We start from the raw sequence: 57671 nt of genomic DNA, 5'->3' as shown, positions 1-57671 counted from the left end.
TCACCATCTAACGTGTTATTTTCGGTCTTAAAAGAATACGAGCCTTGTTTATGATATAAAATGTCCCCTTCATGCAAGCTTTCATTTGCTGCTGGGGTTTCTAACAAAATAGACCCTTTTTCTATAATGATAAGGCCTTTAGAGGTTAAATCGAGTATCGCATGGGGGTTACTTTTATCTATGCGTACTTTTTTTATCACCTGATGGCTTAATTTACTGTTCATGGTAGCACCTTTATTAAAATTAGCTCTTTAAGTGATAGTGGAAATTAAATATCAAAATTTCACTCTCGGTTGATATAAAAAATCACTATGACCTTGATGATTGAAATTATATGAGCTGTTTTTTTATATGTCATATCGTAAATGAAAGTATTAATAAATGTTTCAAAATATGGTTTTTGCGAACTATTCAAGGAAATTGTTCGTATATTTCGAGTGACCTATTTGGTACACCTTTCATTTATTCTAAGGATTACCGGTAAATCAAGATTAAAATGCTGGTTTTATTGTTTTTTCTGGTTTTATATATTTTATATTTTTTTACTCTTTTTTGTGGTTTTTTTACCTTTTAAAGATAAGTAGTCGTTATTTGTGTTTTATCACAAATAATAGCCATGTAAATTATTAGGTATATACTCGTTAAAAACATCAATAATAAATTTTGCTTATGTATTAATTTGTTAATTACATCATCAATTAGATTAATGAATCATACTGATTTATTTTAATTATCAAAAAGGTCTATTTAAGCTAAATATTGAGATTTAAATCTCATTTTTGACATTTATTGGTTTGGGTGATGTTTTTTGCTTCTTATATAAGTATGGATTTTGGTTATTAATTATAGTTGGTTACTAATTTTTATATGAGCGTCATTTTTTGAAGCAAGCTTATTTATGATAAATCTGAGTAAATTTATTGGATTAATTGGAAATTATGGCATCCACTGTCAGCAGCTAAAAAGTGATAAAAAAATAATAAGATAGTGAAAGCAAGCAATAGGTGTTCATGAGTAGCGAGTTGTTAAATATATTTAACATTTCTACAGGCAAACTGTCTGTTGTTGCTCCTCCACTCGATGATATCGAATTGGTGGAATATTCTGCGGATAAGTCTATTTATCTAATTTTGATGTTGCTCGATTGCGAGGGGGGAGTTCAGGGACGGGTTTTCTGTCATCAATAAGGTGACGGATTGCTAAAATAGGGTGGGAATATAGCATTTTGGGGCCAGCCCAGCGCATAATTATTTTCATTTGTTCGCGTTGTTTTGGCTGATAGCAATGTATTGGGCATTGTTTACAAGCAGGCTTGGCTTCTCCATAGCGACATTTTTCTAGGCGTTTAACCGCATAGGAAAAAAGAGTTTGATAATACTCAGGGTTGTCGTCAGGCGCAGGATGCGACTTTTCATAGATTTTTATCATTTTTTCTATTGTGACAATTTCTCGAGATATTCTTTTTCCCACCGTAATAATCCTCGCCGTATAAAGATATATTTAATATATATCTTTTATTGCTCTATTTATAGGTGGTTAAATCAATAGAAATCTTGTTTTGAGGCGTACTGGCAAAAATGGCATAAGAGCCATTTCTTATGCCATTAACATTGTATTAGATTTTATATGCCAATTCCGCTTGATAAAGCCAGCCTAGCAATTGAGTGAAGGCATCTTACCGACTAGTTTGCATTATTCTTTGCATTTCATCTTTTAGATGTAGCTTTTCTTTTTTAAGTTTGGCGACTTGTTCGTTATAGCCAGCACCTGAAGGTCCTTCAAGCTTGCTAATTTCTTTATTCAATTGATGATGCTTCTCATAGAGAGACTGAAAGCGGGGATGTGTGGCAATTAATTGTGAAACTAAATCTTGATCAGCAGATAACATACTACCTCCTCAGAATGAATTAAGCCTCACTTTCAGTATAATCATTGATTGTTTTATGTACATCTTTATGGCGGGAATTTACATAATTTTTATTAATTTTATGATCCTTATACTAAAATTAAGTAATATCACTAAAGGATTAATAAGTTATCTATATTTTTGTAATTAAGAATCATCTATAGTGATTAAAGTGGCTGAATTGACCTACTATGTATAAAAGTCTAGTTTTTAATGTTGTTATTTTTTTACGAATAGGAATTTTATGATGAAAAAAGCGATTTTGTCTGTAATGGCTGCGGTGGCAGTTTCTTCTTGTGCAATGGCGACTGAAGATTTAGGAAAGATCGCTCCTTATCCAAAAGCAGAATCTGGTATGACTCGTCATGTGATTCAACTGGATACTAAGCAAAATGAATACGACTATATGGTTGAGTTAGTTATCGGTAAAACCATCAAAGCTGATTGTAACCGTCAATGGTTTATGGGTGATTTAGAAGAAAAAACCTTAGATGGATGGGGTTATAACTATTACAAATTAGAAGAAGTAAAAGGACCTGCTTCAACAATGATGGCTTGTACTGAGCCTGCAAAAGATCGTTTTATTACTACCCAGTTAGGGGATGACGCATTTGTACGCTATAACAGTAAGTTACCAATTGTTGTTTATGCGCCAAAAGATATGGATGTGAAGTACCGTATTTGGTCTACAGACGATAAATTAATGAACTCGATTAAGAAGTAATGCATTTAATGCCGCATCACCGTTTGATTCTATGATGCGGCATTTTTATTTTAAGCTTGCCTAATTAGCGAACGACAAACACCGAGGTTTGAGCATGACGCACAATAGCAGATGCGGTTGAACCTAATAAATAAGTCGATGTACTTGGATGGTGAGAGCCGACAACAATGAGATCGGCATTAATTGTTTTTGCGTAGTCTAGAATTTCATCCTTGGCTGAACCAATACTGACCTGACAGGTAATCTGAGAGCTTGGAATTTTAACATCTCGGATCACTTCTTCTAATGCCCGCATTGCCAGTGATGCTCGTTCTGCTGAATTCTTATGGCTTTCAGGCAGGATAGCCACTTCAATACCAAAAAACAGTTCGACACTCGGGATCACGGAAAAAAAGTGAATCTCAGGCTTACCGAGTGTTGCGAGATCTTCCACATGTTTGATGATGTTTAAGTTTAAATCATCTTCTAACAGATCAATAGGAACCAATATTTTTTTATACATAGCCACCTCTTCATTTGTTATTTTAATTTGATTATATACCTATCATTTTATAAGTCATATGGCGCTGATGATTTTGTGATATTGGATTCATGTTGCAATGCCTATCTAATAAAGATAAATCCCCTCTATATGTGAAATAGAGGCTATGCTGATAAATGATTTTTCTTTCTTTATTTATAGTTCCAATCTGAACAAGGATAGAAAAATAAAGAATAACCATTCTCAGTCAATGTAATCAATTGTTTACAATTTATTGTGGGACATTTAACAAATAATATGAGAGTATATTCGAAATTAATTAAGTCATTGAAAATAAACTATATTTAAATGATAATTGTTTTGTTTTTCATTAAGAAAATAACCTATGCATAAACATGAAATCCCAACTTCAACGAAGAAAGAATTCGCATTACAGCAAGAAAAGTTTAAGGCGGCGAAAAAGAGCACTCTGATTAGTGTTGCTGTTAATACTCTTTTGTCTATTTGGCAAATCATTGTTGGTGTATTTTCACATTCATCAGGTTTGATTGCTGATGGTATTCATACACTTTCGGATTTAATTGCTGACTTTGTTGTTCTTATTGCGAATAAGAAAAGCCATAAAAAGCCTGATGCGGATCACCCTTATGGGCATTTTCGTTATGAAAATGGAGCATCACTTATTTTAGGTATTATTTTACTGATAGTCGGTGTTGGTATGGGCTGGTCAGCTGTAGAGAAAATGATTAATCCTGCTCTGATACCTGAAGTTCATTCAATGGCTCTGGTTGCGGCATTGACGGCTTTGGTTGCGAAAGAAGGTCTGTTTCGCTATATGCTGCATGTGGCGAATAAAGTTAACTCAAGCATGTTAGTTGCGAATGCTTGGCATGCCCGCTCTGATGCGGCATCTTCATTAGTCGTCGCTATCGGTATTATTGGTAGTTTATGTGGCATTCGTATTCTTGACCCGATTGCAGCGTTAATTGTGGGGACGTTCGTTTTCCGTATGGGGTTTAAATTTACCTATCAATCCATGCAAGATTTAATGGATAAAGGTGCGGATGACGAAACGTTAGAGCAAATCAGTGATGTGCTAAAAGGAATCCCTGATGTTAAAGGTTTTCATGATTTAAAAACGCGTAAATCTGGCGATTTTTTTCTTGTGGATATCCATTTAGAATTAGATGGTCAAATGACAATTTTGGAAGGACATGATATTGCAGTGAATGTCCGAGAGCAATTAATGAAAAATCCTCAAATATTGGATGTTATGACTCACTTAGACCCTTATGACAAAGATTGCTTGCACTAATTCCTATTTGGTTATTGGGTAATTATGAGAAGGCTGACGTATTATACGCTCAGCTTTTTTCTTTTTACGTTATCGTGAATTCGTTTTATTATTGTTAAATAATGTCAGGCGACACGATAAGTGGAAATATAAGGAACACTCAGGAAAAATGCAGTTTACCAAGCAACAACGTCATACTCTGCGCACACCAAAGGTCGTTGCACTCACAAATAAACAGGGAATGAAAATTATTTTGAGTAGTTTGGGTGCAAGTTGGGTTAGCTGTATATTGCCGTTAGCAAGTGGTAAACGCGATATTATTTTAGGCTCACCAAATATGGCGGCTCAAATGGAGCAACGCGTCTATTTTGGTGCAACCGTGGGACGGGTTGCAAATCGCATTGCGAATTCCACTTTTGAGCTTGATGGGCATACCTATCAACTGACGCATAATCAAGGCGCTCATTGCCAGCATGGTGGGCGAGACAATTTTAGTTATCGGGTATGGGCGATTACTCAACCAGACCAGCAGCAAGCCATTTTTACGCTGGTGTCATCGGATGGGGATCAAGGTTTTCCGGGCGAATTAAAAGTTGAAGTACAGTATGAACTGACAGATGATAATCAAGTTGTTATCAGCTACCGTTATCAATGTGATCAGGATTGTCCGGTCAATCTGACTAACTACACCTATTTTAATCTTGCGGGTGAAGACTCAGACCGAACTGCATTTGAGCATGACCTCCAAATGCACGCGCCATACTTCTTACCACAAAATCATGAAGGGCTCCCAACGGGAGAGTGGCGTGAAGTCACGGATACCTATTTTGATTTTCGACAAAGCAAACGTATTGGTCGTGATTATCTACAAGATGAAGACCAGCAAGCTGTGGGTGGGTATGACCACACATTTGTTTTTGACGGAGCGGTTACGGATGGACAACACATTGTCGCAACATTAGGCTCACCAAATGGGGATGTTCACATGCATATGATGAGCACTTCACCTGCAATTCATGTTTATACAGGTAACCACTTGGTTTCCGTTTTAGGAAAAAGCAAAACCTACACGCCTTTTTCAGGGGTCGTGTTAGCGACACAATATCCATTTGATGGTTTAGGGCATGTGGAAGCACATGAACCGCACGCAATTATTGCTAAGGCGAACCACATTTATACCAACCAAACTCGCTATCAATTTATTTTTTAGTATCATAGGCAAGGAGAGTTTTCTCTCCTATGATCTCTTTTATTTTATTCGGAATGTTAACTGTGACTTCATTTGCTGACTTAAATGCGCTTCCTGCGGAGCAACTCTCCAATCTGAATGAATTGGGCTTTATCACGATGACCCCAATTCAAGAAGCGGCATTACCCGCGATCCTTGCCGGCAAAGATGTCCGTGCACAAGCTAAAACTGGCAGCGGCAAAACGGCAGCTTTTGGCTTGGGATTATTACAACGTATTGATGCCAAAAATTTTAATACCCAATCCTTAGTTTTATGTCCGACCCGAGAATTGGCGGATCAAGTTGCGAATGAATTACGTCGTTTAGCGCGTTATATTCCTAATCTTAAAATTTTAACATTATGTGGCGGTGTGCCGTTTAGTGTACAACGTGATTCTTTGGTTCATGCCGCGCATATTTTGGTGGCAACACCGGGTCGTTTACTCGATCACCTACACAAAGAAACTGTGCAGTTAGACCATTTACAAACGCTGGTATTGGATGAAGCCGATCGTATGTTAGATATGGGGTTTGCTGATGATATCGATGCTGTAATTTCTTTTACGCCGGAAGATCGCCAAACACTCTTATTTTCAGCAACATGGCCAGACAGCATTGCGGCTATTAGCCAACGTATTCAGAAAAAACCACTGACTATTGAAATTAATTCAGTTAATGAATTACCAGATGTGGAGCAGCAATTCTACGAAGTTGCTCGACATGACAAAATTGATTTATTGCAAAAACTCTTAAGCCGTGAACAACCCGCTTCTTGTGTGGTGTTTTGTAATACTAAAAAAGATTGCCAAGCCGTTTATGATGCCATGATGGATAGCAATCAAAGCGTTTTAGTATTACATGGTGATATGGAGCAGCGCGATCGTGACCAAACGTTAGTGCGGTTTGCGAATGGGAGTAGCCGTGTTTTAGTCGCGACTGACGTAGCATCCCGCGGTTTGGATATCAAGGCGCTCGAAATGGTGATTAACTTTGAGCTTTCTTGGGATCCTGAAGTCCATGTGCATCGCATTGGACGTACTGCGCGGGCAGGAAAGAGCGGCTTAGCCATCAGTCTTTGCTCGCCAGAAGAAGCTCAGCGAGCCAATGTGCTTGAAGAGATGCTGAATATCAAGCTGAATTGGTTACCTGAACCGACAGGTTTACGAATTACCCCATTAGAAGCCGAAATGGTCACGTTATGCCTTGATGGTGGTAAAAAAGCGAAGATCCGCCCTGGAGATATCTTAGGGGCATTAACGGGCGAAGTTGGCTTACAAGGGGATGATATTGGCAAAATTGCGATTCACCCAATGCATGCCTACGTTGCAATTAAAAAATCAGTCGCGAATCAAGCGTGGAAACAACTACAGCAAGGCAAAATTAAAGGAAAATCAGTAAGAGCCCGATTACTGAAATAATATTCTTACCCGATATTTGAAGCCCTAGTTTTAATAACCTAAAACTAGGGCTTTTTTGTTTCTCTCAAGATGACACAGAGTAAAACGGTTGTTTACAGAAAAACGTTATGAATCGTGAAAACGTCTCTTTAAATCACAAATAAATCCAAATATTCATTCACTGGCATATTCTCAAGCAACGGTTTATCTAATGACGCGGATAAAATTCGTCGTTGCTGAGCCTCAGGGAACTGGCGTGCTAAGTTAGTTCTGAACTTTTTAAGTAACAATGGCATGCCTTCTTGGCGACGACGTTTATGACCAACAGGGTATTCAATGACCACTTCATTTAAGGTTTGACCATCTTTTAATTTGATGGTGAGAGCATTGGTAATAGAGCGTTTTTCAGGATCATGATAATCCTGTGTAAACGCAGGGTCTTCGTGGCAATGCATTTTGGCTCGTAGTGCGTCAATGCGGCTGTCTTGAGCAATACTGTCCTCATAGTCAGATGCCGTAAGACGACCAAAAATAAGCGGGATCGCAACCATGTATTGAATGCAATGGTCGCGATCTGCTGGGTTTTGTAGAGGACCTTGTTTATCAATAATTCGAATGCAGGCTTCATGGGTACGAATTGCAATGGATTCGATATCATCGGCGCACTTACCAATTTCTTTCAGTTGGTTATGGAGTTGTAAAGCTGCTTCAACGGCGGTCTGTGCATGGAATTCAGCAGGGAAGGAAATTTTAAAGAGCACATTTTCCATCACGTAAGAGCCATAAGGTCGCTGAAATTTGAATGACTGGCCGCGGAATAAGGCGTCATAGAATCCCCATGTTTTCGCCGTTAAAGCCGTTGGGTAGCCCATCTCACCTTTTTGTGCCATCAGTGCGAGTCTTACTGCACGGGACGTTGCATCACCCGCAGCCCATGATTTGCGGGAGCCTGTATTGGGTGTGTGGCGGTAGGTGCGTAAACTGTGCCCATCAACCCATGCGAGGGAAACCGCATTGAGGATTTGCTCACGAGATAGCCCAAGCATTTGTGCGACAACAGCTGTTGAGGCAACTTTGACCAAAATGACATGGTCAAGACCGACTTTGTTGAAGGCATTTTCTAGAGCGATGCAGCCTTGAATCTCATGGGCTTTGATCATGGCGGTAAGCACATCACGAATGACTAACGGTTTTTTGCCTTTAGCAAGGTTTTCGCGAGAAAGCCAATCCGCAGTGGCTAAAATACCACCGAGGTTATCCGATGGGTGTCCCCATTCTGCGGCTAACCAAGTGTCGTTGAAATCTAACCAACGACATAGCGTACCAATATTGAATGCGCCTTGGACGGGATCTAATTGAAACTGCGTGCCAGGTACTTTGGTGCCATTCGGCACAATTGTACCTGGAATAATCGGACCTAATAACTTTTTACAAGCCGGGTATTCAAGGGATTCCATACCGCAGCCTAACGTATCAAGTAAGCAATAATAGGCGGTCTCGTAAGCTAATTTTGACGTGATGGGAAAATCGAGAACATAGTCGACGATATCCGTCATCACCGTATCAAATTGAACGTGTGGGGCTGTTTGGGATTGCGTTGTCATGGTTTTACCTTAATTAGCGCTGTTCAATAGGAACAAAAAGTTTATTTTCAGGACCCGTATAGTTAGCGGAAGGTCGAATAATTTTATTATCTTGGCGTTGTTCAATGATATGGGCTGACCAGCCCGCTATTCGGGCAATTGCAAATAGCGGGGTGTACATTGCAGTTGGCACGCCCATTAAGTGATAAACCACGGCCGAGAACCAATCAAGATTTGGAAACATGCCTTTTTCACGTTTCATTACCGATTCGATATGATCTGCAATGGTATACAAATGTCGATTCATGCTTTGTTCAGACAGTTGTAGTGCCACTGATTTAATGATTGGATGGCGAGGATCTGCCAAGGTATAAACGGGGTGACCAAAGCCAATAATGACTTCTGAATTTTTGAGGCGAGCGACAATATCCTGCTCTGCATCTTCTATCGATGAGTAACGCTGCTGAATCTCGAGTGAAACCTCATTGGCTCCACCATGTTTGGGACCTCTTAAGGCTGCAATGGCACCAGTAATAGCAGAGTAAAAATCAGTCCCAGTTCCTGCAATAACGCGAGCGGCAAATGTTGAGGCATTGAATTCATGCTCAGCATATAAAATGGAGGCAATATGCATAAATTTTTCCCATTGTGCAGGCGGTTTTTTACCATGCAGTAAATGTAAAAAATGAGCTCCAATAGAATCATCGTCGGTCATGGTTTCAATGCGCCGACCATGATGGCTAAAGTGATACCAATACAGCAAGATAGAGCCAAGAGACGCCAGTAAGCGGTCTGCAATATCTTTTGCTCCGGCAAGGGTATGAACCTCTTTTTCGGGGAGAACACAGCCCATCATTGACACTCCAGTGCGAATAACATCCATGGGATGTGTATTGGCAGGAATGGATTCCAATGTTTGTTTCACATTGGTTGGCAAACCTCTTAAGGGCTTTAACTTCTCTTTATATGCAGCCAATTCAGTGCGATTTGGGAGCTTATCGTGGATAAGTAAGTAGGCCACTTCCTCATATTCGCATTGGGTCGCTAAATCGTGGATATCATAGCCACGGTAGTGGAGGTCATTACCATTACGACCGACGGTACAAAGCGCGGTATTCCCTGCTGTTACGCCTGATAAAGCAACGGATTTTTTAGGTTTGAAGCTTGGTGTTACAGCGCTGTTAAGTTGTTCATTCATCATGGATTCCTTGTAGGGGACAGAGACGACTACAACTTGCTCTATTCACGGTTTATTCGGTGATTAAAAAGGCTTAGCGTTTTTTATTTTGTGAAAATAACGCATCCAGTTTTTCTTCATATTGATAGTAATTGATGGATTTATAGAGCTCTTCGCGGGTTTGCATTAATGGCACAACGTTTTTTTGTGTTCCTTCTTGGCGTAACGTGGTGTACACCTGTTCAGCCGCTTTATTCATGGCTCGAAAAGCGGAAAGTGGGTACAGCGCGATGGCAATCCCGACACTGCGAAGCTCATCAAGCGTAAATAGAGGTGTTTGACCAAATTCGGTTAAATTAGCCAATACAGGGACTTGTGTATGGCGAGTAAATTGTTGGTACATGCTTAACTCGGTGATGGCTTCAGGGAATAGCATATCTGCGCCTGCCTCGATGTAGGCGTTTGCTCTTTCTAGAGCGGCTTCGAGTCCTTCAACCGCGAGGGCATCAGTGCGTGCCATAATGACAAATTTCTCATCCACTCTGGCATCTACAGCAGCCTTAATGCGGTCAACCATTTCTTGTGTAGAAACAATCTCTTTATTCGGACGATGTCCGCAACGTTTAGCGCCTACTTGGTCTTCCAGATGCAGCCCTGCGGCTCCGGCTTTAGCCATGGATTTTACGGTACGCGCGACGTTAAATGCGGAGGGACCAAAACCAATATCGGCATCCACCATTAGCGGTAAATCACAGACATCGGTAATACGACGAATATCAATGAGTACATCGTCAAGGGTAGAGATACCTAAGTCAGGAAGACCTAAAGAACCTGCAGCAACCCCCCCACCTGATAAGTAAATGGCTTTATAGCCCGCTTGTTGGGCAAGCAGTGCATGGTTTGCATTGATTGTGCCGACTAACTGAAGTGGCGACTCGTGGTTAATCGCCTCTCGAAATTTTTGACCTGCGGAATGGCTAGACATAAACACCTCATAACCTGTTAATTCTGTGTAAATGATCTTTGATAACTATAGTGAGATAGCAATTGATGTGCCAGTCTGCCCTGAAATACAAAAAATATTATTAATTGTTATATATCAATTAGATAAAAATAATCTGTTTTTATGTGATGAAAGAGTCACTATTGAGTGAATGAATTGGTGTATTTCATTGAAACACCATATTGTTACATGAAACAAAATTGAAACATCGTAAAGCGCAGTATTGCGGAGGAGAAAAATGGAAAAGCCGATTATTTGGACCGTCTCAGTATCTCGCCTTTATACGCTATTTCGTGATATTAGCCCCGAATTTAGCGCGCAAGCCGATATTACGGCACTTAATATCGGCTTTGATCAAGCTGTAGAAGAAGTGCGTCGCCGTCTAAAAGAGGGGCATTGTGATGCGATTATTAGTGCTGGATCTAATGGGGCTTACTTAAAAAGCCATGTTTCTGTCCCAGTGATTATCGTTAACATTAATGGGTTTGATGTGATGCAAGCACTCGCTAAAGCGCGAGAAATTAGCGATAAAATTGGGATCATTAGTTATCAAAAAATTATGCCTGCCTTAGAACAGTTCCAAGAAAATTTTTGTTTGCAGATTGAGCAGCGAAGCTATGTGACGGCAGAAGATGCTCGAGCACAATTGAAGTCTTTGAAAGCGATGGGGATCCATGTTGTGGTGGGAGCCGGGCTTATCACTGATCTTGCCGAAGAAATGGGGATGACGGGTATTTTCGTCTATTCTACACAAACTATTCGGCAAGCCTTTTCTGATGCCATTGAACTTAGCCGAATGTCTCATCGACATGTACTTAACCAAGCAAATTATCCGCAGCTCAACATGGCAAAAGTTAGGCACACGATTAATGACCTTATCGGTTTATCGCCCGCAATGGAGCGGGTCCGCCAAACGATTATGTTATATGCTCGTTCAGATGCGACGGTGCTCATTCAAGGGGAAAGTGGGACAGGTAAAGAGATGGTGGCACAAGCCATTCATCATGAATTCAGTTTATTTAACCAACAAAAACGAAGTAAGCAACAAATGCCGTTTGTTGCCGTTAACTGCGGTGCGATTCCTGAAACATTACTGGAAGCTGAGCTATTTGGTTATGAAGAGGGCGCCTTTACGGGGTCTCGTCGTGGCGGGCGAGCAGGTTTATTTGAGCTAGCGAATGGCGGAACGCTGTTTCTTGATGAAATTGGAGAAATGCCAGTCGCATTACAAACTCGCTTATTACGTGTGTTAGAAGAGCGTTCAGTGGTGCGAGTTGGGGGATACCGCCCCTTGCAGATCAATGTGCGCGTGATCTGTGCAACCCACTGTGATCTGGATAAATGGGTAGCAGAAGGAAGGTTTCGAAGTGACCTCTTTTATCGTTTAGGTGTGCTTCGTATGAAAGTCCCTGCACTATCAGAACGAGGTGATGATATTTTCATGCTTTCAGAACGATTATTAAAATTAGCTTTCGCAGGGTTGCAACTGCCACTTCCTGCTTTTCGAGTTCAGCAATTGCTCAGTTGTCGAGATTTTCTACTTGCCTATTCTTGGCCAGGAAATGTTAGGGAACTACGTAACCTAATGGAGCGGGTTGCGCTCTATTGCAGCGCCTATGCGGATAAAAGCATCAATCCAGACATGTTAATGATGCTATCTCCAGAAAGGCGTGCCGTGTCTACACCCCCAATTAGTCAACAAACAACAGAGTCGCTAGAGCAAGTGATGGCAAGGTTTAATGGCGATCGTAAGGCGGTGGCGGAGTATTTAGGGATTAGCCGAACTACTTTGTGGCGCCGTCTTCGTCCTAGTTCACGCTCTATCTGTGTTGGCTTCACTCGCTAACCCTAGTCACATACTAGTGTATGCTCCTAGGGATTAGTTCATTTGCCGCCTTGCTACAGCGCGAACTAGTTAGGAGACAACTTGGAGTTAGAAAACAATTATTAAAGCAAGATAATAATTTATAAATAATGAATACCACTAATTAAGTATATTGATAAACTTGAGACTAATTAATTAGCTAAATTAGTTTTGAATAAATTTCTTTTAAAAAAAACGATAAATATATTTTGAAAGATGGGACTGAAGCAGGGAGTTATGTTTCAAAAAGTAACAATAGGGATTTTTTTTGGGATTATCTTATCATATTGATAATAAATGGTTTGCTTGTTTTTGTGGCGATTTTTTAGGGGGGTTTACTGCATAAAAAAACGTGATTTTTCTCACATAAATAAATTTACTAGTCATCATTAGTTTTTCTCATTGTCATTCCCTCGATGAAAGATCTATATTGCGCTCAAATTAGCCTCATCTATTTAATTTCATCACTGCACTAGTCGCTAAGGTATATTCATTTTTGTGAATATTGCTATCGTCATGACCGACGTCTTGCAGCGCAGAGTATTTATTTTATTTTTGGAGAGTGGGACGTGAAAGAGTCCACCATTTTAATGCGTAAAAGCGACAATACCTTTGTACCTGTTGCAGGCTTAACCCTGTTTGCTATTGCATCTGGTTACCTGATGAGCTTAATCCCACTATCGATGGGCAGCTTTGATATTGATACTCAGTATGCGGGCTGGTTAGCGAGCGCCTACTATATTGGTTTATTGATTGGTTCAATGATGATTGAACCTGTGATCGCAAAAATTGGTCACCGTCTCTCTTTTATTGGTTTTCTCGTCATGCTGGCGGTTACCGTTATTTTATTGCCATGGACGCCAACCATTGAAGCATGGTTACCTAACCGTTTAATCGCAGGTATTGCGGTGGCGGGAATTTTTGTGGTGGTAGAATCGTGGTTATTGATTGGCGATAACCCTAAAGAACGTGCGAAGCGATTAAGCTTTTACATGACCTCATTATATGGCGGCACGACGTTGGGTCAGCTCGCAATTGGTGTTATTGGGACTCAAGGGGTTGTGCCATTTATTGTTGTATTAGGTTTGTTACTTGTCGCGATTTTACCGCCATTACTTGTGCGTCAAGGACAACCTGCATGTGGGCTGCACCAGAAGCTCTCATTGAAACAAATTACACGTTTAAGTAAACCCGCAATAATGGGCTGCATGGTCTCTGGAATTGTAATGGGCACCATTTATGGATTAATGCCGCTGTCTCTGAAAAATGATCACTATACAACTGACCAAGTCGGGGTACTGATGGCATCGATCATTTTGGGTGGGATGCTGATTCAGCCCGTGATCAGTAAGTTGTCGGTGATGATGAGCAAAACATTGTTATTGGCGATGGTGTCACTATTAGGCGTATTTGCGATGGGAATGATTTATATCTCAACAGATTACGTGGTGATGATCGTGGCATTAGCATTACTGGGAATGTCTTCATTTGCCTTATATCCCATCGCCATTACATTAGCGTGTGATAATTTAGACTCATCTTTTATTGTCGCTGCAACGCAAGTGATGTTATTTAGCTACAGTGTGGGTTCTGCGATGGGACCGATTGCTGCTGGCACATTACTAGAGCAACATAGTGGGCTAACCAATTTCTTCTTTATTGTATTGTTAGTGACTGCGATTTATATGTTGATCGCAAGTTTACGTCGTAAAGCGAGCGTCTTGGCTAACTAATTGCACTTGGTAGTGAAAAATAAAACGCGCTATTTTGACTCAGTAGCGCGTTTTTTTATGGTTATTTTTTCTTACTTAGGCTGGCGAGTGTTAGCTCTGGCTTGAATGTGTGAAGCATATTGGGTGTCGTAATTTTTTGTTCCCATAATTCGCCCAGTTTAAAATCCCAAGAAAGCGGGGTAATGACGGTGCGTCCTGCATTGGGAGCAAACGTGAGCTCGCTAAAATAGAGCTTATTTTCAGCCATTAAAAAATCAGCTCGGCAATAATCAAATGGGGTCACCAAAATTTCGGCTAGCCTTAACATCTCTCTAAACTGAGTTGGTTCATTAATAGGCTCTAACATTTGAGGGTAGCCAAAACTCACTGGTTGTAGCTGCCAATCGGTATCATAAAGATTGATAAATTCAGTACCGTCCTCATCCGTATAATCGATTTCAGCGTAAACGGGTTTACCTGAAAAACAGTGAATACGACAAGTTTCAGGCACTAGCTTTCTTGTTTTCTGCTCAAATAAATCAATGTATTCTTCGCAAATAATTTGTGAAGGAATATTTTTATAATGGCGTTCACGAGTAATGTAATAGAGATTCTTCATTAAATGGAACGACAACTTATCTTTGGCTTTTTGTAAGTCAAATTTGGATTTATCCGTGCAAATAATGCTACTACCACTGTCGTGAGTGCACTTTAAGACGAAACGTTGCGGAAGTTTGGTTAAATCAATTTCATCCACATGCTGATATGTCGCAAGAATCGGTACGATATGTTCTTGTCCGATAGTCTGTGTGACATATTCGCGCACGGCAAGCTTGTCAGCGAATTGACTATGAAGTGGATTCCGGTCGTGAATCATTCGAAAATTCACTTTTTCATTAAAACTTTTCGGTGAGTTAAAATTGGGGTAATAGCCTAATTTTTTGATAAATTTACTCGTTAGGTAATTTTTATCACTCATAATAAATGTGCGAATTTTTTTTAGGAAATATTCTGTTTTTTTCATAAACAAGCAACCATTCTTAATAAATTAGTATTTTATTAATTTTTTTATAGTTTGGATTATATTAACCACTATTTAAATGATGACTAAATGATAATAGCAATCACATTGCTAATATTAAGAGTTCCTTAAGAATTCTGCTTGGGTGTAATATAATTAAATGATATTTAATATAAATTTAATTTAGGGTAAATCAAATGATTAAATTTCAATTTAGTATATCAACTGTTTAAGTTTCGGGGTGATTAATTTTAAAATTAAATAATTATTTCATATTCTATATTTAAATTAATTATTAATCATATAGTGTCAATGCCTGAAATCTTAAAGTAATTAAGAACAGTAAATAGAGTAAAAATATTGAGGATATTTAAATACTTTGCCAATAAGTTAATTTTAGTTAATTTAATGTTAAATTTCTGATGATATCAAAATATAGATTGCTGAAATGAATTGTGTGATAATCATCACACATAACTATTCTTTCAATTATTATTCAATTATGGTCATTCGCCCGCATCAACACTGGTTTTTTAGGTTGTTTGATTGGCACGGTTCCGTGCTGTCTAAAATTACCTTCAGATTATCACTTAATATCATGATGTCCATTGTCGCTATTTTAATCTATCAATGGTACGAGCAATTAGGAATACATCTCACAATAGCGCCATTTAGCTTATTAGGGATAGCTATCGCTATCTTTTTGGGCTTTCGAAATAATGCCTGTTATAGCCGTTTGGTTGAAGCAAGGACACTCTGGGGTTCAATATTAACGAATCAACGTAATATATTAAGAAACATCAAAGGATTATTACCGAATGATCCATTAGCACACCGCACCTTTGCTAATTTACTTATTGCATTTAGTTGGAGTTTAAATCACGAACTCAGACGAACAAATCCAAAGGTTGATTTATATCGGTTGTTACCGCGCGATGTTTTCTTAGATGTGATTAAAAGCCCATATCCCACCAGCCGAATCCTGATGCACATCGGTCTTAGTGTTGGGGAATTACGGGATAATAACCTGATTAGTGACGTTCTTTTTCAATCCATCAATAAAGATGTCAACGGATTGTCAGAGGTATTAGGGGGGTGTGAACGCATCTCTAATACGCCAATCCCATTTGCTTATACATTGATTTTACAGCGCACAGTGTATCTTTTTTGTACGTTACTGCCATTCGCATTGGTGGGAGATTTACATTATATGACGCCTTTAGTCTCAGTGTTCGTTTCCTATACCTTCTTGGCGTGGGATGCATTAGCTGAGCAATTAGAAGATCCATTCGATGTACTAGACAATAGCTTACCATTGAATGCGTTATGTACAGGGCTTGAACGTAATGCCCTTGATATGATTGATGCAAAACAGTTGCCGCCACCGGCTAAGCCAAATAAATATTTTAATTTATTATGATAGTAAGGCCGCAAGTTATAGCTTGCGGCTTCTGTCGTTAATGGCGCAGATACACATGGGGGGTCGCAGTTTCAGGATGAGGTTGTACCCCTAAATCCGCTTGATACCATTGCGTTAAATTCTCAGTGGTTAACACGTCCTGTGGTGTGCCTGCCACCACTAATTTCCCTTGATGAATGAGGTAGACCTTATCGGCATATAATGCTGTCAGGTTTAGGTCATGTAATACGCAACAAACGCCTAGTGGTCTTTCGCGAGTCAGTTGATGCAAAAGCCGCAAACTGTGTTGTTGGTGGTACAAATCAAGGGCTGAAGTCGGCTCATCGAGGAATAAACAGGCTGGGGTTGGTTCAGGCTGCCATAATTGCGCTAATACTCGAGCCAGCTGAACGCGTTGCTGCTCGCCGCCCGATAATTGACGATAATCTTGATGGCGTAGTGGGGTACAGTGGGTCTGAGCCATCGCAATATCAATAGCTTGTTGTTTATGCTCTGAACCATAAGGTGTCCTTCCCATTGCAACAACATCTTCAACACTGAAAGCAAATTGCAAGTGACTTTGCTGTTTCATCACGGCGCGTTTTTTTGCAAGCCCTTGAGGATCCCAATCGGACAATAATCGACCTTCGATATGGCATTGACCTTGAGTAGGCTGGGTGTAGCCAGTCAATAATTTCAGCAGGCTAGATTTACCTGCGCCATTAGGACCGATAATAACAACCATTTGATTTTGCTGTATGGATAGGCTGATATCGTCGATGAGTGTTCGATTATTAATACGATAACTCAAGTTGTGGGCTTCGAGTAACGGGGGCATCAGTTAGATCCTTCCTGCGGGTTGGCGAAGTATTAGCCATAAAAAGTAAGGGCCGCCAATCAATCCGGTTAATAAACCAACTGGAATTTCAGCGGGAATGGCTAAAGTACGAGCCAGTGTGTCGGCAGTTAATAGCAAGCAAGCGCCTACAATGGCTGAACCTGGAATTAACCATCGATGGTCAGGTCCAAGCGTCATACGAATTAAATGGGGAACGACGAGTCCAACAAAACCAATAACACCACTCATTGCGACGGCGCAGCCAATTAATAATGCGCTGAGGAATAACAAAATAAATTTACTGCGTTCAACATTCAGCCCCAAATAATGAGCGTCCTCATCCCCTAATTGTAAAATATTCAAGGCGTTACCTTGCAATAGGCAGAATAAACTGGTGGGAACAATGACGCTGGCTGCAATAGTGAGTGATGTCCAATTAACATTGCCTAATGACCCCATCATCCACAAGCTAAATGTGCGTAGCTGTTGGTCATTACTCATGTAGCTGAGTACACCAATCAATGACATACACAGAGCATTGATGGCGATCCCTGCCAGTAAGAGTCTTGCCAAATTCCCATTAGACATCCGATTGAGACTAAAGATGATCAGGGAAACCGCTAAACTACCGACAAATGCTGCGCCCAGATGACCGTAACTGAGCATTAATGTGGGTAATGAAAATGGCAAAACAATAAATGCAGCAACGCACAATGCCGCACCGCTGCTGATCCCTAAAAGACTTGGGTCCGCGAGAGGGTTACGAAATAGCCCTTGCATCATTGCGCCCGAAACCGCGAGCGCTAAACCCACTAAAATGGCAAGCAACACTCTGGGTAAACGAATAGTGAGCCAAATTTGCCAATCTGGATCGGTGGATGGTGCGAATAACAGGGTTGTTAGCGGTAGATTTATCGCTCCTACTGTAGAGGCAGCCACAGTGACTGCCCCCAGTATTACCAATAACATAAAGATTTTAACAAGAGGGGGCTTAAAACGACTCATTGGTTTTTTTCTAACGCCTCTCTCAGCTGTTGCATGACTTTAGGTGTGCTTAAGCTGAAGCTCAGCATCCCTGTATCATCTACCACTAAAATTGCACGATTTTTGCCAGCAGGAGTGAGTGCTAATCCCGGTAATTCCCAAACTTTATCAATACCACCAAGGGATTTTATCCCTTGCTCAGAGACCACGACTAAATCCGGTTGACTATAAATAAGCCCTTCTTGGGAAAGTGGGCGATAGCTGGTGAAGTTGTTCATTGCATTTTGCGCACCCACAGCGGTTATCATGCTATCGGCAGCGGTTTTTTGTCCTGCCGCCATCGGTTGTACACCGCCATGGCTCATCAGAAAAATCACTTTTTTATTTAATGGGCTAGTGGGTACCGCGAGGAGCTCAGTATTAAATTTCTTGACGAGCTTTTCCCCGTTTTCGGGTAATCCTACCGCCTGCGCGATAGTGGTAATTTTTTCAGGAATGGCTTCTAATTTCGGCTTTCCTGTTACTTTAATTACCTTAACACCACTTTTTTCGATTTGGGTTAATGCAATTGAAGGTTGAGAAAGTTCACTGGCAAGCACTAATGTTGGGCGTAGAGAGAGTACACCTTCTGCATTTAACATGCGCATATACCCGACATCAGGCAGCTTCGTTGCTTGCTCTGGATGTAAGCTACTGCTATCGCGCCCAACAAGATTATTTTGTGCACCGAGTGCATACACAATTTCGGTGACATCACCGCCGAGTGTCACTAAACGGTCAGCAGCGTTGGCAACAAAAGAAGCTGCCAGAGTGATGGTCATTAGAAGCCATTGTTTCATAACAAATACCTAATATTAGATTCTTGGCAGGGACATAACTTGCTGGCACCAGTGCTCTTGCTCTGGAGTGCCTTCAGTGCGTTGTCCGTACATTTGCGCGATTTGATTGCCTTGATCATCAAACACTTCGAGGCTTGTCACAAAACCATCTTCCGTTGGTTTACGCGTAACCCAACATTCAGCGACGCCATTTTCAATCATGTGTAGGGTGAAATCTGGGTTGAAAATATTCAACCATTTGATATCAGAACCTTCAGTTTGATGAGGCATCAAACGTTTGATTTTCCCTGTGAAAATTTGCACACACCCACGGTTACCCACGAAAATCATGATTTCATTTTGATCTGCTAAAGCGGTATTCACTAACTGATTGAATGAATCATTCGGCACTTTCCAAGCTAAATCATCGCTGACTGCACTAAAGACTTGCTGACGGCTTAAGTTATTTTTCTTTAGTAAAATGAAGAATTGGTGAACATCCGTCATATTGCGCCACTCTTGCTCGAGCTGTTGTTTTAACTCATCGCTGATAGGTTGTGGGTTATATGGCTGTGCTTTTTCAACAGTTAACAATGGGTTTTCTGTGGACATGTATTTTTCGATAAGTGCATTCCATGCATCCATATCGGTATCATTGGTGGTATACACTTTATGCAGTGCATCACCGTGTTTATCGAAGAATTGAATGCTGTGGCGTTCGCCATGCTTAGCGTCTTCGGTTAAAACAAAAATACTGTCCCAATGCGAGAAAAACATGCGCAGATCGAGTGCGCCAGGGTTAAGAATTAAACCGCCATGAGGACTAAATCTTGCGTTTTCATAGCGTCCAACTTGCTCATGAACAACATATTCATTGCGCGTAATGGCTTTGACTGGACCGACAGCTTCCAAGGCAGTTAATAACGTTGGCGCATCAATGATAAGGCGTTTTGCCTTATCACGCCCAACGCGGCTATGCAGTAATTCCCCTTCAGAAACATTTAGATAAGCAGCGAGATCTCTCGCATACTTAGCTTTATTATCTGCTTTGGCTTGTTGATAACGTTCGAAAAGTGCTGAATTCACAGGTTTCTCCTTTATGTAGTGTGAATTACCATTGGAAGCTGACGAGCAGCTTAGCATTACGACCATCTTGGGGAATCCCCTGAGAGGAGTAATACTCTTTGTCAAAGGCATTTCCTAAAACGACACTGGTATCTAACCCTTTAAGACTTCCATTACCTTGATAATTTAAATAGAAATCATGAACGGCATAGCCCGCTTGTTGTTTTAGCTTGGATGTTTTATCGAAATCGGTATGGGTCGTGAACTCACCTAACCAACCCACAGAAAAGCCGCTGTCTGCGACAGGAATAGAAAGATTACTGGTCAGCGAGTCTGGTTTAATGGACTCAATAGCATTGCCAGTGTGTTCATTGATTCCAACGGTGTGGTTGTAAGCAAGACCCCATGCAAAGTAGTCAGTGGTATAGTCCAGTGAAACGTCGGTTCCCCAAATTTTGGCGCGCTTAGTATTGATGGACGTGGTGTAGTTATTGTCCCAATTAACGCGGTCTGGATGGACGTAAGTATTAATATAATCCTTGGCTTTAGTATCAAAATAACTCGCTTTAAAGCGCAGGTTATCCCGTGCCATGAGCAAATCATCAAAGCGTAAGCCAAAACCATATTCCGCAGTACGGGTGGATTCAGGTTTTAGATTGGGATTTGGACGCCAATAGTTGGAAATTGGGCCGCCTTTGAAATGGAGGGAATCGTTATACATCTCCATCATCGTTGGTGCACGGAATGCCTCGGAATAGGAAGCAAATAGCATGGACCATTCTGTTGGCGTAATACTTACAGCCGCTTTTGATGACCATTGATCTGCGTTGACATCTTTGTTGCCTTTTGCGGTGGATTTATAGTTGTCATAACGCGTCCCCAAAATAAAGGACACAGGCAGATCTTTTAAGGTGATTTCATCTTGAATAAAACCGGAGGCAAATGTGATTTCTGCATCAGGGAATTGCGTGGTTGTGGCGTAAGGTGTCTGTTTTTGGCGATAAGCTTCGGTACCGTACGTGAAGTTATGCGCAGCTAATGGTAAATCGTAGACATTGGAACGATTATCCAGTTTGAGTCCGTAGGTTTTTTGGCTACGTCCTTCATAGTTGGATTCCTTACCTTTAGAGGTGATATTCACATCAGAATAGTAAGGGGTGACTTTCAAGTTAAGCCATGGGTTATCATTTGGGTTAATCTGATAAGTTGCTTGAAGATCACGTTGGCGAGTCGTGCGATTCACCTTTTTATTATCATTACTGGCGCTGAGCTGTTGCGGATCTTTTGGCTCGTAAGCATCGTTATTGTAATAACGAATTTGTCCTGAAAGGGTTTGCGAATCATCCAACTGCCATGTTCCTTTACCCAGCATATTGGCAATAGTTTCTTTATTGTCCATCTTCTCGCCACCACCAAGACGGGTATCACCGACTTCTTTGGTCACAAAGCTGAATAATCCATCAAAATCCTCTGTGCGCCCAAATGTTGAGCCGCCAAAGCCAAAACTGTGATCTCCCGTAGCGCCTTGCGTAAAGACACGGAATCCTTGATTTTGCCCTTCACGCAGTAAATCTTTTGCATCCACAGTTTCCCATGCGATTACGCCGCCCATGGCTCCGCTTCCATACAGTAAGGCAGATGGGCCACGAATAATTTCCACTTGCTTGATAAGCGCAGGGTCAAGGAATGTGCCGTTAATATGTCCGGTATCGGTACCTTGGCGGATGCCATCAACGAGCGTCAAAATGCCACGACGGTCAAAGCCTCGCATACTGATATCTTGACCATTAGTTCGGCTAGTCCCTGTGAGTGCAATTCCTGGAACTTTACGCAAAATATCATTAGCGTTAGTTGCTGTTTTGGTTTCTGGTGAGTCATTTTTAATGACGGTCACCATCATAGGGGTGTTGAAACTATCTCGTTCGTTACCCGTGGCATACACGGTCATCACATCATGGTGATTGCTGGTGGGTGTTTTTTCAGTCTGTGCAGTTGCCATCAGAGGCAACAGGGCGCTTGCCAGCACAGATAAACGTAAGACTTGAGACATACAGGTGATACTCCCTAAAAATTATTAACTCTTTGATGAGTGAAATACAGGATTAAGAATAGTTTTATCATCAGAGCGTTATGGCGTGCTTATAGGGTCTTGAGACGGTGACGCTTTCAATGGAATAGGTGAAAAGGGGTATTTGAACCCAATAAGCGATGATAGGGTTCGAAAGTGCGCCTTGAGGTTATCCAGATTTACAGCAGCAAAGCCCGTAATAAACACCATAAGAAACTGTGTCCTGATGTATAGAGTTAAGCTGGCTGCCTAGTATCATGACGTAGGTGGCTTGCGAGATAGATTGTATTTTTGAAACAAACTGCGTTGTGAGTACGAAAAAACTACTTAGTTAAAATTAATTTACCCGTACGGGTTTGTCGTAACTGATAAATTTCACCACGATGTTCAATGGCAATTTTGCCCGATGAACCTAATAATTTTTGGCTTTCAATCAGCCCATTTTTGACTGAGTAATCTGCCAATGAGCTTGATTTTGTGGTTTCGTCAATAAGTTCAGAAAGTGGCTTGGTCATATTATTCACCACATAAAATTTACTGGTAATAAGAATGATATTGATAATTATTATCTTTAAAAAGATTGCTAATATCAAGTGATTTTCACAATCCACCAACAAAAGAGTTACATGGTAAATGAGTACTCTATTTATGATTCAAATAGGCAGTTATTTTGCTTTTTGATGATGGATTGAACTTGACCTTCAGATCACTCAAAAGTATTACTACATATTGGCTTTTAATAGCTCAATACACTCTTGTGCGCCGCGTTTGAGTACCTGACCTTTTAAACACACTACATGAATGGGGAGTGCTAATCCATTTGGTGTATTTTGAAATTCTAAACGTTTGAGTGAACCTGCTTTTAACTCAGTTTCAACTAATGACGTGGGTAAATTTCCCCAACCCATTCCTTTTCTGACCAAACCCAATGCCATTGTGAAACTGTCGGTACGCCAATAATGGCTGGAAACAATGGAACGGCAGTCACTAATTGGGTGATGAGAGCTAGCGACAACGATTTGGCGTGTTTGCACAAGATCTTCGATATAGAGCGCACGATTATGCTCAATTGAGGGATGATTGGCACTGATAGTGGCAATGAGCGACTCATAACCAATACATTGGAATTGCTCTTGGGCATTGATATATAACCCGCCAAAAGCAATCGCTAACTGGAGGCGCTTACTGTGCAATAACGGCAAAATATCATCCTGAGGGGCGGTAATCAGTTCAACATGCATCAAAGGATAGCGCTGGCTCAGTGTGTGTAATGCATCCAGTAATACATTGGGATTAATTCCTTCCGCAACACCAATCGTCAGTGTACTTTCTACCCCTTGTGTTAGCTCTCGCGTGAACACATTCAGCTGGCGTAAATTATCAACAATATTACGCGCGTAAGGGGCAAGAGAAAGGGCCTGTTCAGTGGGTTTAGGCTCCCGTGTATGCCGCTCAAACAGTGAAAAACCTAATTCAGCCTCAAGGTTAGCAATGGCCATACTGATGGCAGAAGGGACTCGGTGTAGTGCTCTTGCCGCAGCAGAAAAGGAGCCTTTATCAAGTACAGTTAAAAAAATCATGAGGTTTTCGCTGTTAAATGGCATATCTCACCTTTCAGTTTTATTGATAGTAGCTGACTTTTATTATCATTAATGTTGATTTAATTTACCAGCTTTCAGTAAACAGAAGGCGAGATAAAAGATGCAGGGTATTAAACGTAAAGTGGTTTTTATTACGAGCTACGAAGTGATTGGTTGGATGATTTCATCGTTGGGATTGGCATTGCTTTCCGGTAATTCGGCCGGAACGACAGGGCCATTGGCATTAGTGATTACGACGATAGCGGTGAGTTGGAATTTTGTTTTCAATGTGGCATTTGAATATTGGGAGTCCAAACAAAAATCCAGAATTAGAACCTTTAGACGCCGTCTTGCCCATGCCGTGTTATTTCAGTTGACGCTGGTGGTATTTTTAATTCCACTGATTGCGTGGTGGTTATCAGTATCGCTTTGGCAGGCATTAGTTCTTGATTTTGCACTGATTATTTTTATTCCAATTTATACTTTCTTCTTTAATTGGGCATTTGACAAAATTTTCGGACTGCCAAAATCTGCGTTGGCGCAGGACGAAACCGTTGCATAAGACAAGGCGATGATTGCAGGATCATCACCTTATCTATTAGGGTTATTTGACACTAAAAATCCGATGATATCCTTTGGGATTCAAGCGTAAAAATAGCAGTAATGTAACAATCACTAAAACAAAATGGAGTAGCCAAACTGGGGTGAAACTGTGGCTAAATTGCTGCAATGAGGCGGCAATTAAAGGTCCAAATGCTGCGATAATAAACCCGCCCGCTTGCATTAAGGCGGTAAGGACACCGGCACTGGCAGGGTGAGCGATATGGTCTAAAGAGGCAATGATGGTTAAGGCGAAGCAGCCACCGAGCCCGCACCCCAGAAGCCCGACCCAAAGTAATGGTAACGAGTTAGGAAATAGAATTAACCCAGCAAATCCGCAGGCTTGGCTCACCAGTGTGACGGTTAACCAAAAACGGCGATCAATATTATGAGAAGCCAACACCGGAATCATCAGCGCGGCTGCGGCTTGGAAAATGGTTAAAATAGCGACCAGCGAACCACTTTCTGTTGCACTGAATCCTTGTTGTTGAAAGAAAGGCGCCAGCCACGTTACTACAGTTGCGTAACCTGCATTCACTAAGCCGAATCCCGCCATGAGTAACCATGCTCGAGGCTGCTTAAGATAATTAAAAACACTGAGCTGAGTTGTAGTATGGGGCGTTTTTGACGAACGGATATTCACGATGATGGCAATCAAGGCGAGTAAGGCTGGAAATGAGAGCCATGCAAGTCCGCTCTGCCAGCTTCCAGAAAGGTGTGTAATCAGTGGTGTCAATTGAGCACCCAGTGCGCCTCCTACCATTAATGTTGCGGAATATAGCCCCGTCATTGTTGCCATTTTTTGCGGGAATGAAAATTTTATCAATCCGGGGAAAACGGCTTGAATATAGGCAGCCCCTATACCACATAAGAATGCTGTCAGTAATAATGCATTCGCATCAGAAACAAATAATCGACAAAGAGAGCCGACGAGTAGAAATAACATCGCGAGGCTAATACCCAGCTTATCGCCTAATTTCTGATTTAAGGCAGGCACTATCAAGGCACCAAACCCCATCAATAGCATAGGAAGCAGTGTTAACAGTGAAACACTCTGATAGCTCATTCCTGTTGTTTGAATGATATTGTCGATGACTGGACCCGGTCCCGTCATAAATGGGCGCAGATTGATCCCGACAAGGGCAATCGTCAGGATCAAACCAAAAGACGCGGGAAGTGATTTTTTTATTTTCATGAATGGTGTCGCTGCCACCGTGTACGATATAAGGCAGACTGTGTTTCATCTTCCACGATGATGGCACCAAAGGGGCGTCTACCCTCTGCCACATTATCCGCGGCAAGGGCAATTGTGCGCTGTAAAAATTGTTTATCGAGCATAGCTTGTGCACCTGACTTTTCAAGTATTCAAATACGGTGATGGGCGAGCTTACACGATGCCATTTCAAGCATGTCCATCGAATCTATTATTTCTTTTAATCCAATCAAAAAAACCGTGATATTTCAAAATCAAATAACTCAGTTCAGGGGATTAATTGAATGAATTCATTACGTCACGTCGTGTTGCTGAAAACCTTTGATTCATCAGAGATGGTCTGTGTACAGGGGAGCAACATTAGTTCGCGATGGGTTTTAGCAAATCACTATAAAGCTCAGCTAAAATGCCATTTTTCATAAACTCTTTTCTAATCCATTGTGTGACTAGCCCTGTTGCGGAGTGCTGTGTAGCTAGTAGCATATGAGAATCCTGCCTTGGATTTTGAATTTGTTTGGTGACTAAAACACCGTTTTTAACGTGCTCCTTCACCATATAGTCGGGTAAAAAACCGATGCCTTCCCCTAAAATTTGGCATTGGCACTTGGTATTAAAATCAGGTACCTGAATAGCTTCTTGTCCGTGAAGCAACCAGCCAACACGTTTATTGATCGTGTGGGCAGTATCTTCCACCATGATGTTTGGATAAAGACGTAATTGGCTTTCCGCGATGGGTTCCGGCATTAAGGCTAAAGGGTGGCTGGATGCGATGGCAAATTGCCAGTGAATAGCGCCAATTTCCGTATAATCAATACCTCCGCCATCCATGAGTGTACCCGGAGCACCAATCGCAATATCGGCATGATTGTTAATAATGGCATCCCAAACCCCGTTATAGACTTCGGTGGTGACTGTAATTTGGCAAGTACCAAACTGTTTTTTTAAAATTTGCAGTAATTTTGCCGTATGGTAAGGGGTGTAGATCAACTGATTAATACAGATACGAACGCGAGCTTCAATGCCTTGCTCAATAGAGTCGATGCTTTTTTTAATCAAATGAAAGTTATTCAGAAGATCAGTCGCTTTGCGATAAAAATAGTATCCTGCTTCGGTTAACTCAATATTGCGCGTATCGCGAATAAATAGCGCGACGTCTAAGTAGGTTTCGATGCGTTTTATCGTGTAACTCACCGCGGATGTGGTAATGCCGAGTTCTTCAGCCGCTTTACTGAAGCTGGCAAATTTAGCGGCGGTGGTGTAGGTCAATAAATTCTCTTCAGTAAATATCGAGTTCATGTAGATTATTCCATTATGTGCGAAAATTCACCGAAATCGCTGTTTCTGTGAATAAAATTCAAGAGCTTAAAAAATAGACTGTTTATTGATTGTTTTGGATAAGCAAAGACAGGGTGGCATATCTGCTTTAGCGCTTCAATAGTATTTAATTTATGTCACGACAAAAAGTCACTTATTAAATGATTATTTATATCCAAACTGCTTAATATTATTGAATTTAATAGTGATTAATGGATTCGGTTTTATCGAGATAATAAACATAAAAATTACAATGTTAACAATTTGAAAACCTTTGATTTGATGCGCATCACAAAATTGAAGAAAGAATAAATTGGCAAATCGATTAACAAGATAATTTGGTTGAATTGTATATTAAATAAACAAAAAAACATCATAAAAGGTCGGTGAAGGGTGCTTTTCCGCACAAAAATGGTTGATTGTTGAATTTAAATCAATAATTAGACGGCCGATTGATGAATTAAATTTAAATGGATTCTATTTATTAATGGCAATTGCTATGCTCTAACCATTCTCAATAATCTTTAATTCATATTTAAACTGGCTATCTGGAAACTTAAAATAGCTAAGTGTGGAGAGCGCTATGACAGAAAGTACACTCATTCAAGATTTTCTTAAAGCAGCGGAACAAGGTCAATTAGATATTTTGAAAAATTGCCTTGAAAAAGGTGTTGATATTAATAGCACTAATCGCCAAGGTCGAACGGCGATTGTGAATGCGAGTTTAAATCAGCATTATGAGTGCGTTTCTTTTCTGATTAATGCTGGAGCAGATATCAATAAACAAGACCAAACATGTTTTAATCCATTTTTATTAAGCTGCCTGAATAATGATTTAACATTATTACGCTTAGTTTTACCGGCTAATCCTAATTTGGATCTGTTAACACGTTTTGGTGGTGTAGGGATTACGCCAGCGAGTGAAAAAGGGCATGTTGAGATTGTCCGTGAACTATTGGAACACACCGAGATTAATGTCAATCATACCAACTTCGTTGGTTGGACCCCTTTACTTGAAGCCATCGTACTTAATGACGGTGGTGAGAAGCAGCAGCAGATTGTGAAACTATTATTAGAGCACGGTGCTAATCCACACATGACTGATAAATATGGTAAAAAGCCATTAGAGTTAGCACAAGAAAAGGGTTATCACGAGATTGCTGAATTATTGATTGCAGCGGGTGCATAGCCATCCCTAAGGGGGATTGTGAACAACGATCAATCTCAGCGGCAAATCATTTATGGGCTAACGGCTGACGCGCATTTTCTTCATCTGTTGCATCAGCCACAATTAACGGGATGCATAGAGCAGGTATTTAATAAAGCAATTAATTTTTCTGTTAATCATCAGCTTTATACACTGCTCAGTTCTCAAATTGATAATGCACCGAATAGCTGCCGATTAATTAATAAGGATTTTTTATCTTATAAAATAAATGTAGGTGACTCAGTTTTTATTTTAAATAATGAAATTCATATTGGTGAGAATTATGCGATTTCATTTTTATTATGTACGACATGGAAACCATCTACTATTTATTTTGTTGCTGAAAAAATAAATGATAAGGATTATTTGTTTTTTCTGGAATCCAAGTTTAATGAAATAGATTCTATTTTAAATAAAAGAACCCATTCTCTTTTTAATTATCAAGGGAATAATCTTTTCTATCTTGAATCATCCAAAAAATTAAATGAATTACGGTTTAGTTTAATTAATGCCTTAATGAATAAACAGTCGTCAGAAGTAGCCAATATTGTGAGTCAGTTTATTGGTCTAGGGATTGGGCTAACACCTTCTGGGGATGACTATTTAGTCGGATTGATGGCCTTTTTGTTGTTGAAAAATCACCCTGCGAATTCCTTCTATATCAGCTTTTATCAAGGAATTTTACACAGCAAAGGGAATACAACACCCATCAGTGCCATTACGTTAGAAAAAGCGCTAGATCAAGGTTACCGCGAAAACATGCATCAACTCATCCAGTGTTTAGTGGATGGGCGAAACGAAAATATTTATCCAAAAATTTTAGAGATTTTAAATATCGGGTCCAGTTCAGGTTGCGACATGCTATTTGGCATTCGTGATGCGCTGTTTCTGACCCATTATTTCGGAGAAACACATGTCGACTAAAGTTGTCATAAAGAAGAATACCTATTTTGATTCCGTATCATTAATGTCTATTTCCACCAAGGCAAACCAACTGGAAAATGTTGAACAAGCATTCGTGGCGATGGCAACAGAAATGAATAAAGGTGTTTTAAGAAACTTAGGTTTATTAACACCGGAATTAGAAGAGGCAAAAAACGGCGATTTAATGATAGTAATTAAAGGCCCGAGTGAAGATGCAAATGACGCAACACTTATTGCCATCGAGGAACTTTTTAATAAGAAAAACCAAGGTGGCGGTCAGCACGAAGCCAAGTACGCCACAATTAATTCAGCAAAAACGCATATTCCAGAGGCTAACTTAGCCATTATCTCGGTGAATGGGCAGTTCGCAGCACGTGAAGCGCGTATTGCACTTGAAAATGATCTTAACGTGATGCTGTTCTCCGATAATGTCTCGATTGAAGATGAACTGGCTCTAAAACAGCTCGCTAGCCATAAAGGTTTATTGATGATGGGACCTGACTGTGGGACGGCGATCATCAATGGTACCGCGTTATGTTTTGGTAACAATGTGCGTCGCGGTAGCATCGGGATTATTGGCGCATCAGGGACAGGAAGCCAAGAACTCAGCGTACGTATTCATGAATTTGGCGCTGGTGTTTCCCAGTTAATCGGGACGGGTGGTCGTGATCTGAGTGAAAAAATTGGCGGCATCATGATGATTGATGCACTGAAAATGCTGGATGCAGATGATGAAACCCAAGTTATTGTACTCATTTCGAAGCCACCAGCACCTATGGTTGCCAAGAAAGTGTTAGAACAAGCAGAAAAATGCCATAAACCAGTGGTGGTTTGTTTCTTAGGTAGCCAGCCATTACCGGATGACAAACCAGGCTTAACATTTGCCCAAGGTACTAAAGAAGCGGCACTGAAAGCCGTGTTGCTGACGGGTATTCGCAAAGAAGATTTAGACCTCCATCCTCTCAATTTACCTTTAATTGATGAAGTGAGAGAGTTACTGAAACCGGAACAAAAATATATTCGTGGTTTATTCTGCGGCGGAACGTTGTGTGATGAAGCGATGTTTGCGGCGTTAGAAAAATACGATGATGTTTACAGTAATATTCAACCTAACCCTGACTATCGCTTAAAAGATATCAACAAAAGTGTTGCTCATACCTTCCTAGACTTTGGTGATGATGATTTCACCAATGGTAAGCCACACCCAATGATTGACCCAACAAACCGTATTGAACGTTTACTGCAAGAAGCCCGTGATCCGGAAGTTGGCGTGATCATGATGGACTTTGTTCTTGGTTTTGGTTCTCACGAAGATCCGGTTGGCGTGATGATTGAGGCTATCAAAGCCGCCAAATCAATAGCAAAACAGGATGGTCGTGAGCTGGTGATCCTTGGTTATGTATTGGGCACTGACCAAGATACGCCATCGATGGATGCTCAAGTCAAGATGCTGACTGATGCAGGCGTGATCTGGGCGAGTAGCAGCACCAATACAGGTTTATTAGGACGTGAGTTTGTTTGGAAAGGGGAAAAAGCGTAATGACTTCATTATTTAAACAACCATTGAACGTAATTAATATTGGCATTGAAATGTTCAGTGATGATCTGAAAAAACAGCACGTTCCGGTAACTCAATTGAATTGGACGCCGCCAGGTCAAGGTAACGTAGCCGTGATCCGTGCGCTTGACCAAATTGAAGGTAATGCCACGTTACAAGCAAAAATCGCTGCAGCGAATGCGCAAGCTCTTGAACGCATTATTCAGTCTCAGCCTGTATTAATCGGCTACGACCAAGCGATTAATGTGGTTCCGGGTATGACGAAAAACACCATTTTACATGCCGGCCCGCCAGTGGCTTGGCAGGATATGTGTGGCGCGATGAAAGGTGCAGTGACGGGCGCACTCGTTTTTGAAGGACTTGCGAAAGATTTGGCGGATGCAGAGCGTGTAGCTGCTTCTGGCGAGATCATTTTCTCCCCATGCCATGAGCATGATTGTGTGGGTTCCATGGCGGGTGTGACATCGGCATCGATGTTTATGCATATCGTTGAAAACAAAACCTATGGCAACCGAGCGTTCACCAACCTGAGTGAACAGATGGCAAAAATTTTACGTATGGGCGCCAATGACCAAAGTGTGATTGACCGCTTAAATTGGATGCGTGATGTTCTGGGACCTATGTTGCGTGATGCGATGAAAATCGTCGGTGAAATTGATTTACGTTTAATGCTAGCGCAAGCGTTACACATGGGTGATGAATGTCACAACCGCAATAATGCGGGAACAACCTTGTTGATCCAAGCATTGACGACGGGGATTATTCAAACCAATTTCTCGGTCGCTCAGCAAAAAGAAGTCTTTGATTTCGTTGCAAGTAGCGATTATTTCTCAGGTCCAACATGGATGGCAATGTGTAAAGCTTCAATGGATGCAGCGCACGGTATCGAGTACAGCACAGTCGTGACGACCATGGCTCGTAATGGTTATGAGTTTGGCTTACGTATTAGTGGGCTACCAGGACAGTGGTTTACTGGACCTTCACAGCAAGTTATCGGTCCGATGTTTGCAGGGTATAAACCGGAAGATTCGGGGCTGGATATTGGTGACTCAGCGATTACGGAAACGTACGGTATTGGCGGATTTGCGATGGCAACGGCACCGGCTATCGTAGCGCTAGTCGGGGGAACGGTTGAGGAAGCGGTCGATTTTTCTCGCCAAATGCGAGAAATCACTCTTGGCGAAAACCCGAACGTGACGATTCCATTGTTGGGCTTTATGGGCATCCCGACAGCGATTGATATCACGAAAGTTGCGGCAAGCGGGATTCTACCGGTGATCAACACAGCTATCGCGCATAAAGATGCGGGTATCGGAATGATTGGGGCAGGAATTGTACATCCTCCGTTTGATTGTTTCGAAAAAGCCATGCTTTCTTACGCGAAACAATATGCCTAGTTGTTATTTAGCTCAATATTAACTAAGCAAAAAATAATGCCCGATTTCGGTCGGGCGATAAAAATAAAGCAACGCATTCCCTGAATTATTCAGTGGCATAAGAGATAGACCGTCAACAACGTGCTGCTTATGGTGTGAGGGGAATGGGAGTAAGAATATGAGTCTATTAAATATTAAATGGAAACGTGGTGATTTGGCGGCTTATTTTGGTTTGATGACCAATAACCTCACGAACCTACTCACCATGATGGGCTTACTGATTTTTGTTGTCGGCATCCCAGCGGAAATTGTTTATGGTCGTATTGCCCCTGCATTTGGTTTTGCAGTATTACTTGCCAGTGTGAGCTACGCTTACTTTGGTCAGCAAATGATTAAGCAAACAGGGCGAACTGACGTCACAGCATTACCATCAGGTCCAAGTGCACCTTCTATCTTCACGGTCACTTTTTTAGTTATCATGCCGGTTTATCAAACCACGAAAGATCCTGAATTTGCGCTGCAAATCGCGTTGGTTTGGTGCTTTGTTGAATCGATGATTTTAGTGGGCGGATCTTTCTTGGGTGAAACCATCCGTAAAATGATCCCTCGCACCGTCTTATTATCTTGCCTATCAGGTCTTGGATTACTGCTACTGGCAATGAACCCGATGTTGCAAGCTTTCGAAGCACCAACGGTTTCCTTTATTGTCCTGCTGTTAATTTTCATTAACTGGTTTGGTAAAAAACCTATTTTTGCACGTATTCCTACCGGATTATTACTGCTTATCGCGGGGTCAGTCTTGGCGTGGGTTTCTGGGTTGCAAAGCCCCGAAGCGATTACGGCATCCATGGCATCATTTGGCTTTAACCCGCCAAGTATTCATGTGGATAGCTTTTTCCAAGGTTTACCTCATGCACTGCCTTACTTAGCATCCGCAGTACCATTAGGCTTAGCTAACTATATCTTCGACCTTGAAAATATTGAAAGTGCTCATGCCGCAGGTGACGAGTACAACACACGCAAGGTGATGTTAGCAAACGGCTTATCTTCAACGGTGGGTGTGGTACTGGGTAACCCATTCCCAGTCACTGTTTATGTTGGACATGCTGGTTGGAAAGCCATGGGCGCGAGTGTCGGTTACACCTTGGCATCCGGTATCACGATGTTCATCGTACCGCTATTTGGTATTGGAGCATTTATGTTAGCGGTGATCCCAATGACTGCGATTGTGCCTATCTTGGTGTTTATCGGGGTCGTGACCGCAAACCAAGTTGTTCGAGAAACGCCGAAAATTGAAGTACCCGTCATTTTCATCTGTCTGTTCCCATGGATAGCTAACTGGGCATTGACGATGGTCAATAGCGTGATGGGGGCTGCAGGGACATCTGCAAGTGCCATTGGTACGGAAGTTTTATTACACAAAGGTGTTTATTATCAAGGTCTTGTTCATTTAGGTAACGGTGCACCACTGGCGAGTATGTTATGGGGCTGTATTGCTATCTTTGCTATCTTAAATAAACCGTTACGTGGTGCGATTGCAGCAGCAGTCGGTGCGGTTTTGGTCTTCTTCGGTATCATTCACTCTCCTGCAGTGGGCATTGCGACAGGATCAACATTGATGTTTGTCTACGCATACCTCATGATGGCCGCTTTGTTTGTTATCAAACATTTTTTAGATGGTCGCCAAACGGTGGAGCAGCAACAAGCTGAGAAAGCTGAAAAGCTCAGTAAATCAGCGTAATACGCCAATCTTTATAGTGGGTGCGCGCGGTACACCCACTATCTGCTAAATATTCGGTATCAGGATAGTTAATCATGAAAGAACTCGTGGTTGTTGCCATCGGGGGCAACAGTATTATTAAAGATAACAGCAGCCAATCCATTGAAGCTCAAGAAAAAGCAGTTCAAGAAGTGGCTCAGCACATCAGCGATATGCTTAAAGGTAATTACAATATTGTGCTGACTCACGGTAATGGGCCGCAGGTAGGGTTGGATTTGCGTCGCGCTGAAATCGCTCATGTGACGGAAGGCCTACCGTTAACACCTCTGGCTAACTGTGTGGCAGATACTCAAGGGGGAATTGGCTATTTAGTTCAGCAAGCACTTACTAACGTATTAGCTCAGCAGCAGCATCGCCAAGCGGTAACTGTCGTGACTCAAGTCGAAGTGGATAAGAATGACCCTAACTTTGCTGCCCCGACGAAGCCAATTGGTGCGTTTTTCAGCAAAGAGCAAGCTGAGTTGTTGCAAAAGGAGAACCCAGACTGGCATTTTGTGGAGGATTCGGGACGTGGATACCGCCGCGTGGTGGCATCCCCTGAACCGAAGCGTGTCATTGAATCAGCGGCCATTCGCACATTGACCGAACATGATTATGTGGTTGTTGCGGCAGGCGGTGGTGGGATCCCTGTGGTGAATAATGGACAGGGCGGTTATCAAAGTGTGGATGCCGTGATTGATAAAGATTTATCGACGACATTGCTGGCTAAAGAGTTGAATGCCGATATTTTGATCATCACCACGGGCGTTGAAAAAGTGTGTATTCACTTTGGCAAACCGGAACAAAAAGCGCTTGGTGAAACTTCCACGACGGATATGCAGCGTTATATGGCAGAAGGACATTTCCCTGCGGGGAGCATGCTACCGAAAATCGAAGCCAGTTTATCGTTTATCGCTAATGGCGGTAAGCGCGTGATTATCACGACTCCTGAAGCGCTGCCTGCGGCGTTACGCGGTGAAACAGGAACCCACATTATTCAAGGCTGAGTCTCACTCGACCTCACGATATGAGGTCGAATTATCGATGATAAGGAGTTGCTATGGATGTAGAACAATTGTCGGGCAGAAGAGAATTTCTGACCACGAGTGCAAAAGTGGTAGCCGCTTGTACATTATTAGGAGCGATGTCTGCGGGAGCAGCGCCACAAAATGTACCGCAGTCTGGTGTTTCTCGTATTGAGGATAAGCATTATTATTTAGATGATGCATTACTGGAAACGGGCTTTAACTTCCGTGATAGTACGGTGATTGGGACACAAACTGCGTTACAAACCATCGAGATTAATGATGGGAAAATTGTGGCGGTTTTACCTAACAAGCAGCATCCTAACTCAGCGTTGAATGCCTATAGTGCACAGGGTAAATTGATGCTGCCTGCATTTCGAGATATGCATATCCATTTGGATAAAACCTTCTACGGCGGACCTTGGCAAGCACCGCAATCCCGTGAAGGTAAAACCATTATGGATATGATCACGTTAGAGCAGAAAATGTTGCCTGAATTGCAGCCTTTCACTCAGGAACGAGCGCATGCATTGATCGATCTGATTCAATCCCATGGTTCGACCATCGCGCGCAGTCATTGCAATATTGAACCTGTTTCTGGATTAAAAAACCTTGAAGCACTGCAAACGGTGTTGGATAAACGTCAGCAAGATCTCATCTGTGAAATTGTGGCTTTCCCTCAACATGGTTTACTGCTATCAAAATCAGTCCCTTTGATGCGAGAAGCGATGCAAGCGGGGGCGCACTATGTGGGCGGGCTAGATCCGACCAATGTTGATGGGGCGATGGAAAAATCCCTTGATGCGATGTTCCAGATTGCACTGGATTATAACAAAGGGATTGATATCCATCTGCATGAGACAAGCCCAGCAGGACTTGCCGCTATCAACTATATGATAAAAACGGTGGATGAAAACCGAAGCTTGCGTGGCAAGGTGACAATTAGTCATGCCTTTGCATTAGCCATGTTAAATCCTGAAGATGCCGATGCGATGGCAAAACGCTTGGCTGAGCAGCAGATCACTATAGCCTCGACCGTGCCTATCGGGACATTGCATATGCCATTAAAAACGCTGAATAAAAATGGTGTGTTTGTGATGACTGGGACTGACAGTGTGATTGATCACTGGTCGCCATTTGGTCTCGGGGATATGTTAGAAAAAGCCAACTTATATGCGCAGTTGTACACGCGTCCGGATGAGTTGGCATTATCTCGTTCCCTTGCCATCGCCACGGGCAATGTATTGCCGTTGGATGAAAAGGGCCAGCAAGTGTGGCCAGCAAAAGGCGATGATGCCAGTTTTGTGCTGGTGGATGCCTCTTGCTCAGCAGAGGCGGTTGCGCGTATCTCTCCAAGGCAAGCTGCGTTCCATAAAGGGTATTTGGCCAGTGGTGCAGTTGAAAAGTCATTAGGCTGAGAGCCGTTGTTTATATAGGCGTAGTTAATAATACATTGATCTATAACATTAATTTATAAATAATAGGTTGTAAATCAAGGTTATAAAGCCCACATTGGTGGGCTTTTGTATTTTTATGACGTAGCGAATTTAAATGCGAGGAACTTAATCGTTTTTATAAATCGCGACTTGCGGTTTACCATCATTACCGATTGTTCCGCGATACATGCCTTCAGAGTTAAACTCCATGGCATAGTTACCTGATTTATCTAACACAATCACGCCACCACTTCCGTTGAGCTCTTTGACTTCATCCAGTGCATTACGGGCTGCTTGGTCAATCGGGGTTTTGTTGTATTTGACTTGAGCGGCAATGTTATGTGCGGTGGCTGTGCGGATAAACATTTCACCAGAGCCGGTGGCGGAAACCGCGACAGTGTTATTGTCTGCATAGTTACCCGCTCCAATAATTGGAGAGTCACCAACGCGACCAAAGCGTTTGTTAGTCATGCCGCCCGTGGAGGTTCCTGCCGCAATATTGCCGTTTTTATCGAGTGCGACCGCGCCAACAGTGCCATATTTATAGTCATACATCATCGGGTCAACAAAGAGAGCCGCATTTTTGCCATCGTGATCGAGAACCACTTTCTCTTTTTCTTTTGCTTTTTGGAGCTGTTCCCATCGGAAGTCGGTACGAAAGTAGGATGGATCAACAATTTCAAGGCCTTGTTCTGCCGCGAATTGTTCTGCACCTTTAGATACCATCATGACGTGAGGGCTTTTGGTCATGACGGCATAAGCGGCATTAATCGGATTTTTGATATTGGTGACGCCCGCGACAGCACCTGCTTTGCGGTTGCTACCATCCATAATAGAAGCATCCATTTCATTTTTACCCTCATGGGTAAATACCGCCCCTTTCCCTGCGTTAAACAGTGGGGAATCTTCCATGACATTGATCGATGCTTGAACTGCATCGAGGCTGCTGCCTCCTTTGTTGAGTACGGCATAGCCGGCTTCCAACGCTTGTGTGAGCTTTTCTTGATACTCTTTTTCTTGTTCGGGAGTGATAGTGTTTTTTGTAATAGTACCGGCTCCCCCGTGGATCACTAATCGGATTGGTGGCTCGCTTGCTGCATAAGCGTGCAAAGAAAATGAAGCTGCAAATAAACATCCTAGTAGAGATAATTTCATGGGTTATATCCTTCCAGTTATTTAGTTATTAGTCACTTTTTGAGCAAAAAAAGTATAGGATTGAAAATAGATAGCTAACAATATTGTTCGGTAAGTTCTGTGAGAGTGGTTGAAATAATTGCTTGAAATTTCAGTAAGACAAGACAGAAAATGAGTGGTTATGAAGAGGACGCGTTTTGATATTTGGCGATGGTGAGATCGCCAAATAGTGGGTAATTTACTTTGTAGCAAGCTCTTTTCGGATAATCTCCGCACCCGCGCTTAAGGCATTGAGCTTACCTCTAGCAACGTCGCGCGATAATGGCGCCATGCCACAGTTGGTTGATGGGTACAGCTTATCTGCATCAACAAATTGAAGGGCTTTTCGCAAGGTATTGGCGACTTCTTCCGGCGTTTCTATGGTATTTGTTGCCACATCAATGGCGCCGACCATCACTTTCTTTCCGCGGATCAGTTCAATTAAATCCATTGGTACATTGGAGTTGTGGCATTCTAGAGAAACAATATCGATGTTTGAGCTTTGCAGTTTTGGGAAAGCTTCTTCGTATTGTCGCCATTCTGAACCTAGCGTTTTTTTCCAATCGGTATTGGCTTTGATACCATATCCATAACAGATATGTACCGCTGTTTCACATTTCAGCCCTTCAATGGCTCTTTCTAGCGCAGCAATTCCCCAGTCGTTTACCTCATCAAAAAATACGTTAAATGCTGGTTCATCAAACTGGATAATATCGACCCCCGCAGCTTCTAACTCTCTCGCTTCTTGGTTAAGAATTTTGGCAAATTCCCACGCTAATTTTTCACGACTTTTATAATGATTGTCATAGAGTGTATCAATCATGGTCATTGGACCGGGTAATGCCCATTTTATCGGCTTGTCGGTTAACTGGCGTAAATACTTGGCATCTTCCACAAATACGGGTTTTTGACGAGCGACTGCGCCGACCACGGTCGGTACGCTGGCATCGTAACGGTCGCGAATTTTAACGACCTGACGCTTCTCAAAATCGACACCGCTCAAATGCTCAATAAAGGTCGTGACAAAGTGTTGACGAGTTTGTTCGCCATCACTGACGATATCGATCCCAGCGCGCAGTTGGTCATCGAGTGATAAACGTAGCGCATCTTGTTTGCCTGCGATAAGTTCTTCGTTATGCAATTTCCATGGCGACCAGAGTTTTTCTGGTTCTGCTAACCAAGATGGCTTAGGTAAGCTACCGGCAGTTGAAGTGGGTAATAATCTTTTCATGACAGGTGACCTTTTATTTTATTTTTAGTTATGCGTTATTTTGTGAAAGCGAATTGATTTTCTAAATCGATGCGCTCTATTAAGCCGAATACTGTGCAGACCATTTTTCCAAAATGTTTTGATAGGGTTTAATGAAGTGTTCTTCAGTAAATTTCCCTTGCTCAATGGCGAGTTGGCTGCGCTCTTCTCGGTCATAGACAATTTTGGTTAATGAATAATCCTGTTGATTCAGGCTTGGCTGATAGCATTCTCCCGCCACCGCGTTGGCATTATAAATTTCAGGACGGTAAATTTTTTGGAATGTTTCCATTGTGCTGATAGTGCTGATTAACTCAATGTTGGTGTAGTCGCTCAGCAAGTCTCCCGTAAAATAAAAAGCTAAAGGGGCAACACTATTTTTCGGCATAAAGTAACGGACTTGTAAGCCCATTTTGGCGAAGTATTGCTCTGTTAAAGAGGCATTAGTTGGCTGATATTCAATGCCTAATATAGGGTGCTGATTTCCTGTACGATGGTAAGTCTCTCTATTAGAGACACTCAAACAGATTACCGGTGATTTAGTAAAATTGGCTTTGTACTCATTGGAATGAATAAAAGACTTGAAAATATTGCCATGTAAGCAGCCAAATTTATTTGGAATGCTAAACTCAGCTTTATCTTTATTATGTTCCAGCAGTAACACGCTAAAATCATAGTCCCGCACATAAGATGAAAAGTTATTCCCGACAATGCCTTCAATTCGCTGCTGAGTTTTCTGATCGATAATGTTAGTTTTTAAAATTTCAATCACTGGGAAAGTGCTGTCTTTCTCCTTGATGTTCATTTCTACAGAGATAATTTCCAGTTCAACAGCATAGCGGTCGCTTGTAGGGTTATCCCAAAAGACCAGTGAGTTGAAGCGGTTGTTGATCATCGTCAGTGTGTTACGTAAATTTTCTTGACGGTTTTTGCCTCGCGCTAAATTAGCAAAGTTCGTCGTAATTCGCGTATTTTCTGATGGATTATAGTTTTCATCAAAAAGGCTGCGTGTAATGTTAAAGGTAAAGTGTGTATTCATCGTATTCTGCATCCTAGCTGTAACTCTAATAGGAAAACGGCGTTCACTGCTTGATTGCCGAGAAGTTGCCTGTTTTCTCATTCATCAATCTTATGTTGCCAGTAAGTTAATATGTTTAATTTATGCCAGAGTGAGGAAGGGAGAGAAAGCGACTTAATTTCATTACCAACATGAACAAATTTCATGATGATAAAATAGGGGGGATAAATGGGTGTGATTCTAAAGGCATTCCCTTGTGAGCGGGGTAGTTAATTTGACTTGTGTTTTTTGAGTTTATCTTTACTAGGTAATATATTTGTTTCTCTTAAGAATCATCTTAAAAAAGATTCATTTCTTAACATTTTATTTTTAACATTTCTTCATTTAATACTGTGCTCTAGAATAGAGAGTTAATAGAGTAAATTGAGGGTAAATAATGTTTTACACTTTTTTCGAAGGGGTAAATGTATATTTGTTAATGTTGTGTTAATTTATTTCAAGAGGCTATTTTTTCTAGAGTATATCGAAATAAATAAATATAACCGCATGATTATAAATGGTTTGTTTTTCAATTTGTTTTTTATGGCTAAATAGTATGCTAGACAGAATAAAATAGCATTTAATGTGAAAATATTTCACCAAATCGATAATGCTCGTAAAAAATTTCTTTCAATAAAAATTGGGTATATAACTGATTTTTAATACAAAAAAAATTATAAAATTAAGGCTCGGAAATTATGTCAATTGACCTTATCCTACCAAGTTGTATTTAATACCTTAAAAATCATATAGGTATGTTTTAGGGGACAATATAAACTATAAACGTAAAAATAGTATTTATCGTTACTCACTATTTGCGTGTGGTTGAGTGCCTTATTTTATTTTTAATAAAAATGATAAATTTTTATATATAAGAATGTGGTGTTTAGAATTAAAAAAGACAGAATATTATTTTTTATGGCAGGTTATTGTACTTAATGAATATTTAAATAAAATATAACCTAATATGTAAAGTTGAAAATTAGATGTAAACTTAAATCTACATGAATATTGTATGAAATACGCTACTACCATAAAGATAAAAATATTTAATGTATCTATTTGATTGCGTCACTATTGTGAAGCTAGCAATATTCATTTTCGAATAAGGAATACCTTATATTATAGGGTTATCTACCTAGCTATAATTTGAGGGTTAGGAAGTGGGTTTAATTTATGACACTAAGGTCGTTATCTATCATGAAAAAAGAAAAATTATATTATATCAGTCAACTGATAGGAAAATGCATGCAGGAATACCGCATAGAAAAGGGAGTTAGTGGGGAGTGTGTTGCAAAAAAGTTAGGTATTAGTCAACAACAATTATCTCGATACGAGCGTGGTGAGAATGCTCTCACTGTTGATGTACTATTTAAATATTTATTAATTATTGAGGTTAACTTCCCTGATTTTTATCACCGATTATTTTATATCATTGGGCGTCACCCTAAATTATCTATGTATATTTCAGGTTTAAATGGATTTGGCTGGGAACTTGATGATTTAAAAGATTATTATACATCAGCAATTGTATAGGTATTAACGCTAAAACTTTTCTGTTTAGTTGGCTTATCTTATATTAATATAAATATATTGGATTAGACCTATCATAGCAGAGAATAGTACTATGCCAAATAAATTACCCACTGCTTTTTCTCGTATAACGCGCAGTTCTGGGCGAACTAATAGTATATTAACAGTGACTCTGCCTCTTTTACTCGTATTACTCACAACATTATTTTGGAGTGCTAATAAAATAGTTCACCAAGAAACTAGACGATTAGAAGTTGAATTCAAATCTTTTATTGGCTATTTGATAGAACAAGAAATTTTTTTAAAAGCATTAAATAAACAAGATCAGGATTTATCAGAACTGCTAGAAAGTAGAACCTATTCAATAAATGATCAGTTTTTACCGAGAGATTGGCCATTAAGGCTATTAGAAGGCAAAGAATCTATAGTCGCAATGCCATTTACGTTAGCGTGTGGCAACAATTTAGAGTGTTCTAGAGTCCCGAGTATCTTATTTTCACTCGGCGCATATTTAGCTGATTTTTACTCTACATTTTGGGGGCGCTCTTACTATCCCGCGGCGGCGGTATTTTTTATTAATGAACATGACTATATCAGTATTAGTGTCCCATCCGTAGGCACGCTAATGGGGAATACAGCCATATCACCTGAATTGTTTCGTGCAGTAACCGATAGTATTAGAGATAATTTACCAGTAATAAACAAACAGTTTGCTGACATACAATACGACGAACAAGAAATGCCCGTGATTTGGTTAAAAGCAGATAAATTTAAAAATAACTTGCTGGGTATCGTTCCCGCAGGTTTTGATGCCAATTTATGGCAAAATGCCCATCTCTCCCCTAAAAATATTTATGCAGTCTCTCTAGTCAGTAAAGACCATCTCAGCGTGCTAGAGAAAATATTGAACCCAACATTGAGGCATGAATTCTGGCTATTACATGATGACTTTGGTCTATTACTGGGTGATTCTCCAGTGCCTACTGAGCCATCGGAAGGTATTTTCTATACTCAAAATGGTTTAGTCATGAAGTTAAGCTTTAAAGATACAGATTGGATAGGTTATTACAGAATTAGTTACGCTGCATTTTTCGAAGATAATATGTGGTTACCGATTAGTCTTGTTATATCTCTACTTTTTAGTTTGTTATGTGGCTGGGGATATAAGAAGTGGTACCATAGAAAAATTCTACAGCCAGCAATACTTTCTCAGCAAGTTATCGTCGAAAGCGAAGCGTTTAATCAAACATTGATTGCAACAACGCCGATAGGGCTCTGTGTTATTGATACAGAAACTCAAGATCTTCGTTTTGCGAATGAGCTCGCTCAGTATTGGTTAAATATACCCAATACTGATTCTCCTCACGATTCAATGGAATATAATGAACTACTGAGCCGTGTTATTTCTGAACAGGAAAAAGTGACAACTGTTTTAAAATCAGGGGAACACGTATTATATATTGTTAGCACTGCAACTCATTATCAGCAACGTCCTGTTATTTTATGCGCATTTACTGATATCACAATACAAGCTGAAACTGAAAAACAGCTTAATCATGCTAAACGCCTTGCGGAAGAAGCGAATCAAGCAAAGTCTAATTTCTTAGCCACGATGAGCCATGAGATACGCACGCCACTTTATGGCATTATCGGGACATTAGAATTATTAGAAAACACGGCTTTATCACCAAAACAAAAACACTTTATTGATAGGATGTCGACAACATCTCAGTTATTAATGCATCTTATTGGGGATATTCTTGATATCAGTAAAATTGAAGCGAACCAAATTCATATCCAACATATATCGTTTGATCTACTCGATTTAATACAACACACCGTTCAGTTATATCAAGGGCTAGCTCAGCAGAAAAAGTTGCTGCTATTTGCTATTATTGATCCCAATATTTATGCCGTCAGAATTGGTGATGCGGCAAGGCTACAACAAATATTTGGCAACTTATTAAGTAATGCTATTAAGTTTACCCACAATGGAAAGGTTACGGTTGAATTAAGGAACAGCACAAATAACAATATAATATTATTTGTCAATGATACCGGTGTGGGGATCAGCCAAGAACAGCAAGAAAAACTGTTTGAGCCTTTCTATCAAGCCCACTCAGGGCAGCATACCTATGGTGGTACTGGTTTAGGCTTATTTATCTGTGCCGAGTTGGTAAAACTTATGGGGGGAGAAATCAGTGTCACCAGTAATCTTACGGTAGGTAGCTCTTTCCAAATTACCTTACCGTTAGAATTCGATAAAAACAATATTCAGTGGAAGAGTTTAACAGGGGCGAATATCTGGCTACGAACAATCGACCCATTATTAACCAATAATATTTATAATTGGTTAATTCGGTGGGGAGCAAAAGTTTATTTCACCGAAGCGGAATTACCAACAGATACATCATCGGTCATTGCTGTCAGTATATTCATTCAGGATTTCTCTTTACCTCAAGATTGGCATGGAAAGATATGGATAAGTGATGATGCAAGTTTCCGTTTATCGGAATTTAATCAACAGCTCTTCTTATTAAAAGATGAGGATAATTCAGCATTACCATTAACATGCCCAATCTTACAAACACCTTCATATGCTAATGAATATTCTTTGCGCGTTTTAGTGGCAGAAGATAATCCGATTAACCAAGTTACGCTTCAAGAACAATTAGAATTACTCGGTTGTGAAGTCTTTATGGCAAGTGATGGTGAGGAAGCTTTAGTGGTTTGGGATAATCAAGTTGTCGATATTATATTAACTGACGTTAATATGCCTTATCGCGATGGATATGAATTAACCAAGCAGTTGCGTAGTGAAGGTGAAACGTGTCCAATTATTGGCGTGACAGCCAATGGCTTAAAGGATGAAGAGGAGCGCTGTTTAGCCGCAGGAATGGATACTTGGCTAGTGAAGCCTATTGAGTTAGAAACGTTAGTCAAATTATTTAATCGTTTTTTCCCTACCTATTCATCAGGTATGACTTCTGATGCCGTCACGATGGCGTTGATTAATCCGCTCGATAGCAATGATAGGGCGAATATAATTCAACATTTTACGGCTGATATTCATGACCTTTACCAAGCCGTAAATGATAATAATATCGACGTTGTAAAGCAGCTTTCTCATCGTATTCGAGGGGCACTAGTCAGTGTAAAACAACGTGACCTTGCCAGTAAACTTCAAGTACTAGAAGAACAGTTAACAGAATCCAATACAGCGGAGTCCTATACCGCGATTTGTGATGAATTAACCCATTGGCTAAATCAGCTTAATCAAACAAATGGTGCGTAATGCAATAGCTAATCAGTGCTTGGTTATTTTCAACTCTTAATTTACGCATTGCAGCATTTTTTTGTAGGCTAATCGTCTTATCACTTCTGTTGAGCAGTTTAGCGATTTCAACAATCGGCTTACCTTGGACAAATAATCGCAATACCTCTAACTCACGAGGCGAAAGTGTTTTCACTCTTTCATCCAGTGTGGAGGCATTGCGGCTTTTCATTGTTGTCGTTAAATCAACAATAGGTTGGCGATATTGCTTTCCTTGACCGGCTAAAGTGATTGCTTTGATTAATTCTGGTAATGGCGCTTCTTTTGAGACAACAGTATTCACATTGTTATCATATAAAGTCTGAATAATCATTGGGTTAGATATCATTGTTAATACGACTAATGCGATGTTCGGGTACTTCCGACGTAGAAATTGGATATAATTTTGTCCATCACTAGATTGTGTGTTATTGGGCATCATGTAATCAGTCACAATCACATCAACCGTGTGGCTTTTTAAAAAAGCAAACAGATCAGAATCATTCGTAAATTCCCCTTCAATAGAAAAATGAAGTGATTGGGATAATGTTTTTTTTAATCCCGATAGGACAATTGGATGGTCATCGACGAGGACTAAGGTTAACTTTTTCATCTAAGTTACTCCTTATGAGGGGGCTTGATATTTAGTATAACAACGCCGAAAAAATGTCAAATGGTGACTGTCTATTTAAGGTTATATTTTTGAATGCAGACCACCTGTGATAGACATTTTTATCATAACAGGTGGTCAAGGTGACTAATAAGAAACAACAACGCGTATGGTTTTCGAAAAGGGGCCTGAGGTTATTGAACGTCCACTAATCTGACTTAAGGTTGCAGTGTAAGGTACATTTACAGGAGATTGAGGCTTAATTTCACCAATCGCATAGTTTTGATTAAAGTCTAATTCTGTTGCGTTACTTTTGATGACAGTTTGCAATCCATTTCCCATATCAAGGTATTTGTTCCCCAATACCGTATTATTGTTAGGTTCAAATCGCACTGAAACATTTAACCCAGTTTCACAATCTTGAGATACCGCCATACCCACATTAAATGTGCGACTCACAGCTTCTCCTGCGTTCATTTGTTTTGGTGAGATAGTGCCAAAGTTAACACTTCCGCCATTTGATGCGGTTACACTGACTGCGGGTGTCGGACAAAGCAATGTTAAATTACCCACGATACGTATATAAACAGGAGCACCAAGGTATTTACCTTGATAATCTTCATGATATCCCAATAGAACATTGCCCGTATCAAAGGGTTTCAAGGCATTGGACCCTTTTATGACGACAAAATTATACATGATACCTATATTTACCGTGGTTCCTACCGCCGGTTGACTCCAATGCCCTAAATCTATACTTGGAACATTTGAGTCTGTGAGGGTGGCAGTTATTCCTCCACCAATTGCACTTCGCTGAGTCACCGTAACTCCACTGTTAATTAAAAGCGTTTTTGTTTGCGCAGAGAGGACATTTTTAAAATAAACATGATTGGGCGCCGCTACGCTACCTGTAAAATTACAGGTGAAAGACATAAATGAAGATGATGCTGATGCTAATGTGGTTCCTGGTGATATAGTGGTACTGCTGCTTTTGATATCAAAGGTAATATTTTCCTGTAAGAATTCTTCACCATTTAAGGCCTGACAATTCGTTACTGCGCCAAAGGCATTAAAACTCAAAAATGAAAAGCAACATAAAATAATGGGTACAACTTTCTTAAAATAGGGGGTCATCATTTCTTCCTATTTATCATTAACCAATGTACAGGTTGTACTTTGGCAGGTGTAATTTAATAGCTTTGGCGTGCCATAATCATCAATGTACGTTATGACCATTTTCGGTGATTTTGTTTTGTTATCGGGTAATGAATACACCGAATTACTATTTGGCTTAATGATGATTTCTTGGAAGTTATCAACTTTGCTTAAATTGTCATTAATATTAATCACAACAACATGATATGGCGTTGGGTTAGTGAGTTTTAATGAATTTCCTGTTTTTTCAACTTTTAACTCTTTTTGCCAGTTATTATCAGGGTATTTTTTTAATCCTGTTGGGCGATAAAAAAGTTTAAATCTTGATTGAATAACAATCTCAACTGCATTTTCAATTTCACTTTTCGGGGGAATTCCCAATATATTAAAATAGAATAAGGTTTCTTTATCTTCCGCGGCGTTGAGATTATTTTTCGATGCACTGATTCTCACTTGTTTCTTTTGCTTAGGATCAATGCGCTGTAATAGTGGTAATGCAATTAATGGTTCATTAATCTTATGACCATTTTCATTTTCAATCCACGATTGCACTAAAAAGGGATCTTTATTATCCGTATTTTCAACCACAATACTCACACCTTTACTGGCTTCATCATAAATAACCCGCGTACGATCGGCTGAGATTGAGGCATGCGCGCATGTGCATGCTAATAATAGACTACTAATAATTAATTTAAATTTTCTCATGGTATTTATTCTTTATTACAAATTACATTATGAATATTTTGGATGTTTTGGTTTTCAATCATTAATTGACATGATTGCCCGCCATTCCATTTAATAGTTAATTTTTGATTCGGTTGAATTCCAGTCAAATAAACTTGACCGTCTTCTGCAATCATCCCTAATACAGTATCTTTTGCTGCGTCATAAACTAACGCTCCAAATGGTGGTGTTTTCCCGTCAGGAAAGTGAATAGTCATTAACGCTTTTTCACCAATAACTGTATTGAGTTTTGCATAGCCAACCGCGCCATCCGTTAATGTTGATTCAATCACGCTATCATCAATACTGACATTGTCAGGGATACTATTCAGATCAATATATTGAGTGGATTTGTAGTATGTTGGCACATTACTAATTGCCGCTAAACCAAATCTATTGGTAATCGACTCATCTTTATTGATAGAAACATCTTTAGCGTTATCAGTATCAATAACCATTCTTGCCTGATTATCATATACTCTGCGATGTAACACAGGACCTTGGCTCGTAACAGTTAATGAACCATTTAATGACCCACTTAAGGTGTGATAATCATTACCATATGAACCCGTCATTTGAGCTGTACCATATTGAGTATCACGATATATCGACGTATTTAATGTTGTATTATCAAAAAAGTCTTTTGTTGACACACCTAAACTGACGTTATTGTTGTCTATATTTGTATGGTAGCTAACGTTATTACTGTATTTTTTATCGCGGTCATTGTAAGAACCAAAATATTGTAAACGTGAATTTTTTTCGCCACCAAAGGGAATACTTAATGAAAGATAAGCTTGTTTAGATCGTTTACCTTCTACATAGCTACTTTCGCTAATAGATAATGAGAGAAGTGCATTATCAAAAAAGTCATTCTTAATCGTTTTATTGAATGACAAGTTTAACGTGTCATTACTTTTGGATTCATTCCAATAACTTTCTCTCGAATAGCTTAAACTCACATCTGAATTTAAATCAGGAATTTGTTGTGTAAATGAGGTCGTAAAAACATTTTTTTGACGAAAATGAAGATTCGTTGGATTACCTTTTGTATAAATGAAATTATTGACGGACATAAACCCTTCATTTGAGAATTGATATCCCGTTAAATCAAGTCGACTTGAATTTGAGAATCGCTTTGCATAGTTGATTCTATAGCTTTCTCCAGTGCCTGAATTCGTCGTATGTAAATGATTTTTAGATTGCGTAACATCAAATGATATGGCTCCCAAAGACTCCATATTTAAGCCTATACCAGCATTATATGCATAGTATTCGTTATCTGACGTTGCAAATAGTCCACCAAAGGCGGATAAGTTGTTCAATAATCCCCAAGAAAATTCGGTTGAGATAAAGTTATTATCGACATTTTTATCATCCATTGGTGCTAATTGACCGGCATTTAATTTATATTGCAACATGCCAGGTCGGGTTAAAAATGGGATATTTGTTGATGATATTTGGTATTCTCTCACCGACCCATCTTCTTCGGTTATTTTTACATCTAACGTTCCAGATAAAGCAGAGCTCAAGTTATCAATTGAAAAAGGTCCAGGCGCAACTTTGACTTGGCTTAATATACGACCATTCTGAGAAATGACGACGGTTGCATTACTCGTTGCTGTACCTGTTACATTAGGGGCGTAGCCTCTTAAAGCAGCAGGTAACATATTATCATCAGTAAAAATACTGACACCGTTGAAGCGTACAGAATCAAAAATTTGGCTGGCAGTATAATATTTCCCGGCAAAAAACTTAGCCGATAAGTCCGGTAAATCAGTAAAAATATACGTTTGAACCCATTTGAAATTATCATTCTTATTATCATTAAAATCTTTTTGTAATTGATAATTACTGCGGATTCTCCAACGCCCAACGTTAGCGCCAATAGTACCAAATGAGCTTAAGTTATTTGTATTTTGAGTGTTTTTATATTTGATGTAGTTTTCAACAATATTATAATCCAATACAAGCGCATTAATTCCTACTTCGCGTTGCATAGGGGGAACCCAGTTTTCATCTGAATATAAAAAGTAGGCTTGTGGTATTGATAATGCAAGCTCTTGCTTTTCATCATCAAAGTGCGATGTAATATTGTCATCTTGAACAGACAAGTCATAGCATTGACCCTCTGCCCACGTAGGTATCTTATTAATAAACTCTTGTTTTAAGCCGATAACTTCGACTAGTTTTTGTGATATACATGGCTGTACGATTCCATTTCTATTGATAAAATCGATTTTATCAAAAAAGTTTATTCTTCGGTCATTGATAGATACGTTAGAAAAATAAGCGCCTTCCTGTGAGGCTCCTTTTTCAAATGAACTTAAATCAATATCTGTATTACCAGAAATGGATAAAGCGTCCTGATTAAATTGAACAGAGTCTGCATTAACATAGTTTGAATATAAAAATAAGCTAGAAATTAAACTAGTCACTATGTTTTGTTTAAATTTGTTCATTTTTTATTGACCGGAGTATGCTATAAAAATATTATTTTTATTGATTTTTTAAAATAGATAAAACTGGATATACTATAAATATAAGGCATAGCATACCCAGTAAATTAATTACTAATTAAAATTTAATATAAAGATTTATAATATTAATTTTAAAAATTACTGGTAATCTAAAACGTAAGCTACGGTTGATTTAACTGAACCCGAAGTTGCTTGACCTAACGCTTGCATACGTGCAGATAAATTAATGGTATTTGCTCCCGCAGCCATGTTTTGGGTAATAGTATCGCCAGACTTGATGCTTTGACCTGCATCATTTTGGAATAATACGCCAACATTCTGTGCAGTACCCGTGCTTGCCCATAAGCTACCAGCAGGATCCATTTGACCCGTGAAGCTGACTTTTACTTTAGAAAAATCTGTTCCGCTTGTTGTTGGGTCTAATACACAGTCAGATAATTCTAATGTGAAGTCTACATTAGGACCTTGTGCGCCAGCAGTTTTTAATGATACTGCGGGTACTGAACCTAATTGAACTTCTTTATTTACTGAAGATGGCGCAATTGTACAGGCACCAGTATTCACTGTGCCATTAAATTCAATAGTACCGCTTCCTACATCCGCTGCAAATGCAGTGGATGCCGCACCTAAAGTTAATGCGATAATTGAAGAGGTTAATAATGTCTTTTTCATTTTTAAATCCTTAATATACATAGTACTGATTCTAATAAACTAAGACTTTGCCTTAGCTGGTTAATTACGTGATACCAATATAAATTGGTACCACAGTGATTTGATGGAAATTTAAGTGTTCATTAATTTTAATGATTTATAGTGCCCGAAAACATGAGCATAGATTATTATTAAAGAGGATGGATAAATATAAGGAGATCCTTAAAAGCTGTGGCTTGCTACGTCTAATGCAATTGCTTATTAATTATAAATACGTCTCTGTATTCACCGTCCAGTTATTTATTTGTACTGTGGAAATATCTTCAAAAAAGTAATGTATACTTATTTTGAAAAAATCAGCAATCATGACTAATGAGTCTATATCAATTCTATTGATACCACGTTCATAACGAGAGAACTGTTGTTGACTCACATTTAAATATGCTGCAATTTCTGTTCCTGTTAATCCATACTCTTTTCTCAGTTTTTTTATTCTGCTCCCCACTATTTTGGCAATAGGATATTTTCCTGTCATTTTTATTTCCTTCATGACATATAAGTTTGAAGTTGAGTAATGCTTAACATCAACAGGCAAAAATTCTAATTAAATAAAGATAAAACCTCAAATGCATTGACGAGTAAGAAATAAAAACAATGATTAATTTTATTTCTTAAATTTATAAGGTTTAGACCTCATTCAGCTAATTTTACATTCATATATTAAATTTAATGAAACAATCACTGAGAGTAACATCATTTTTCAGGTAAACGTCGTGATTAAATATGGATGTTTATCCTTACTTATTCAAAAATACGGTTGTTTTATCTAGATAGTAACTTAATAGTGGTTATATCGGATTAAATACTGCCAAGTTGGAATCCTTGATGGGAAATATACGATTAACATCATGTTTTAAATTATGAATTTTTACGGGCAGAGTGATAGAGACGTGTCGAACGTGATCAAAATCGAAAGTTTAGAATTGCTTTTACCTTAATCCTCTTCTTATGCAAATGAATTGCTATTGATCATAAAACGCTTTCATTGACTGCAATTTTCGCCATCAACTTTGACTTGGATTTGCTTCATCGCATGCGTTCGATTTTCCGATCGTACTGCTTGGTATTTTTAATCATCAGCCAATAAGCCGGGTAAACCATAGAAATATTAAGGCTAAAAAAGAGTAGTCAACGATGAAAAAAAATATTAATGTTATATTATAACATAACAAGTGGAGGTGGCTATGAAGCCGAATATTCATCCGGATTACCGGACAGTGATTTTTCACGATACTGCTGCTGATGTGTATTTCAAAGTTGGATCAACGATAAAAACAGAGAGAACCGTTGAATTTGAAGGGCAAAATTATCCCTATGTGACTCTTGATGTCTCCTCTCACTCTCATCCGTTCTATACCGGTAAGCAGAAAAATCATTCTCAGGAAGGTAATGTTGCTCGCTTTAATAAGCGTTTCGGAAATTTTGTTCAGACAAGAGAGGAAAAATGATGCACGTATTATGCTCATTGGCATGGAAAAAAACAGATTATCAGGATGGTAAAATGACTCGTCGCGATATTTTTATCGACTCAATTTGTAAGTCAAATCAGCGTGTTCAAGCGGCATTGGAGGCAGTATGATGACAAAAAACATGCTTCCATTGGTTTTGTTAACCAGTTTATTCAGTGGCGTGGTGATGGCACATGGGCATCATAATGATAAACCGCAGACTGAAGCGCAACGCCAAGCTGCAAAAGGTATTTTTTCGGACAAGGATGTTCAAGATCGTCAATTGAGTGATTGGGATGGTGTTTGGCAATCTGTTGAACCTTATCTCGCTGATGGGACTTTGGATCCTGTTATGCAAGCAAAAGCAGTAAAGAATAAGGACAAAACAGCCGAAGAGTACCGAGCTTATTATGCTAAAGGGTATAAAACCGATGTGGATATGATTGGTATTGAAAATAATATCATTGAGTTTCATCGCGGCGATAAGGTCACTCAATGTAAATATGATTATGCGGGTTATCGGATTTTAAATTACACCTCGGGGAAGAAGGGGGTTCGCTACTTATTTGAGTGTAAAGATAAAAGTAGCCAAGCTCCTAAATTTATCCAGTTCAGTGATCATATTATTGCACCGGAAAAAGCGGGGCATTTCCATCTTTATATGGGGAATGAGTCGCAGGAAGCGTTATTGACTCAGTTAGATAATTGGCCGACTTATTATCCCTATTCGATGAATGGAAACGATATTGCTCACGAAATGCAACACCACTGATAATCTATTCGCCTAGTTATTTAACGTTTGCACCCCCAGAGTTTATTCTGGGGGCATATCAGCCATCATGCACATCAGAGTGTCAAAGATAGCCATTAAGAATACTGCGATAATGATGAATAAAACACAGAGAAAAAATGCCGAGTAATAAATCAAAAAGGAACCAATAGATAAATTTCTTGGTTCCTAGCATCCTGTAAAATCAATTATTCAATATCATCTAACATGGAAGGAGGTGGAATGAAAAATAGCGTTCCCGTGATGGGGGTGCTGTATTTTAATAATTCATCCGTTGCACCATTATCTGCCCCACTAAACATATTTTTCAACATGCGATGGGTTGTTGAAAAATATCGTGCATAGCCGATGAAATAAGTACCATATTCATTTTTAGAAGGATTAGAAAATGGCATATTCGCACGAACGATTTTGAGATCTTCGCCATGCTCATCTTGTATATTGGTCACAACGTTATGAGAGCTTGGTAATTTCTGCTGATCGGATAGCTCGACGTCATTAAACTTATGACGACCAATCACCTTTTCTTGCTCTTCTGTGGTGAGATTTTGCCACGCCGTCATATCGTGAATGTATTTCTGGACAAAGGCGTAGCTTCCACCGATAAAATTAGGATCCTCTTCACCAATCACCGCATAATCAACACGCTCATCTTCCATTTCAGGGTTTTCAGTACCATCGACAAATCCAATGATAGAACGACCATCCATATAGCGGAACCCATGAACTTCATCAACATGTTCTACAAAATCACCGAGCTTTTGGCTGATAATAGAGGCTAATTCGTAGCAGGCTGAGACATTTAACGCTCTAATATGGAAGAAGATATCACCAGGGGTAGAAACGGCAGTGAAGTTTTTGCCTTTGATTTCTTTAAATGGGCTGAGTTCTTTGGGAGTAGAGAGTTGAGGAAAAAGCGCTTGCCACGCTTGAGCGCCGAACCCCATAACACAGCTCGTTTCTAATGCGGGGAAGCGAGTTCTCATACTACGAATAAGACCTGAGAAATTATTACAAAATTCCACTAGCTCATCACGATACTTATCTTTATCCGTTATATTAAAAACGAGAAAATAAGAGTTTTCACTAGGGGATTTTGTTACATCTTGATATTTCATGTGATTTATACTCTTTCTGCTATTTTATTTACGTTAGGATACAACTTGGTGCACCGCTTTCATAATGCTTTTTAATATCAAAAAATAGGTTTTTGTTGTATTAACGGCGGTAGGGTAGGGATACAAGAGAACAACATCGTCCAATTTTGCCGCGAATTTCTGAATTTAAATGTGTGACTATTTATCATCAAAAACTCGCTAAGCTGGGCATTGTATTAACACACTCCTATTGATGGCTTTTTCATTATTTTAAAAATACAGAAAATCATTAAACAGGAGTCATTTTACTTTAGTGCTTCTTGTTCAAGCCATTCCAAAAACAAAGTTAATGATAATGACTTGTCAACATCAGGTGCAACCAGCGCTGCATATTGACTGCCAGTGACCTGAACTTGGAAGGGTGCTTGAAGTCTTTTTTTATTTAAATCATGCGAAAGTGTTGGAGATGCAACCAACGTCAGTTTTTCTTCGAATAATGGTCGACGGTGAAAATAACATCATTCAGGTTTTTCAAGGGCATCCCTGCGAATTAAAACAGCAAATCCAGATAACCCTTTTGCTTCTGAGCTATGTGACGTCGATACTGAAATTTCGATATCAGGATGCTGAAGATAGAAATTGGGTAGACGAGGGATCAATCAGTGCATCGCGATAGTTGTTTGGGCATTGATTCTGATGACTTTTGTATGCTGAGTTTTGCCAAAACGAATTGATGCATCACTAGTGATGTCGAAGGCTGCACTAATTTCTGCCGCAAATGCCTGAGCATGTTCAGTTGCCACACTGCGCTGTCCCTGACGTTCAAATAGCGGTTGCCAAGCCATTTTTCCAGTAACTTGAACTGACGACTCACAGCACCGTGGGTAATACCTAACTCTTCAGCGGTGGCACTAAAGCTATTTAAGTATGCGGCGGTTTCGAACAACTTTAGGGCGTTTAATGGCGGTAGGTTACGTTTTTCATCTGTGAATTTTTGTATCGTAATGGATAGTATTAATCGATATTGTGATAATAACACACAGTTTAAGATGTGATCTTTGAGACGGATATCAGAGACATCATGGAAATTTATATCTGCATAACAATCGTTGCCATATTCACGGGTGCATTAAGTGGAATCGTTGGTACAAGATCTTCTTTAATCCTTCTCCCTATATTGGTAAATATATTGGGTCCTAAACAGCGATGCCGATAATGGCGATCGCCGCGATTATTGGCAATATCTCACGTATTGTGACGTGGTGGCGGGAGGTGGACTGGCGTGCTACGTTGGTGTATTCGTTACCCGGTATTCCTGCAGCTTCAATGGGGGAAGTGGACAGTAACGAGAGATGATGCATAACCTGAAGAGATGGAAAAGTTAGATGAAATCGGGAGGCCTACTTGCTGAGACTTAGCTGGGCAATTTTTGCGGGCAGCATATAATCCAATAGTCGGCATTTAGCGGGAAGTCGATATAAGAGAACTAGAGGGTATCAATAAAAATTGGAGTAATAAAGAGGGAAAGTCCAGCCTAATTACTGGACTTTCTGAGAAAATAATGATTAAGGTCTAAAAAAACACTCGAACACCGGCGTTAATATTAAGAGGCGATTCAATCATTGAGCCTTTTGAATAACTAGCTTCAGTATAAAGTGATGTATTCTTGTTAATACGAGCATCTAGACCAACACGGTAGTTGCCCATACTTCCTGAATAATCATTTTTAAGTTTTACGGTATCATTGATTAATACAGTATTATCATTAATGAATTCGTTTTCAAATGAGGCTTTTATATAAGGTGTTAATGTGGATTTTTCACCAATATCGAATGTGTAACCTGCTTTAACACCTGCTTCCGCTTTTAATGATTTATCATTTCCTAATTTTACTTTCATTCCATTGGTCATTTTTAACTCCTTATTTTTAGCAGAAAAATATTCAATTCTAGCGTAAGGAGTAATGAATGAATGATTAAAATTAGTTTGTTTTCCTATTTCAAACGCAGAGCCAATACCTTTTTGGTTAAAGCTTGTATTCGTGATGTTATTCATATTAAATCTGACGCTACTTTCACTATCAAAGTAATTTCCTTTGACTAATGCATCTAAATAAAAACCGTTATCCTTTATATAGGTATCAGCACTTAAAGTCTTAAATGTTAATATTGAGTTTTTTTTCGAACAGGTGAAGGATGAAGCTTGCAAAGAACCTATTGAATATAATAAGGATAAGCTGGGTTTTCTGTGGTTACATTTAATACAAGGAACTGCTTTTCTCATATATACCCAGCAGATAATTCACATTAGTATCTAAAATTCTCCCTATAACAAGCAGATCATCGATGTAGGTAGACATATCCCTATTTTCATATCGAATATACTCAGCTCCAGTTAAGTTATTAGCTACCTCTGAAGTTGAGATATTTTTATTGGATACGAATCTGTTTTATGAAATTACCGAACATCTTGTTTGTCATAATACACCCTATATACTCAATTGATTAAATATAATTAAGATGGCTGTGTTATAAATTTAGTGCTTGGTAGATAACAAAAAAGCCCACCGGAGTGAGCTTTTTTATTCTTCTAGTGCACGTGCATTAAATGTGCATTTCAAAGTCCATTCTGGGTCATGTTGCTGTCCGTCCAACTTTGCTAACTTATTGTTTTTAAAGTTGTTGTCACATCACTGACAGTTAAAATTTGGTGGCTGGCGGAGTCTGAATTCGTTGCTTAACTAAATGATTTTATAGTACTAATGTTCAATTCAACTTTTCAAAAGTGCCTAATAAGGTGCCTAAAAATATTTTGATTGATTTTTGGGTTCAGGATTAATGGGATACTATTCACCGTAGTTTTGTATTTTACCAATTAATACAATAATTGCTATTACATAATCTGACAGTGGCTTATGTTATAAAATTTAATAACACATAACTTATTTTATTTAGGTTGAATTATTATTTCTAGCTTTTCTAATCAGTTTGAAGTCAATAGATGAGATGGGGTGAGCTGGTTAATGAATAGACTAATGGTGGAAAGTATTTATCATATTGGTTTTATTGTATTAATTAACTAATGCTTACGGAGGTATATATTAGATATTTTCATATTTTAAATCATCATCGGTAATTTATAGTACTTGGAGAGTTGTTTTGCTCAAGAATAAGTTGAGGTGTATTGATTTTGAATTTAGCATTGAATTTATGTGTAGTTACTCTTCTTTCTGCTCTGCATTGAAGCACTGTTTGAATGCGTCGTCTAAATTTTCACTGCCGAAGAATTTTTCATAAATCTGCTACAAACGGTTAGCAGTAAATTTAGCAAGGATTAGCGAAGTATCTGGTGCAATCGCCAGTAGATTAATGCTAAAGCTCTTAAATTAAAGATTTTTTATCGTTTTATAAACAATATTGGGTTTGATAAGCTTGATACCATTATTATTTCACTGTCGTGAAATGATTATTTTCATTACCGCGCACACTATAAAGCTATCATTTTAGTCCTTACAAGATTCATTGCCACAAAAAACAAGCGGTAATATACCTTATTTTTACTCTGTCACCCTCAATCATATAGATCAATTGAAGCGCTCCGATATCCTCACACTTCGTTTCCAGATAGAAGAAATTTGAACAGGATGCACTAATGTCACTGAATAGCTCAAACACCATAATTTTATCACCAACAATCTTACTTTCTTTATTCTGCGATATTACCCATGTTCCATGACCTGTAAACAGATAAATACGCATTGATTTGAATTATGATT

At 39.7% G+C, this 57671-nt stretch carries 51 protein-coding genes and 1 pseudogene (1 of these 52 running past the window's edge); 21 read left to right on the top strand and 31 right to left on the bottom strand.

Going from position 1 to position 57671, the window contains the following annotated elements; translation table 11 throughout:
• The 3 genes from PR766_RS16800 to PR766_RS16790 all read right to left on the bottom strand — a co-directional run.
• Positions 1 to 224 carry the 5' portion of a helix-turn-helix transcriptional regulator gene (locus PR766_RS16800; protein WP_006658059.1) on the bottom strand. It extends 592 nt beyond the left edge of the window, so only the first 224 of its 816 coding nucleotides appear in the window; it begins with the start codon at positions 222 to 224; its stop codon lies off the left edge, out of view.
• 892 nt (positions 225 to 1116) lie between these two features.
• Positions 1117 to 1470: a nitrous oxide-stimulated promoter family protein gene (locus tag PR766_RS16795; protein WP_006661193.1), complete on the bottom strand. Its 354-nt coding sequence runs from the start codon at positions 1468 to 1470 to the stop codon at positions 1117 to 1119.
• A 205-nt stretch (positions 1471 to 1675) separates the two neighbouring features.
• The gene (locus PR766_RS16790) at positions 1676 to 1888 is read right to left on the bottom strand and encodes a DUF465 domain-containing protein (RefSeq protein WP_006658061.1); all 213 of its coding nucleotides are present in this window, start codon (positions 1886 to 1888) and stop codon (positions 1676 to 1678) included.
• Positions 1889 to 2153: 265 nt separating this feature from the next.
• Here PR766_RS16790 and eco point away from each other — a divergent pair, with 265 nt between their 5' ends.
• Positions 2154 to 2630 (top strand): serine protease inhibitor ecotin, encoded by a 477-nt coding sequence (gene eco, locus PR766_RS16785; protein WP_006661194.1) that lies wholly within the window; start codon positions 2154 to 2156, stop codon positions 2628 to 2630.
• A 64-nt stretch (positions 2631 to 2694) separates the two neighbouring features.
• Here the strand turns inward: eco and PR766_RS16780 are convergent, their stop codons facing one another.
• Entirely contained in the window at positions 2695 to 3132 is a 438-nt protein-coding gene (locus PR766_RS16780) for a universal stress protein (RefSeq protein ID WP_006661195.1), read from the bottom strand.
• Between the two features lie 364 nt (positions 3133 to 3496).
• On the opposite strand from PR766_RS16780, the gene PR766_RS16775 reads away from it, so the two are divergent.
• The 3 genes from PR766_RS16775 (at position 3497) to dbpA (ending at position 7051) form a co-directional block, all read left to right on the top strand.
• Positions 3497 to 4426 carry a cation diffusion facilitator family transporter gene (locus PR766_RS16775; RefSeq protein WP_154635839.1) on the top strand — a complete coding sequence of 310 codons (930 nt, stop codon included), beginning with the start codon at positions 3497 to 3499 and terminating at the stop codon, positions 4424 to 4426.
• A 148-nt stretch (positions 4427 to 4574) separates the two neighbouring features.
• Positions 4575 to 5615: a galactose-1-epimerase gene (locus PR766_RS16770; RefSeq protein ID WP_154635838.1), complete on the top strand. Its 1041-nt coding sequence runs from the start codon at positions 4575 to 4577 to the stop codon at positions 5613 to 5615.
• 62 nt (positions 5616 to 5677) lie between these two features.
• A complete protein-coding gene (gene dbpA / locus PR766_RS16765; RefSeq protein ID WP_230086714.1) occupies positions 5678 to 7051 on the top strand; it encodes an ATP-dependent RNA helicase DbpA in 1374 nt (457 codons plus the stop codon).
• A 128-nt stretch (positions 7052 to 7179) separates the two neighbouring features.
• Here dbpA and PR766_RS16760 read toward each other — a convergent pair whose 3' ends face one another.
• The 3 genes from PR766_RS16760 to prpB all read right to left on the bottom strand — a co-directional run bounded on the left by PR766_RS16760 (position 7180) and on the right by prpB (position 10775).
• Positions 7180 to 8634: a bifunctional 2-methylcitrate dehydratase/aconitate hydratase gene (locus PR766_RS16760; protein ID WP_036982502.1), complete on the bottom strand. Its 1455-nt coding sequence runs from the start codon at positions 8632 to 8634 to the stop codon at positions 7180 to 7182.
• Positions 8635 to 8647: 13 nt separating this feature from the next.
• Positions 8648 to 9811, bottom strand: coding sequence for a bifunctional 2-methylcitrate synthase/citrate synthase (prpC, locus tag PR766_RS16755; protein WP_036968263.1), 1164 nt, complete (start codon positions 9809 to 9811; stop codon positions 8648 to 8650).
• Positions 9812 to 9884: 73 nt separating this feature from the next.
• Positions 9885 to 10775 carry a methylisocitrate lyase gene (gene prpB / locus PR766_RS16750; RefSeq protein WP_006661199.1) on the bottom strand — a complete coding sequence of 297 codons (891 nt, stop codon included), beginning with the start codon at positions 10773 to 10775 and terminating at the stop codon, positions 9885 to 9887.
• Positions 10776 to 11031: 256 nt separating this feature from the next.
• On the opposite strand from prpB, the gene prpR reads away from it, so the two are divergent.
• Both prpR and PR766_RS16740 read left to right on the top strand, forming a co-directional pair.
• Entirely contained in the window at positions 11032 to 12639 is a 1608-nt protein-coding gene (gene prpR, locus PR766_RS16745; protein ID WP_036968266.1) for a propionate catabolism operon regulatory protein PrpR, read from the top strand.
• Positions 12640 to 13247: 608 nt separating this feature from the next.
• Positions 13248 to 14390, top strand: coding sequence for an MFS transporter (locus PR766_RS16740; RefSeq protein ID WP_006658072.1), 1143 nt, complete (start codon positions 13248 to 13250; stop codon positions 14388 to 14390).
• Positions 14391 to 14451: 61 nt separating this feature from the next.
• On the opposite strand, the gene PR766_RS16735 is transcribed toward PR766_RS16740, so the two are convergent.
• Entirely contained in the window at positions 14452 to 15393 is a 942-nt protein-coding gene (locus PR766_RS16735; protein WP_006658073.1) for an ATP-grasp fold amidoligase family protein, read from the bottom strand.
• Positions 15394 to 15892: 499 nt separating this feature from the next.
• Here PR766_RS16735 and PR766_RS16730 point away from each other — a divergent pair, with 499 nt between their 5' ends.
• Entirely contained in the window at positions 15893 to 16810 is a 918-nt protein-coding gene (locus PR766_RS16730; RefSeq protein WP_006658074.1) for a bestrophin family protein, read from the top strand.
• Between the two features lie 37 nt (positions 16811 to 16847).
• On the opposite strand, the gene PR766_RS16725 is transcribed toward PR766_RS16730, so the two are convergent.
• The 7 genes from PR766_RS16725 to PR766_RS16695 form a co-directional block, all read right to left on the bottom strand.
• On the bottom strand, positions 16848 to 17627 hold the full coding sequence (locus PR766_RS16725; RefSeq protein ID WP_006661202.1) for a heme ABC transporter ATP-binding protein: 780 nt from the start codon (positions 17625 to 17627) through the stop codon (positions 16848 to 16850).
• Between the two features lie 3 nt (positions 17628 to 17630).
• Positions 17631 to 18632, bottom strand: a complete 1002-nt coding sequence (locus PR766_RS16720; RefSeq protein ID WP_154635837.1) for a FecCD family ABC transporter permease — start codon at positions 18630 to 18632, stop codon at positions 17631 to 17633.
• Positions 18629 to 19450, bottom strand: a complete 822-nt coding sequence (locus tag PR766_RS16715; protein ID WP_154635836.1) for a heme/hemin ABC transporter substrate-binding protein — start codon at positions 19448 to 19450, stop codon at positions 18629 to 18631. The genes PR766_RS16720 and PR766_RS16715 overlap by 4 nt, the downstream gene beginning before the upstream one ends.
• Before the next feature lie 15 nt (positions 19451 to 19465).
• The gene (locus tag PR766_RS16710) at positions 19466 to 20515 is read right to left on the bottom strand and encodes a hemin-degrading factor (RefSeq protein WP_006658078.1); all 1050 of its coding nucleotides are present in this window, start codon (positions 20513 to 20515) and stop codon (positions 19466 to 19468) included.
• A 25-nt stretch (positions 20516 to 20540) separates the two neighbouring features.
• Positions 20541 to 22544, bottom strand: coding sequence for a TonB-dependent hemoglobin/transferrin/lactoferrin family receptor (locus tag PR766_RS16705; RefSeq protein WP_036964181.1), 2004 nt, complete (start codon positions 22542 to 22544; stop codon positions 20541 to 20543).
• A gap of 341 nt (positions 22545 to 22885) precedes the next feature.
• Positions 22886 to 23077, bottom strand: coding sequence for a hemin uptake protein HemP (hemP, locus tag PR766_RS16700; protein WP_006661206.1), 192 nt, complete (start codon positions 23075 to 23077; stop codon positions 22886 to 22888).
• A 207-nt stretch (positions 23078 to 23284) separates the two neighbouring features.
• Positions 23285 to 24166 carry a LysR family transcriptional regulator gene (locus tag PR766_RS16695; RefSeq protein ID WP_006661207.1) on the bottom strand — a complete coding sequence of 294 codons (882 nt, stop codon included), beginning with the start codon at positions 24164 to 24166 and terminating at the stop codon, positions 23285 to 23287.
• A gap of 97 nt (positions 24167 to 24263) precedes the next feature.
• Between PR766_RS16695 and PR766_RS16690 the strand changes: the two genes are divergently transcribed.
• On the top strand, positions 24264 to 24704 hold the full coding sequence (locus tag PR766_RS16690) for a PACE efflux transporter (RefSeq protein WP_006658082.1): 441 nt from the start codon (positions 24264 to 24266) through the stop codon (positions 24702 to 24704).
• Positions 24705 to 24746: 42 nt separating this feature from the next.
• Here PR766_RS16690 and PR766_RS16685 read toward each other — a convergent pair whose 3' ends face one another.
• From PR766_RS16685 to PR766_RS16675, 3 genes are all read right to left on the bottom strand, one after another.
• Complete coding sequence (locus PR766_RS16685; RefSeq protein ID WP_154631287.1) at positions 24747 to 25937, bottom strand: cyanate transporter; 1191 nt, start codon at positions 25935 to 25937, stop codon at positions 24747 to 24749.
• Positions 25934 to 26080 (bottom strand): hypothetical protein, encoded by a 147-nt coding sequence (locus tag PR766_RS16680; protein WP_195848104.1) that lies wholly within the window; start codon positions 26078 to 26080, stop codon positions 25934 to 25936. Before PR766_RS16680 ends, PR766_RS16685 begins: the two co-directional genes overlap by 4 nt.
• Positions 26081 to 26315: 235 nt before the next feature.
• A complete protein-coding gene (locus tag PR766_RS16675) occupies positions 26316 to 27251 on the bottom strand; it encodes a LysR substrate-binding domain-containing protein (RefSeq protein ID WP_006658085.1) in 936 nt (311 codons plus the stop codon).
• Between the two features lie 601 nt (positions 27252 to 27852).
• Here PR766_RS16675 and PR766_RS16670 point away from each other — a divergent pair.
• The 7 genes from PR766_RS16670 (at position 27853) to PR766_RS16640 (ending at position 36536) form a co-directional block, all read left to right on the top strand.
• Positions 27853 to 28458, top strand: a complete 606-nt coding sequence (locus PR766_RS16670; protein ID WP_006658087.1) for an ankyrin repeat domain-containing protein — start codon at positions 27853 to 27855, stop codon at positions 28456 to 28458.
• A gap of 18 nt (positions 28459 to 28476) precedes the next feature.
• Positions 28477 to 29400, top strand: a complete 924-nt coding sequence (locus PR766_RS16665; RefSeq protein WP_006661211.1) for a DUF2877 domain-containing protein — start codon at positions 28477 to 28479, stop codon at positions 29398 to 29400.
• Positions 29390 to 30940 (top strand): acyl-CoA synthetase FdrA, encoded by a 1551-nt coding sequence (gene fdrA / locus PR766_RS16660; RefSeq protein ID WP_006658089.1) that lies wholly within the window; start codon positions 29390 to 29392, stop codon positions 30938 to 30940. Before PR766_RS16665 ends, fdrA begins: the two co-directional genes overlap by 11 nt.
• Positions 30940 to 32355, top strand: coding sequence for a DUF1116 domain-containing protein (locus tag PR766_RS16655; protein WP_006658090.1), 1416 nt, complete (start codon positions 30940 to 30942; stop codon positions 32353 to 32355). Before fdrA ends, PR766_RS16655 begins: the two co-directional genes overlap by 1 nt.
• A gap of 157 nt (positions 32356 to 32512) precedes the next feature.
• Entirely contained in the window at positions 32513 to 34075 is a 1563-nt protein-coding gene (locus PR766_RS16650; RefSeq protein WP_006658091.1) for a hypothetical protein, read from the top strand.
• Positions 34076 to 34149: 74 nt separating this feature from the next.
• Positions 34150 to 35100, top strand: coding sequence for a carbamate kinase family protein (locus PR766_RS16645; RefSeq protein WP_006661215.1), 951 nt, complete (start codon positions 34150 to 34152; stop codon positions 35098 to 35100).
• 53 nt (positions 35101 to 35153) lie between these two features.
• Complete coding sequence (locus PR766_RS16640) at positions 35154 to 36536, top strand: amidohydrolase family protein (protein ID WP_154635835.1); 1383 nt, start codon at positions 35154 to 35156, stop codon at positions 36534 to 36536.
• Between the two features lie 144 nt (positions 36537 to 36680).
• Here PR766_RS16640 and PR766_RS16635 read toward each other — a convergent pair whose 3' ends face one another.
• From PR766_RS16635 to PR766_RS16625, 3 genes are all read right to left on the bottom strand, one after another.
• Complete coding sequence (locus PR766_RS16635; protein ID WP_006658094.1) at positions 36681 to 37709, bottom strand: isoaspartyl peptidase/L-asparaginase family protein; 1029 nt, start codon at positions 37707 to 37709, stop codon at positions 36681 to 36683.
• Between the two features lie 217 nt (positions 37710 to 37926).
• Positions 37927 to 38958, bottom strand: a complete 1032-nt coding sequence (locus PR766_RS16630; RefSeq protein ID WP_006661217.1) for a methionine synthase — start codon at positions 38956 to 38958, stop codon at positions 37927 to 37929.
• A 79-nt stretch (positions 38959 to 39037) separates the two neighbouring features.
• Positions 39038 to 40015 (bottom strand): DUF1852 domain-containing protein, encoded by a 978-nt coding sequence (locus PR766_RS16625; protein WP_006661218.1) that lies wholly within the window; start codon positions 40013 to 40015, stop codon positions 39038 to 39040.
• A gap of 1218 nt (positions 40016 to 41233) precedes the next feature.
• Between PR766_RS16625 and PR766_RS16620 the strand changes: the two genes are divergently transcribed.
• Entirely contained in the window at positions 41234 to 41569 is a 336-nt protein-coding gene (locus tag PR766_RS16620) for a helix-turn-helix domain-containing protein (RefSeq protein WP_006658097.1), read from the top strand.
• Positions 41570 to 41660: 91 nt separating this feature from the next.
• Positions 41661 to 44861 (top strand): ATP-binding protein, encoded by a 3201-nt coding sequence (locus PR766_RS16615; protein WP_154635834.1) that lies wholly within the window; start codon positions 41661 to 41663, stop codon positions 44859 to 44861.
• Here the strand turns inward: PR766_RS16615 and PR766_RS16610 are convergent.
• The 6 genes from PR766_RS16610 to PR766_RS16585 all read right to left on the bottom strand — a co-directional run bounded on the left by PR766_RS16610 (position 44839) and on the right by PR766_RS16585 (position 51036).
• Entirely contained in the window at positions 44839 to 45492 is a 654-nt protein-coding gene (locus tag PR766_RS16610) for a response regulator transcription factor (protein WP_154635833.1), read from the bottom strand. The genes PR766_RS16615 and PR766_RS16610 overlap by 23 nt on opposite strands.
• Positions 45493 to 45636: 144 nt before the next feature.
• Positions 45637 to 46626 carry a fimbrial protein gene (locus tag PR766_RS16605; RefSeq protein ID WP_036978444.1) on the bottom strand — a complete coding sequence of 330 codons (990 nt, stop codon included), beginning with the start codon at positions 46624 to 46626 and terminating at the stop codon, positions 45637 to 45639.
• Between the two features lie 6 nt (positions 46627 to 46632).
• The gene (locus PR766_RS16600) at positions 46633 to 47352 is read right to left on the bottom strand and encodes a fimbrial biogenesis chaperone (RefSeq protein ID WP_006658101.1); all 720 of its coding nucleotides are present in this window, start codon (positions 47350 to 47352) and stop codon (positions 46633 to 46635) included.
• 5 nt (positions 47353 to 47357) lie between these two features.
• Positions 47358 to 49832, bottom strand: a complete 2475-nt coding sequence (locus tag PR766_RS16595; protein WP_154635832.1) for a fimbria/pilus outer membrane usher protein — start codon at positions 49830 to 49832, stop codon at positions 47358 to 47360.
• Between the two features lie 156 nt (positions 49833 to 49988).
• Positions 49989 to 50522, bottom strand: coding sequence for a fimbrial protein (locus tag PR766_RS16590; RefSeq protein WP_036978435.1), 534 nt, complete (start codon positions 50520 to 50522; stop codon positions 49989 to 49991).
• A gap of 244 nt (positions 50523 to 50766) precedes the next feature.
• Complete coding sequence (locus PR766_RS16585; RefSeq protein ID WP_036978433.1) at positions 50767 to 51036, bottom strand: helix-turn-helix domain-containing protein; 270 nt, start codon at positions 51034 to 51036, stop codon at positions 50767 to 50769.
• 709 nt (positions 51037 to 51745) lie between these two features.
• On the opposite strand from PR766_RS16585, the gene PR766_RS16580 reads away from it, so the two are divergent.
• The 3 genes from PR766_RS16580 to zinT are packed head-to-tail and all read left to right on the top strand — an operon-like array spanning position 51746 to position 52781.
• Positions 51746 to 52009 (top strand): type B 50S ribosomal protein L31, encoded by a 264-nt coding sequence (locus PR766_RS16580; RefSeq protein ID WP_006661227.1) that lies wholly within the window; start codon positions 51746 to 51748, stop codon positions 52007 to 52009.
• Entirely contained in the window at positions 52006 to 52140 is a 135-nt protein-coding gene (locus tag PR766_RS16575; protein WP_006658106.1) for a hypothetical protein, read from the top strand. Before PR766_RS16580 ends, PR766_RS16575 begins: the two co-directional genes overlap by 4 nt.
• Positions 52140 to 52781 (top strand): metal-binding protein ZinT, encoded by a 642-nt coding sequence (zinT, locus tag PR766_RS16570; protein WP_036978523.1) that lies wholly within the window; start codon positions 52140 to 52142, stop codon positions 52779 to 52781. The genes PR766_RS16575 and zinT overlap by 1 nt, the downstream gene beginning before the upstream one ends.
• 206 nt (positions 52782 to 52987) lie before the next feature.
• On the opposite strand, the gene PR766_RS16565 is transcribed toward zinT, so the two are convergent.
• From PR766_RS16565 to PR766_RS16555, 3 genes and pseudogenes are all read right to left on the bottom strand, one after another.
• Positions 52988 to 53917, bottom strand: coding sequence for a Dyp-type peroxidase (locus PR766_RS16565; protein WP_006661230.1), 930 nt, complete (start codon positions 53915 to 53917; stop codon positions 52988 to 52990).
• Positions 53918 to 54555: 638 nt separating this feature from the next.
• On the bottom strand, positions 54556 to 54741 hold the full coding sequence (locus tag PR766_RS16560; RefSeq protein ID WP_051420187.1) for a hypothetical protein: 186 nt from the start codon (positions 54739 to 54741) through the stop codon (positions 54556 to 54558).
• A gap of 44 nt (positions 54742 to 54785) precedes the next feature.
• Positions 54786 to 54935 (bottom strand): annotated as a pseudogene (locus PR766_RS16555) (hypothetical protein); the annotation flags it as partial.
• A 167-nt stretch (positions 54936 to 55102) separates the two neighbouring features.
• Here PR766_RS16555 and PR766_RS16550 point away from each other — a divergent pair.
• Positions 55103 to 55252 carry a hypothetical protein gene (locus PR766_RS16550; RefSeq protein ID WP_179897369.1) on the top strand — a complete coding sequence of 50 codons (150 nt, stop codon included), beginning with the start codon at positions 55103 to 55105 and terminating at the stop codon, positions 55250 to 55252.
• A gap of 216 nt (positions 55253 to 55468) precedes the next feature.
• On the opposite strand, the gene PR766_RS16545 is transcribed toward PR766_RS16550, so the two are convergent.
• Positions 55469 to 56179: an autotransporter outer membrane beta-barrel domain-containing protein gene (locus PR766_RS16545; protein WP_154635831.1), complete on the bottom strand. Its 711-nt coding sequence runs from the start codon at positions 56177 to 56179 to the stop codon at positions 55469 to 55471.
• Positions 56180 to 57671: the final 1492 nt, after the last annotated feature.

Source organism: Providencia sp. PROV208 (assembly GCF_028479465.1).
GTDB lineage: Bacteria > Pseudomonadota > Gammaproteobacteria > Enterobacterales > Enterobacteriaceae > Providencia > Providencia alcalifaciens.
The sequence above is the reverse complement of the archived record's forward strand: the minus strand, read 5'-3'. Positions and strand labels throughout refer to the sequence as shown.

Bases quoted from the DNA above. Each gene is read 5' to 3' on its own strand.
- PR766_RS16790 (WP_006658061.1), bottom strand. From the start codon at position 1,888: ATGTTATCTGCTGATCAAGATTTAGTTTCACAATTAATTGCCACACAT.
- eco (WP_006661194.1), top strand. From the start codon at position 2,154: ATGAAAAAAGCGATTTTGTCTGTAATGGCTGCGGTGGCAGTTTCTTCT.
- PR766_RS16780 (WP_006661195.1), bottom strand. From the start codon at position 3,132: ATGTATAAAAAAATATTGGTTCCTATTGATCTGTTAGAAGATGATTTA.
- PR766_RS16775 (WP_154635839.1), top strand. From the start codon at position 3,497: ATGCATAAACATGAAATCCCAACTTCAACGAAGAAAGAATTCGCATTA.
- PR766_RS16770 (WP_154635838.1), top strand. From the start codon at position 4,575: ATGCAGTTTACCAAGCAACAACGTCATACTCTGCGCACACCAAAGGTC.
- PR766_RS16760 (WP_036982502.1), bottom strand. From the start codon at position 8,634: ATGACAACGCAATCCCAAACAGCCCCACACGTTCAATTTGATACGGTG.
- prpC (WP_036968263.1), bottom strand. From the start codon at position 9,811: ATGAATGAACAACTTAACAGCGCTGTAACACCAAGCTTCAAACCTAAA.
- prpB (WP_006661199.1), bottom strand. From the start codon at position 10,775: ATGTCTAGCCATTCCGCAGGTCAAAAATTTCGAGAGGCGATTAACCAC.
- prpR (WP_036968266.1), top strand. From the start codon at position 11,032: ATGGAAAAGCCGATTATTTGGACCGTCTCAGTATCTCGCCTTTATACG.
- PR766_RS16740 (WP_006658072.1), top strand. From the start codon at position 13,248: ATGCGTAAAAGCGACAATACCTTTGTACCTGTTGCAGGCTTAACCCTG.
- PR766_RS16735 (WP_006658073.1), bottom strand. From the start codon at position 15,393: ATGAAAAAAACAGAATATTTCCTAAAAAAAATTCGCACATTTATTATG.
- PR766_RS16730 (WP_006658074.1), top strand. From the start codon at position 15,893: ATGGTCATTCGCCCGCATCAACACTGGTTTTTTAGGTTGTTTGATTGG.
- PR766_RS16725 (WP_006661202.1), bottom strand. From the start codon at position 17,627: ATGCCCCCGTTACTCGAAGCCCACAACTTGAGTTATCGTATTAATAAT.
- PR766_RS16720 (WP_154635837.1), bottom strand. From the start codon at position 18,632: ATGAGTCGTTTTAAGCCCCCTCTTGTTAAAATCTTTATGTTATTGGTA.
- PR766_RS16715 (WP_154635836.1), bottom strand. From the start codon at position 19,450: ATGAAACAATGGCTTCTAATGACCATCACTCTGGCAGCTTCTTTTGTT.
- PR766_RS16705 (WP_036964181.1), bottom strand. From the start codon at position 22,544: ATGTCTCAAGTCTTACGTTTATCTGTGCTGGCAAGCGCCCTGTTGCCT.
- hemP (WP_006661206.1), bottom strand. From the start codon at position 23,077: ATGACCAAGCCACTTTCTGAACTTATTGACGAAACCACAAAATCAAGC.
- PR766_RS16695 (WP_006661207.1), bottom strand. From the start codon at position 24,166: ATGCCATTTAACAGCGAAAACCTCATGATTTTTTTAACTGTACTTGAT.
- PR766_RS16690 (WP_006658082.1), top strand. From the start codon at position 24,264: ATGCAGGGTATTAAACGTAAAGTGGTTTTTATTACGAGCTACGAAGTG.
- PR766_RS16685 (WP_154631287.1), bottom strand. From the start codon at position 25,937: ATGAAAATAAAAAAATCACTTCCCGCGTCTTTTGGTTTGATCCTGACG.
- PR766_RS16680 (WP_195848104.1), bottom strand. From the start codon at position 26,080: ATGCTCGATAAACAATTTTTACAGCGCACAATTGCCCTTGCCGCGGAT.
- PR766_RS16675 (WP_006658085.1), bottom strand. From the start codon at position 27,251: ATGAACTCGATATTTACTGAAGAGAATTTATTGACCTACACCACCGCC.
- PR766_RS16670 (WP_006658087.1), top strand. From the start codon at position 27,853: ATGACAGAAAGTACACTCATTCAAGATTTTCTTAAAGCAGCGGAACAA.
- fdrA (WP_006658089.1), top strand. From the start codon at position 29,390: ATGTCGACTAAAGTTGTCATAAAGAAGAATACCTATTTTGATTCCGTA.
- PR766_RS16655 (WP_006658090.1), top strand. From the start codon at position 30,940: ATGACTTCATTATTTAAACAACCATTGAACGTAATTAATATTGGCATT.
- PR766_RS16650 (WP_006658091.1), top strand. From the start codon at position 32,513: ATGAGTCTATTAAATATTAAATGGAAACGTGGTGATTTGGCGGCTTAT.
- PR766_RS16645 (WP_006661215.1), top strand. From the start codon at position 34,150: ATGAAAGAACTCGTGGTTGTTGCCATCGGGGGCAACAGTATTATTAAA.
- PR766_RS16640 (WP_154635835.1), top strand. From the start codon at position 35,154: ATGGATGTAGAACAATTGTCGGGCAGAAGAGAATTTCTGACCACGAGT.
- PR766_RS16635 (WP_006658094.1), bottom strand. From the start codon at position 37,709: ATGAAATTATCTCTACTAGGATGTTTATTTGCAGCTTCATTTTCTTTG.
- PR766_RS16630 (WP_006661217.1), bottom strand. From the start codon at position 38,958: ATGAAAAGATTATTACCCACTTCAACTGCCGGTAGCTTACCTAAGCCA.
- PR766_RS16625 (WP_006661218.1), bottom strand. From the start codon at position 40,015: ATGAATACACACTTTACCTTTAACATTACACGCAGCCTTTTTGATGAA.
- PR766_RS16620 (WP_006658097.1), top strand. From the start codon at position 41,234: ATGAAAAAAGAAAAATTATATTATATCAGTCAACTGATAGGAAAATGC.
- PR766_RS16615 (WP_154635834.1), top strand. From the start codon at position 41,661: ATGCCAAATAAATTACCCACTGCTTTTTCTCGTATAACGCGCAGTTCT.
- PR766_RS16610 (WP_154635833.1), bottom strand. From the start codon at position 45,492: ATGAAAAAGTTAACCTTAGTCCTCGTCGATGACCATCCAATTGTCCTA.
- PR766_RS16605 (WP_036978444.1), bottom strand. From the start codon at position 46,626: ATGATGACCCCCTATTTTAAGAAAGTTGTACCCATTATTTTATGTTGC.
- PR766_RS16600 (WP_006658101.1), bottom strand. From the start codon at position 47,352: ATGAGAAAATTTAAATTAATTATTAGTAGTCTATTATTAGCATGCACA.
- PR766_RS16595 (WP_154635832.1), bottom strand. From the start codon at position 49,832: ATGAACAAATTTAAACAAAACATAGTGACTAGTTTAATTTCTAGCTTA.
- PR766_RS16590 (WP_036978435.1), bottom strand. From the start codon at position 50,522: ATGAAAAAGACATTATTAACCTCTTCAATTATCGCATTAACTTTAGGT.
- PR766_RS16585 (WP_036978433.1), bottom strand. From the start codon at position 51,036: ATGACAGGAAAATATCCTATTGCCAAAATAGTGGGGAGCAGAATAAAA.
- PR766_RS16580 (WP_006661227.1), top strand. From the start codon at position 51,746: ATGAAGCCGAATATTCATCCGGATTACCGGACAGTGATTTTTCACGAT.
- PR766_RS16575 (WP_006658106.1), top strand. From the start codon at position 52,006: ATGATGCACGTATTATGCTCATTGGCATGGAAAAAAACAGATTATCAG.
- zinT (WP_036978523.1), top strand. From the start codon at position 52,140: ATGACAAAAAACATGCTTCCATTGGTTTTGTTAACCAGTTTATTCAGT.
- PR766_RS16565 (WP_006661230.1), bottom strand. From the start codon at position 53,917: ATGAAATATCAAGATGTAACAAAATCCCCTAGTGAAAACTCTTATTTT.
- PR766_RS16560 (WP_051420187.1), bottom strand. From the start codon at position 54,741: ATGGCTTGGCAACCGCTATTTGAACGTCAGGGACAGCGCAGTGTGGCA.
- PR766_RS16550 (WP_179897369.1), top strand. From the start codon at position 55,103: ATGCCGATAATGGCGATCGCCGCGATTATTGGCAATATCTCACGTATT.
- PR766_RS16545 (WP_154635831.1), bottom strand. From the start codon at position 56,179: ATGAGAAAAGCAGTTCCTTGTATTAAATGTAACCACAGAAAACCCAGC.